We start from the raw sequence: 55,802 nt of genomic DNA, 5'->3' as shown, positions 1-55,802 counted from the left end.
GGCAGCGAGGGCTCGCGCGCAGGTCCTCGTGCATGGTCACCCAGGTTTCGAGCTGGAACGCGAAGGTCTTGGGCAACACGCGCATCAGCGCATCGCGCCGCCCGAGTGCAACCTGACAGAAGCCGATGCCCGCGCCCGCGCGAATCAGCGCGAGTTGCGCGAGGTCGCTGTCCGCACGCAACGCGAAGGCTTCGCGCGTGAAGCCGGGCAGCGTCTTGCTCGCGCCGCGCAGGAACGGGCTGGGCTTGTCGTAACCGATGACCGCGTGCTCCCACAGCGCCTTCGCGTTGCGCGGCGTGCCGTGCTTGTCCAGATAGTCGCGGCGCGCATGCAAGCCCACCTCGATGCGCCCGACGCGCCGCGCGACCAGTTGCGCCTGAGTCGGCCGCATCATGCGCACGGCGATATCCGCTTCGCGCAGCAACAGATCCTGCACGCGGTTGCTCAGCGCGAGCTCGACCACGAGTTGCGGATGCGCCTCGCGCAGCGCCGCGATGATCGGCGGCAGCACTTCCACGCCGACCACTTCGCTCGCCGACACGCGCACCACGCCCTTCACGCCCGCGCCTTTCGCATGACCGCTCGCTGCGCGTTCGAGCGCGGCGGCGGTGCTCTGCATCGCCTCGGCATGCGCGCGCAGCGCGAGCGCGACGTCGGTCGCCTGCAGGCCGAGTTGCGAGCGCGTGAAAAGACTCACGCTGAGCGCATGTTCCAGCGCCTCGATATGCCGCCCCGCCGTGGGCTGCGTGATGCCGAGCGAGCGCGCGGCGCCTGACAGCGAGCCTTCCTGCAACACCGCGAGAAACGTTCGATACAACTCCCAGCCGATGTTTTCCGCCATACAAATTTGTATATCCGATCAACGCTGTTCGGCAATTTTATTGCATCGATGAAACGCGCAGAATCGGCTTGTCGATATAGGCATGGAGACGCGGCATGACTCAGCAGGAAGCGGTTCTGGTACTCGGCGCGACGGGCGGCATCGGTGGCGAAGTCGCACGGCAATTGCGCCATGCGGGCTGGCGCGTGCGCGGCTTGCGTCGCGCGGCGGTCCGAGAAAGTGAGGAAGGCATCGAATGGATTCAGGGCGACGCGATGAATCGCGAAGACGTGGCGCGCGCGGCGCGTGGCTGCGCGGTGGTCGTGCATGCGGTGAATCCGCCGGGATACCGGCGCTGGGCCGAACTCGTTCTGCCGATGCTCGACAACACCATCGCTGCGGCGGCGCGCGAGCGCGCGACCATCGTCCTGCCGGGCACGATCTACAACTTCGGCCCTGATGCATTCCCGCTCCTGAGCGAGGATTCGCCCCAACATCCGGTGACGCGCAAGGGCGCGATTCGCGTCGAGATGGAAGCGCGTCTGAAGCGCGCAAGCGATGAAGGCGCGCGCGTGCTGATCGTGCGCGCAGGCGACTTCTTCGGCCCGCGCGCGGGCAACAACTGGTTCTCGCAGGGACTCGTGAAACCGGGCCAGCCGGTCGGCAGGATCAGCTATCCGGGCGCGCGCGGCGTCGGCCATCAATGGTCGTATCTGCCGGATGTGGCGCGCACGATGGTCGAACTGCTCGCGCGGCGCCACAATCTCGAACCATTCGCGCGCTTTCACATGCGCGGCCATTGGGACGACGACGGCACGCAATTCGCCGCCGCGATGCAGCGCGTGATCGAGCGCCATACGGGACGCAGGCCGCGCATTGGCGCCTTTCCGTGGTGGCTGCTCGATCTCGCCTCGCCGCTCAATGCGACGTTTCGCGAAATGCGCGAGATGCGCTATCTATGGCGCACGCCGATCCGCATGCACAACGCGCGCCTCGTCGCGACGCTCGGCCATGAACCGCACACGCCGCTCGAAGACGCCATCGAAGCGACGCTCATCGGCTTGCGGTGCATCGACGCTCAAGCCTCGACATCGAGCTTCACTTCATAGAGCGACTTGCCGTTCAGATCGTGCAGCGAGACCGTCATTGCGCGGCTCGTTGGATCGATCTTCGCGCGGCCGTAGTACTGTTGCAGCGCGGCGGGCGAGCGGTTTTGCGGATTGTCCTTCGGCACGCTCACGTAACGCAGGTCCGGGCCGAAGGTCGTGTCGAGATCGTTGGGACCGAACGTGCCCGCATTGATCGGCCCGCCGACGAACTCCCAGAATGGCTTGAACTCCGTGAACTGCGCGCGCGACGGATCGTAATACGTCGCCTGCGCGTAATGCACATCCGCCGTGATCCACACCACGTTCTGAATGTTCTCCCGCTTGATGAAGCCGAGGATCTCCTTCAGCTCCAGTTCGCGGCCGAGCGGCGCGCCGTTGTCCGCATTGGCCCACGCTTCGAAGGTGCCCTTAGGCACATCGGGGTTCAGGTCGGGCACGACGAGCGAGATCGGCATGTCGCTCGCAATCACCTTCCACGTCGCGCGCGAAGCCTTCAGCGACGCCTTCAGCCACTCGGTCTGCTGCGAGCCGAGGAAGCCCGAGTCGGCATCGAGACGGGTCTGTTTGTTCGGCGAATTCGCGCCGCGATACGACCGCTCGTCGAGCATGAAGACATCGAGCAGGGGGCCGAACCGGAAGCCGCGGTAGACCTGCTCCGGGTCGAGCTGGTTGATGCGATACGGGTTGTATTCGAACATCGCCTGCTTTGCGCGCGCCTCCAGCAGGTTGATCGCGCGCGTCTGATAGCGCTTCTCCGCTTCGCCGATGATCTGCCCCGGATACCAGTTGTTGCGCACTTCGTGATCGTCCCATTGCACGAGGAACGGCACCTCCGCGGCAAAGCGGCGCTTGTTCTTGTCGAGCTGGTTGTACGCGAAGGCCGCGCGATAGTCGTCGAGCGTCTGCGCGACATGCGACTTGCCTTCGGTGACGAGGTTGGTCCACATCGTGCCATCGGGCAGTTTCACCTCCGACTCGATCACGCTGTCCGCGTAGATCTGGTCGCCCTGATGAATGAAGAAGTCGGGCGACTCGCGGCGCATCGCCTCATAGATGCGATAACCGCCGAAGCGCTCGTTGATGCCCCAGCCCTGCCCCGCTTCGTCGCCGGAGAACACGAAGCAGACCGGCTTGTTCGCATCGAGCGATGCCGTGCGCAGGCGGCCCGTCAAGGGTTCGCTATAGGCCTTGCCATCGACGAGATCCTGAAAGCGCACGCGATAGAACATGTCCGCGCCCGACGGAAGATCCGTGAGATCGACGCGCGCCGTGAAGCCGCTGCTTTCGAGCGCCGCGGGCCCGATGCGCCGCTGAAAGGTCCTGAAGCTCTCGTTCGAGGAGTATTCGACGATCATGCGCGCCGGACGATCCGTGCGGCTCCAGACGATGCCGCTCGTCGCGGTCGTGTCGCCGCTCATCACGCCGCCGGGCAGTTGCGGACGCAACTTCCCGGACGTGACGACGGCGGGCGCGACGCCTTGCGCGAGCGCATCGGCGAGACCCGCGCCGGTGAGCGCGAGTCCCGTGCCGGAAACGAGTCCCTTCAGCAGGGTGCGTCGGGACGGTTTGACGATGCGATCCGGCATGGCGAGCTTCCTCTCGAACTGTACGATGGGGCGGGTTTGCGCTGCGTGGAATCGACGATGGTAAAACGTAACGGTGTCGCTTTTGTTGCAACGGGCGCACGAATGTTCGGCGCGATCAGCACGCGGCGATTGCTGTGACGGCTCACCGCGTCGGACACGCGCTCTTCCCAGAAGCGCCAGCGAGTCTCTTTCGTGCGGCCGATGATGATGAGATCCGCGCCGAACTCGCGCGCCGCCTGCGCGATCACGCGCGCGAGCGTCGTGCCGCCGGGCAGGTCCATCGTCACGCATGCGCCGTTCACGCTCGATGCGCGCAGCGCCTGAAGCGTGCGCTTCTCGACTTCGCGCGCATGAGCTTCGACGTGCGCGAGCGCCGCGCCGAAATCGTGCTGCGCCGAAGATACCGCCCAGAAGGGCGTGCGGTCCACCACGTGAAGCGCGGTGATGCGCGCATTGCATTCGCGGGCGCGCGCAATGCCGAGCGTGAGCGCGGCATGGCTGAACGCCGGCCCCACCGCGACAAGAATATGCTTTTGCATGATGTCGTCTCCTTTGACGCGCTTTCAGTGCATGCGCCAGGCGCGCTTCACCGTATCGATGACGGCGGCCTCGGTGCAGGTCATCACGCCGTCCGCGACGACCGCCGACTCGCAGAGCATGAGCACGTCGCGTCTCATGCGTTCGTCGCTGACTTCTTGCGCGAGTTGTGACACGACGTGCGCATCGACGCGGCATATGTCGTCCCATGCGAGGTACGAACAACGCGTAAGGTCCTCGCACACTTCCCGCACGACTTCATGCAATTCGCCCGCATGAAGCCCGAGCCGCGCATAGAAGCCGCGCCGCTCGAGTTCTTCCACTTCCGCACTGCCGATATGTCCGTCCGCGATCAGCGACATCACGACGATGCGCGCCGCCGCGCGCGGACTGTCCGATGGATAGTGACGCATGGTGTACTCCTCGATGAAAGTACTGCAACGAAAGGCAGTGCGAAGGTTCGATGAAGCCGCGCCGCCCTGGATGCTTCGCATCGTAGGCGCGGACAATGAGCGTCGAATGAGGGTGCCGATACCCGTACGGTATGGCGCCAGTCCGCATCGGTATTGGACGCGGCGCGCGTGGCTCTTCTACTCTTCGACGGAGACCAACAATGGAGACACCATGAGCACGCCTCTCGATATCGCGTCGCTGATCGACCGCGAACGCGTCCGGCCCTTTCAATGGGCCATCTTTCTGCTCTGCTTCGCGACCACGCTATTCGATGGCTTCGATACGCAAGCCATCGCCTATACCGGACCGGCCATCGTCGCGGCATTCAGTCTCGCGCCGGGCGATCTCGCGCCGATTCTGATCGCGGGCACGCTCGGCATGACCATCGGCGCGATGACGCTCGGGCTCGTCGGCGATCGCGTGGGGCGGCGTCCCGCGCTGCTCGGCGGCGTCGCGCTGTTCAGCATCGCTTCGCTCGCCACGGCGTTTGCCAGCGGCACCGGGCAGATTCTCTTGTTGCGCTTCATCGCGGGGCTGGGCATGGGCGGCTGCACGCCGGTGTTGCTCGCGCTTGCCGCGGAATACGGACCGGCGCGGCATCGCGGCGCGATCATGACCGGCGTGCTGCTCGGATTGCCCGCGGGCGCGATGCTGGGCGGCCTGCTCGCCGCGCGCATGATGCCGGTGATCGGCTGGGAAGGCGTGTTCGTCGTGGGCGGCGCGGCGCCGCTCGCGTTGCTCGTGCTGCTCTGGTTCGCGCTGCCCGAATCGCTGCACTATCTCGTCACGCGCTCGCGCGACGATCATCGCGACGTGCGTGCGGTGCTTGAGCGCATCGTCACATGGCCGCTCGCCGACGATGCGCGCTTCGCGGTACGCGAGTCCGCCGCGCGCGCGAGCGTCGCCGCGCTGTTTCGCGAGGGCAACGCGCGCAACACCATCGCGATCTGGGCCGTGTACTGCTTCAACTGGATCGCGTGGTTCATGTTTCTTTCGTGGCTGCCGACCGTGCTGAAAGCAGCCGGTCTGCCGGCCGCGCAGGCGCCGCTCGGCACGGTCGTCGTGAACGCGGTGTTCATCGTCTGCGCGATTCCGCTGTCCATCGTATTGCCGAAGATCAGCACGCGGCGTCTCCTGATCGCCCTGCTCGCCCTCGGCATCGCGATCTCGATCGGCCTCGCGTATGCGGGTACGTCGTGGGGACTCGTGTTCGCGCTCGCGGGCGCGGCGGGGCTGGGCATCGGCGGACAACAGATCGCGCTCAACTATCTCGTGGTCGGCGCGTATCCGACGACCCTGCGCGCCACCGCCACCGGCTGGGCCATCGGCATGGGCCGCGTCGGCGCGATCGCAGGCTCCGCGGTCGGCGGCACGTTTCTGAACATGGGCGGGCCGAGCGGCTTCTATCTGACGCTCGCCGTGCCGCTCGCGGCGGCGCTGCTCGCCGTCATCACCATTCGCACGAACGAGAAAGAAGCCGATACTTCGCTCGCGACCGCCGCACACTGAACACTGTCCGCGCCGGCCCGACACATACATTAAAAAATCGTTGGCCGGCGCACGACAGTTCGATTTTCTTCCCGTCTTCCCTCGCACCTCGCGGGCCTTGCCACATAAGGCTCGCGCGCCTTCCCTCCCGCGCCTGGCATGGCCGATGCATTGAGGCTTGCCGTCGCGTCGCTACTGCCTGCCACTGTTCGACGCGTCCGGGCCGGTGCCTCGTGCGCCGGCCCGTTTCTTCCGGCGGTACACGAGAGGCGCCAAGGAGCCAACCATGAACAACTTCGACGACGCCTTCGAGGCGCTCATCGGCAGCGAAGGCGGCTATTCGTTTAATCCGGCGGACCCGGGCGGCGAAACGATGTGGGGCGTGACGGCGCGCGTCGCACGCGGTTACGGTTATGCGGGCGCGATGAAGGACTTGCCGCTCGATCTGGCCAGGCGCATCGCCAAGCAGAAGTATTGGGACCCGCTGCATCTCGACGAATTCGATCCGCGCGTCGCCTTCCAGATCTTCGATGCGAACTACAACGGCGGCCTCGTCGTGCTGTGGATGCAGAAGGCGTCGGGCGCGCAGGCAGACGGCAAGTTCGGCCCCGATACCGTCGACGCCGTGAAGGCCGCCGATCCGATGCGCTTCGTGCTGCGCTTCGTCGCCTATCGATTGCGCTATCTGAAGGGCCTGCACGCATGGCCGACGTTCAGCCGCGGCTGGACCGAACGCATGGCGACTAATCTTCTTCTGGGAGCGGCATGATGGACTGGACGAAAGTGGCGGCAAGCATCGGCGCGAAAGCGCCTCTTCTGGCGGGTCTGATCGGCGGGCCCGTGGGCCTCGGCGTGACGACGGCGGCCGCGATCATCTCGCATGCGCTCGGCACGCCGGGCGATCCGGATGTCGTCGAAACCGCGCTCAACGATCCCGCTGCGCTCGAGAAAATTGCGCAGGCCGAGAGCGCGAACTCGTTGCAGCTGCAGCAGCTCGTGGTCGCGGCGGCGCAGGCGCGGCTGTCGTTCGAGGCCGACATGGCGCGCATCGCGGCGGGCGATCGGGCCGATGCGCGTGCGATGGGCATCGCCAACAAGGACTGGGTGCCCAAGGTGCTCGCAATGTCCGTGACCGGCGGCTTCTTCGGCATCCTGCTGCTGATGGCGTTGCGTGCGTTGCCCGAGGCGAATCGCGATCTGGTGAACGTCGTGGTCGGCGCGCTCGGGACCGCGTGGATCAGCATCATCGGCTATTACTTCGGGACGTCGGCGGGTTCCATGCGCAAGACCGAACTGCTCGCGCAGCCGAGCGTGCCGATCACGTCCGAGACTGCCGTGACCTTACGCGATCCCGCGCAGGCAACGGCCAGCGGCGCTCAGCACGGCGCGAGCGACGATCATGCGCCACGCGCGTTCGTGCCGGGCGGACAAGGCCCGATCTTCACGGGCGCGTCCTGAGCTGCATCGCTTCACAGTCCGGTGCGCGGGTCGTACGGGCGCGCCGGATGATGCGCGATGTTTTCGAATTGCGGCCGCATCGCATCGCTGAAGGTGCGCTTCTGCCGGTCGTTCAGGCCGCTATAGAACTTGAGCCAGGCTTGCGCGGACTGATCAGATAACGGCGCGTCCTGCTGCGCGGTCTTGTCGTGCATCGCGTGCAGCGCGGAGAGATCGAGAATCGGCTGCTGGAGCATGGTCTGCATGCGCGACTGCATCTGGTCCGCGTTCAGGCGCTCGCTGGAATGACCCTGTTGCATCGTCTGAAGCGCGGTCTGCCATTGCACTTCCTGATCGGGCGTGAGGCTGAGCTGATCGTGCAGCGCGCGCATGTTGACCGGCTGGACGTGGATGGCCGTGTCGTTTTCCATTGGCAGCGCCTGCGCGTAGACCGGCGCAGAGCCGACCCCGAGCGAGAGCGCCGTGACGATGGATACGGCGGAGAGCTTGAGAAGCAGAAGGCGGGCTTTGTTCGTGTGTTTGAGCTGGGTCATTTCGTTTCCCCTGTTCCCTTTTTCGATGTCCGTTGCGATTGCTTCGCGTTTGTCGCTGCAACCATGGAAACGAAGTCTAGAGATGGGGAATTAGGCGAAAGTGAGGGCGCTTGTCCCATGCGTCAGAAGTAGTCGTCTTCCAACTGATGGCGGATAGCCAGAATGCTTACTGTGGTGTCGTCATCGACTTCGAACAGAAGCACATAGCCCGATGAGCCAAACGAGACGAGCAGTTCACGCAGAAACGGATTCGGCTCGTCCGCTTTGCGGCAGGTGAAGGGAAATCGCTTCAAGATCTCAATGCCCTCGCGAATGGCTTCGACTGCTCGTTCCGCAACGTTCAAATCACGTTCAAGCTGAAACCGATACAGCCGAATCAAATCCGCGCGTGCGGAGCGCGTGTATCTGACCGTGTAACTCAATGGCGCTCCCGTTCAGCCTTCGCAGCATTCAACATTGCCTGAAGTTCAGCATGCACGTCATCGGCATCGAAATACTCGCCGGTCCGTCGCGCTTCTTCTCGTGCCGCGAGCCCGCGCGCAATGAATTCTCGTTGGAGTTGCCGGCGAGCGACTCCCGCACGCAGTGCGGATTCCATAAACGACGATAGCGTCTCGTTCTCGCCAAGCACGTCTTCCACCGCCTGGCGCAGTTCCGGTTCGACTCTCAGCGCAGGAATGGTTGCTGATTTCATGATGGCCTCGCTGTATCGCAATTGCGATACATATTAGCACGAACTCGGCTCCCGAAAAGCCTCACCTTTGACCCTCACGCGTTACTCGAAACCCCTTGAAACAAGGGCCCAAAACACGACGCCAAAGCCTTTCCCCGAAAACCCTCACCTTTGCCAGACCGACGCCCGCTAAATCACATTCAACATTGACAAAGCCGTCTCCTGCAGCGGCTGCAACACGCGCGCAAGCGCCGCCTCGCCCGTCTCCTTTCCTATCGGCATGTTCGCGGACAGCGCCGCGACCACTTCTCCATGCCGATTCTTCATCGGCACCGCGACGCCGCGCACACCCGTCTGCAACTGCTGCTCCATCGCGACGAAGCCATCCGCGCGCGCCTGCCGGATCTTGTCGTAGAGCTTCTCGCGATTGGTGATCGTGAGCGGCGTGAAGGGCTTGAATTCGGTCGCGTCGAGCCATGTGCGCACCGAGGCTTCGTCCTTGTACGCGAGCATTGCGATGCCGCCCGACATCAGCGCGGCCGGCACGCGAGCGCCCAGCACGAAGCCCGTGGTCATTACGCGCGTCGAGCCGTTGCGCGCGATGATGACGAGCTCCCAGTCGTCGAGCACGCTCACGTACACCGACTCGTTGATCAACGCGCTCAACTGCTGCAGATACGGCTGCACGATGCGCGGCAGCCGCGCCGATTCGAAGTACGACCAGCCCATGCGCAACACGCGCGGCGTGAGGTTGAAGAGCTTGCCGTCGGTCTGCACGTAACCGAGATGCGCGAGCGTCAGCAGATAGCGGCGCGCGGCCGTGCGCGTCAGCCCGGTGCGCGTCGCGGCTTGCGTGGGCGTCATGCGCGCGTGCTGATCGTCGAAGGCTTCGAGGATTGCCAGGCCCTTCTCCAGACCAGCGATCCAGTCGCGCTTGTCGAGTGCCGGTTTAGTCATGGTGACATGCTTGTTTAGTTATGGATCGCGGGATGTTTCGGCGGTACGCCAAAGCCAATTGCTAGTGCTAACCCCCAAAGTGATCGATTATCGGACACTCGCGTACGATAATCGCGCAAAATTTATCACAAAACATTGATCGAAAAGGGTTGCGCTTTTATTCTCCAATCACTTTCAGAGCAGCGCGTGTTTGGACGATCCGAATGCTTCGTTGCTTGACCGGATTTCAAGCTCAACTCCATAAACCCATTGTTCGGAGACATCTCTATGGCTAGCCCTAAGGACGACGCGCACGGCGGCCGCCAGGCGAAAAAAGCGACCGCGAGCGGCTGGATCGGCTCGGCGCTGGAGTACTACGACTTCTTCATTTACGCCCAGGCAGCAGCGCTCATTTTCCCGCAGTTGTTCTTCCCGTCGGGCAATCCGAAAGTGGCGATCATCGCGTCGCTCGCGACCTACGGCGTGGGCTATGTCGCCCGTCCGATCGGCGCATTCGTGCTCGGCCATCTGGGCGACACGCACGGCCGCAAGAACGTGCTGCTGATCTGCATGTTCCTGATGGGCTTCTCGACGATGGCGGTCGGTCTGCTGCCGACGTATCACAGCGTCGGGATGCTCGCGCCGGCGTTGCTCGTCGTGCTGCGTCTGATCCAGGGCTTCGCGGTGGCCGGTGAAATTTCCGGCGCGAGCTCGATGATTCTCGAACATGCGCCGTTCGGCCGTCGCGGTTATTACGCTAGTTTCACGCTGCAAGGCGTGCAGGCCGGCCAGATTCTCGCCGCCGCCGTGTTCCTGCCGCTCGCCACGTTCATGCCGGAAGACATGTTCAATTCGTGGGGCTGGCGCATTCCGTTCCTGCTGTCGGCGTTCGTGCTGGTCGCGGGCTACATCATCCGTAAGGAAGTGCACGAGACGCCGGCGTTCACGGCCGAAGGCGCACAAGGCGCGCTGCCGGCGTCGCCGATCAAGGAAGCATTCGCCAACAGCACGCCCGACATGGTGCGCGTCGTCTGCATGGCGCTGATGAACGTGATTCCGGTGGTCGCGACGATCTTCGGTGCGGCGTACGCGGTGCAGTCTTCGTATGGCATCGGCTTCCACAAGAGCGTGTATCTGTGGATTCCGGTGGTCGGCAATATCGTCGCGGTGCTGGTGATTCCGTTCGTCGGCAATCTCTCGGACAAGATCGGCCGTCGTCCGATGATGATCGGCGGTTCGCTGCTCTCGGGTCTCCTGTCGTTCGCCTATCTCTACGCGATCAGCATTCACAACGTGCCGCTCGCCTTCCTGATGTCGCTGTTGATGTGGGGCATCGTGTACCAAGGCTATAACGCGATCTTCCCGAGCTTCTATCCGGAACTGTTCCCGACCCGCTCGCGTGTTTCGGCAATGGCGATTGCGCAGAACATCGGCACGACGATCACCGCGCTGCTGCCCGCGCTGTTCGCGGCGGTTGCGCCCCCGGGATCGGACAACATCCCGCTGACGGTCGGCGCGATTGCATTCGGCGTGACGATCATCGCTTCGATCGCCGCCTACACGGCGCGTGAAACGTATCGCATCCGCCTGAACGATCTGGGCAAGAAGGACGCCGTGCCGATGAGCGAGCAAGAGTACGAGCGCCTGCGCGCCGACTCGATCTCGGTGGCCAAAGTGGACAAGGCCGCGCGCCACGCGTAACAGTTGACCGTGTTGGAGTGATTTGACGGGCCCTTCGGGGCCCGTTTTTTTTGGTCGATATCGAACTTGCTTGCACGCTGGGTGTGCTGGCAGACACCGCGAGGTTACGATCCGCCTACAATCGCGACAAACCAGCGACGAGACCTCACATGCCCGACGATACGATGCCCGCTACTCTTCCTCCGCGCGACGCGGATGTTCTCGTGCAGATCGAGCGCTCGCTGCTCGATCGCATGCTTGCGGATTCCACGTTGTATCGGAACGGGCCGGAGTTTCGCGCATTGCTCGACTTCGTTGTGAAGCTGCGCAACTTCGCGCCCTTCAACGCGATGCTGTTGCAGATTCAGCGGCCAGGGTTGCGCCATGCGGCTTCCGCGCGCGACTGGCGCGAGCGGTTCGGCCGTTACCCGAAGGAGGACGCGCGACCTTTGCTGATCCTGTGGCCCTTCGGCCCGGTCGCGCTGGTCTACGATGCCGAAGACACGGAAGGTCATCCGTTGCCGGGTTACGGCGCGCCGATCTTCGAGGCGGTCGGACCGATCACGCCGGAGATCATGCTTCCGTTCGAAACCATCCTCGCGCGCAAGAACATCACGGTTCACTGGTATGACGGCAGCCCCGACGATGCGGGCTACATCGAAAGCGAACCGCGCGTGAGCGTTGACGACGCGACGCGTCGCTATCGGCTGGGCATCAATGTACGTCACCATCCCGCCGTGCAGTTCGCGACCCTCGCGCACGAACTCGGGCACCTGTTCCTCGGGCACCTGAAGGCCGACCCGCTTCTGAGGATTCAGGAGCGGCCGCGCCTGCACGAGCATCAGTGCGAGATCGAGGCGGAATCGGTCGCGTATCTGGTGTGTCATCGCAATGGCGTGATGCCGCGATCCGAACGCTATCTCGCGCATTTCGTGGAAGGGAAGCAAGACGTTCGGAGCCTCGATCTCTACGCGATCATGCGCGCGGCAGGTCAGATCGAGACGCTGCTCGGCCTCACGATTCCCACGCGCTTCGATCGCAACTAAGCGGGCATCCGCACACCCGACAACCGCTCGCACGTTGCGATGAATTCATCCTGCATCGCTTCGTCGCGGGCCGCCGGATCGCATGCGCGCTCGCGCATGTGAAAGAAGTAGCGGCCGGTCACGCGCGCGGCGGCTTCGTCGCTCACGGCGAGCCACGCCTGCGTGCGATGCGCCTGATCGAGATCGTCCGGCGCCGATGGTCCGCCCATCTTCGTCGGCACCCAGCCCGGCTCCAGCGCATTCGACAGCACATCCGACCAGCGACGCGCAACCGCCAGCGCAAGCAGCACATCCATGAACTTGCTTTCCGCGTACGCCTGCGCGCCGTTCCAGGGCCGCCGCGTCCACTCGACGTCGTCGAGGTTCGCGCGCGAGCCGTGGTGCATGCCCGAGCTGAGATAGACGAGACGCGCCGGCCTTTCGATCAGCGCCGTCAGCACATACGGCGCGAGCACGTTGATCGCGAACACCTGCGGCAGACCATCGACTGTTTCGACGCGCCGCGGCTCGCGATAGCCGATACCCGCGTTATGAATCACCGCATCGAAGCGCCCGAGCGCGTTCACTTGCCGCGCGACGTCGCGCATCGCATCGATGCCCGAAAGATCGCCGATGACGACCGCTTCCGCCTCCGGCATGCCTTCACGTGCATCGTCCGCGCGTGTCTGATTGCGTGCGTGCAGCACGACGCGATGCCCTTCGTCGATCAGCAGACGCGCCGCCATGGCGCCGAGCCCGTCCGTCGATCCCGTGATGAAAACCCGCGCCATGTCCATCCTCCTTTTCGCATCGACCGATTGAACGATGCCCATTCTGCGCGTCTTTCACGCATATCGCGATAACATGAAAACCATTTCATCGATGACACGGAGGCATCAATGGCCGGCTTCAACGAACGCATGCTCAACGGCATCAGCGTGTTCGCGGCGATCGTCGATGCCGGCACCTTCGCCGCGGCGGGCGACCGGCTCGGCATGTCGCAGCCGGGCGTGAGCCGCGCCATCGCACGACTCGAAGCGCGTCTGAACATTCGTCTGTTCGACCGCACGACGCGCAGCGTCGCCCTCACCGACGACGGCCGGCGCTTCTTCGAGCTGGTCATGCCGCATCTCGCGGGCCTGGAGGAAGCGGCGGCCACCGCATCGGGCGGAGCGACCGCCGTGCGCGGACGCCTGCGCGTGAATGTCGATCCCATCTTCTCGCGCCTGCTGCTCGGACCGAAACTCGATGCGTTCCTGAAGGCGCATCCCGATCTGCAGCTCGATCTCATCACCAGCGACCGCCTGGGCGACATGATCGCGGACGGCTTCGATCTCGCCGTTCGCTTCGGCGAGCCGCGCGACTCGAGCCTCGTCGCGCGCAGGCTGCTCGACACGCCGGTGCGCACGGTCGCCGCGCCTTCGTATATCAAACGATGCGGCAAGCCCGCGACGCCGCAGGCGCTCGGCGATGGCGCGCACACCTGCATCGAGTTTCGAGATCCCGAAACGGGGCGGCCGTTCGCGTGGGAGTTTCATCGCAAGAAGAAGCGCATTGTCGTGGAGACGCGCGGGCGTCTCACGCTCAACGATCCCGGCACGATGTTGAGCACGGTGCTCTCGGGCCACGGCATCGCGCAGATTCTCGCGCTCGGTCACGAGCATCTGCTGGCCGAGGGAAAGCTGGTCGATCTCTTTCCCGACTGGCCCGACGAGCGCTTCCCGCTCTATGCGTTCTATCCGTCGCGGCATCATCCGCCGGCGAAGACCCGTGCGTTTCTCGATCTCGTGGTTGCGCTGACGCTCGCGCGCTGACGAAGCACTTCGGCTTCAGCGCAAGGCCTTTTCGAACCAGTGATCGGCGTACGGCTCGGTGCTGAACGCGTCGACCTCGACATACCCTGCTTGCCGATACAGGCCGATCGCCTCGTCCAGCGCCTTGTTCGTCTCGAGTCGCACCGCGCCCGCTCCGTTTTGCCGAGCGTGCCTTTCGGCTTCTTCCAGCAGGCGGCGCCCGACGCCCAGCCCGCGAGCGGAAGCGCTCACCCACATTCTTTTCAGCTCAGCGGGAGACTCGCCGTGAAACTTGAGCGCGACGCATCCTATCGCCGCGCCGCGCAAGCGCGCGACGATGAGCGCGCCTTCAGGCGCGGTCAGCTCGCGCGTGTCGGCGGACAGGCTGAGCGACGGATCGAAGCCCGCATCGAAGCGCGCGTTCAGTTCCGCGAAATATTGGTCGATGCACCAGCGCGCGTCTTCGCTCGCCGGGTCTTCGACCGCGAAGCGCACCAGGGACGGCTGCAGCAGGCGCTCGACCTCCGCCATCGCCTCGATCAGCCTGCGGCGGCGCGCCTCGTTCAGAGGCTCCAGCATGCCGCGCGCGACGACATCCGAAAGCCGTTCGAGTTCGTCGCGTTCCCTGTGGCCCGATTCGGTCAGACGGGCACAACGCACGCGGCGATCTTCGGGATGAGCGTTTAGCATCACCAAACCCTGCCTTTCCAGTGACGCGAGCGTGCGGCTCAGGTAGCCCGAGTCGAGACCGAGACGCTCGCGCAGCACGCGAAGATCGACGCCGTGCGCACCGATTTCCCAGAGCAGACGCGACTCGCCCATGGGCCGCCCTCGTCCGAGAAAGCGGTCGTTGAGCGCGCCTATGCCTTCGGCGACGGTGCGATTGAAGCTGCGAATCTGCCTGATGTCGGTCGAGTCCATGTCTCTGACCTTAGTCAGAGAATCAACCAGAGTCAATCCGATTATGCTCAATGCGCCTGCTTCGCCTCTTCCGCGCGGCTCTTTTCGCGCCGCCAGGTCGCCGGCGGCGTGCCCACCTGACGCTTGAACGCGCGAATGAACGCCGCTTCGGACGCATAACCCACGTCCTGCGCGATCGCGGCAATGGTCGAATTGGAATTGCGCAGCAGCCCCGCCGCCACCTGCATGCGCCAGTTGACGAGATACTGCATGGGCGGCAAGCCGATCATGTCGACGAAGCGCTCGTGCAGCGCCGAACGCGACAGACCGACGCGCTCGCCCAGTTCCTCCACCGTCCATTCGTGCGCGGGAGCATCGTGCATGACGGCGAGCGCGCGGCCGACGAAACGATCGCGCAAACCCGCAAGCCAGCCGCGGCTTTCATCGGGCAGGACATCGACATAACGGCGAACCGCATCGACGAACATCATTTCGCTCATGCGTTCGAGCATGGCTTCGCCGCCGGGCCGCTTGTGGCGCGACTCCGCCACCGCCTGATGCATGAAATGACTGATCCAGCCATGCTCCGCCGTTTCCCTGAGATGCAGAAGCCTCGGCAACGTGGCGATCAGCGGATTGAACGGACGCAGATCGCAGCCGAGAAAGCCGCATACGAGCGCGGTTTCGTAGCCGTCGGCCGGAGATGGATCGTCGCGCGCGTCGAAGGTCAGCGAAAACGGTAGCTGCTCGATTTTCTTCGCCAGCGGATCCGCGTCCGGCGCCGCGCGAATGCCGGGGGCGCTCGAGATGACATGCGCGTCGCCATGCGGAAACACGATGATGTCTCCGCTCGCGAGCCGCACCGGCGCTTCGCCGATGATCGCGCCCCAGCAGTTGCCGTGCGTCACGACGTGATACTCCATCACGTGTTCGCAATCCGGCATGACGATGCTCGCGATCTCGCGCGCGGGCGGCGCCTCGGCCGCCCAGTCGCGGTTTCCGCTCACATGAAAGAACAGCGCGCCGCGCAGGCGCACGGTGCGCAGCACATCGGACAGGATGTCGTGGCTCATGTCGGCCCCGCGGAGTCATTGGACTACGCCGCGCATCGTGGACGAACAGCACATTCGCGTCGACTTGCGGACAGGTGCTTACAGGATGGTAACGGGATACTGCTCATGCCCGCCATCAGGGCGACGTTCGACACACCATCTGGAGAAGGAACCATGCATGCGTTGAATACATCCGCGGTTCACGACGAGCCGGCTCCCGCACAAGCCAGCGAACCCGACTACGCTGCGATCAAGGCCAGGCAGCAGGCCACCTGGGCGAGCGGAGACTTCGCCGTGATCGGCACGACCCTGCAAATCGTGGGCGAGATGCTCGCCGAAGCCGCCGACGTGCGCGCCGGCGAACGCGTGCTCGACGTCGCCGCGGGCAACGGCAACGCCACGCTCGCCGCCGCGCACCGCTTCGCGCGCGTGACATCGACGGACTACGTGCCCGCGCTGCTGGAAAAGGGCCGGGCGCGCGCGCAAGCCGAGGGCCTCGCCATCGACTTCCAGGTGGCCGATGCGGAGGACCTGCCCTTCGACGACGGCGCGTTCGACGTCGTGCTCAGCACTTACGGCGCGATGTTCACGCCGGATCACAAGCGCCCCGCGCGCGAAATGCTGCGCGTGACGAGAAACGGCGGGCGCATCGGGCTCGCGAACTGGACGCCCGAGGGTTTCATCGGCCAGTTGTTCAAGGTGATCGGCGCTTATGTGCCGCCGCCCGCGGGATTGCAGTCGCCCGCGCTGTGGGGCACCGAGCCGCATCTGGTCGCGTTGTTCGGCGCCCAGGCCGCCGATATTCGTTGCGTGCGCAAGTACTTCAATTTCCGCTACGAATCGAGCGCGCACTGGATTCAGATGTTCCGCGATTTCTACGGGCCGACGCTTCGCGCATTCGCCGCGCTCGATGCCGCGAAACAGGCCGATCTCGATCGCGATATCACGGCGCTGCTCGATCGCTGCAATGTGGGCGGAACCTCATCGCTCGTGGTGCCGAGCGAGTATCTCGAAGTGGTGGTCGTCAAGCGTTGAGCCACTGATGCCGCGCTCGACGAAGATTCACGCGCCCCGGCGGCGCGTGAATCGCTTGTGCGCATCAGAGCGCGACGGACCTTTCGCCGCGCGCGCTCGCGATGATCGCAGCGAGCGTCGCGGCATTGTCGAGGCTCACTTGCGCGTAGTACTCGATGGCCGCGGTGTCGTGCGTCGCGATCATGCGCGCGAAGCTCTCCGCCGCGAAGAAGAAGCCGCTGCCCGGTTCCGATTCGATCGTCTCGAACGGCACCGAATTCGGAATGCCGCGCCGCACGCGCAACTGGCTCGGCAGATAGCCGTACGGATGTCCGCCGCTCTGCTCGCTCGTGTGATTCAGGTATTCGGTTTCGATCGTGCCCTGGGTACCGATGATGGTCGCGTGACGATGGTTGGCCGCGTCCATCGAACAGGACACCTGCGCGCGGCGGCCATCGGCGTAGACGAGCGTCGCCATCAGGCTGATGTCCACGCGGCTGTCGGCCCACGTCGCGATGGCGTCGACACGTTGCGGCGCCGCGCCCATCACGAGGCGAATGAGGCTCAGCGGATAACTGCCCGCATCGAGCAGCGCGCCGCCGCCGAGCTCGGGCTTCATGCGGATGTTCGCGCCGGGATTGCCCACCGTGAAGCCGAAGTTCGCCTGAATGGCGCGCACGTCGCCGATCGCGCCTTCGCCGATCAGCGACATCATCGCCGCGGTCTGCGGCTGGAAGTACCACGGGAACGATTCGAGCAGCATTACGCCGTTGCGATCGGCGGCTTCGAACATGCGCGCCGCTTCGTTGCGATCGAGCGCGAGCGGCTTCTCGCACAGGATGTGCTTGCCGTGTTCGGCCGCCTTGATCGCCCACTCCGCATGCAGGCTGTTCGGAAGCGGAATGTAGACCGCATCGATGTCCGGGCTCGCGAGCAGCGCGTCATAGCTGCCGAACCAGCGTTCGATGCCATTGGATTCGGCAAATGCTTTCGCGCTGTCGTCGCTGCGGCTCGCGACGGCCACGACACGCACGTTCGTGCTTGACCTGACATCACGCGCGAACTGCCTGGCGATATTCGCGCCGCCGAGAATGCCGAGGCGCAGGACGGAAGAGGTTTGAGTAGACGACAAGGCGGGCTCCTTGATATTTGTACGAATTAGTACACCCGCCAACGGTACCACAAACGCGCGCTCTTCAGCGAGCGCAGGTATCGGGACGCACCTTCGTGCCGCGCTGCTCGGCGGGCACCTTGCAATTGTCGACGCACGGCTCATCCCCCAAGGGGACTTCCTTCGGGGCGTCGCTGGCTTTGTCGCCCAGACGTTCTTTCAGCGTTTTGGGCTCGGATGCCGCGACGAAAGCGACTTCGGCATGACTGATCCGCATGGAGGAAACAGAATGGCAAGCATCGCAAGATGCAGGGCGCCGCGCGCTCCGCATCTTGCGCTTTCATTCAGACCTGCATTCCGCCGACGAAATCCTTCGTGTGCGACTGCGGCGTGATCGTGCGCAAGCCGCGCACGGACACGCTGAGCCCGCTCGCATTGACGCGATTCTTCACTTCGAGCATCGCATGATGACGCTGCGCGACGCGCTGCGCGATCGCGAGCCCGAGTCCGCTGCCGTGTCCCGCCGTGCCGATGCACCGATAGAAGCGGTCGCACACGCGCTCGATCTCGCTTTCGGGAATGCCGGCGCCGGAATCGAGCACCGTCAGCGCGATGCCGTTGTCCTCGCGCCGCAACGACACATCGACGCGTCCGCCGCGCGGCGTATGGCGTATCGCGTTGTCGAGCAGATTGTTGATCAGCACGGCAAGCGCGTGGGCGTCGCCCATGATCGTGAACGCGTCCCGGTCGCCCAGCGCGTGCTCCAGTTCGAGGCCGAGATCGATCGACTTCGCCTCCGCCAGCAGCGAAAAATCGCCCACGCGCTGCTCGCAGAGCATGCGCAGACTCATCGGCGCGATCGCGGCTTCCTGCGCGGCGTCCTCGCGCGCCATGCTCAGGAGCTGCTGCGAGAGATGGATGAGCCGGTTCAGCCGGCCGTCGATCTTGGCGAGCGTGGCGCCGTCCACCTTGAGCGAGCCGTCGCCTATCGCGCCCTGAATCTGCAGCTTGAGCGCGGTGAGCGGCGTTCGCAGTTCGTGCGCCGCGTCCGCCACGAAGGTGCGTTGTGCCTGCGACGCCTCGTCGAGGCGCGCGAGTAGCCCGTTCAGCGCATCGACGAGCGGGCGCAACTCGAGAGGCATCGGCGTGGCGAACTCGACCGGCTCGAGCGATTCGGGCGAGCGCGCGGCAAGCGCCTCCGACAGCCAGCGCACCGGCGAAAGCCCGCGCGCGACGACCAGCAGCACGATCACGACGATCACCGGAATCAGCGGCACGAGCGGCCAGACGGTACGCAGCGCGAGCGAGAGAGCGAGATCGTCGCGAATGTAGGCGGGCTGCGCGACCTGCACGAAACGATCCTGCTGCGCGACGCCGAACGCGCGCCAGCTCAGGCCTTCGCGTTCGGCGGAGCGAAAGCCGTCGCCGAAGCGCGGCAGCGCGGGCTCGTGCGGCGAGTGATAGATGAGACGCCCCGACAGATCCCAGATGTCGATGACGAGCCGGTCGTCCGCGATGCCGTGCAGCTCGGGATTGCGCCCTTGCGCGACATCTTCGGCGCTGATCGAATGCGGCAGCGAAAGCGCGACGGTGCGCAGCTCGTAATCGAACAGCTCGCCCGCCTCCACCCGCGCGGTGTTGAAGATGCCGATGCCCGCGGCCACGCACGCGAGCGCGAGCCCGCAGATGAGCCAGCCCAGCAGCCACCGGCGAATCGACGTCATCCGATCCTCTTCAGTCGATAGCCGACGCCGCGCACGGTCACGATTTCCTCCGCGCCGATCTTGCGCCGCAGACTGTGCACATGGACTTCGATGGCGTTGCTGCCCACTTCCTCGCCCCAGCCGTACAGCTTCTCTTCGAGCTCGGAGCGGCGGAACACCCGGGCCGGCTCCTCGATCAGCGCCTGCAGCAGCGCGAATTCGCGCGGCACGAGATTGAGCGCGACGCCGCCCTTGGTGGCTTCGTGCGCGGCGGGGTCGAGCGCGAGCTCGCCGTGCGTGTACACCGGATGCTTGTGCCCCGTGCGCCGTCGCAGCAGCGCGCGCACGCGGGCGGCGAGCTCGTCGAGATCGAAGGGCTTCATCAGGTAATCGTCCGCGCCGGTGTCAAGGCCGCGAATCCGATCGTCGACGGTATCGCGCGCGGTAAGGATGATCACCGGCGCATCGCCGCCGTTCTTGCGATACGTGGCGAGCACTTCGAGGCCGTCGCGTTTGGGCAGGTTCAGGTCCAGCAGCACGAGGTCGTACACGCCATTGCCGAGCGACAGTTCGGCCGCGCGGCCGTCCTGCGCCCAATCCACCGTGTAATTCGCGCGGCGCAACGCGGCGAGCACGGTTTCCGCAATCATCTCGTCGTCCTCCACCAATAACAGGCGCATCCAGGTTCTCCATCCTCGCACAGGCCGCAGATTGTCCGTCCGGCATGCTTAAGCGTCACTTAAGCAACGCACGGGCACGCACATTCCGGCTGTCACGCGAGACCGCGCATCGGCGCGCTTAAGCATCGCATAAGGTAAGGACACGCACCATACCGTCACCGTGCCGTTCCGCGGCCACCTTGCTCCGGAGTGCCGATGCGAGCATCCACCCTCGTTTCCCTGCGCGCGCACGCGGTGTTGATCGCGTTGTGCGTCGCGGCGTCGGATGCGGCGTGGCTCGCCGTCTGCGGCTGCACCGGGCACGTCAACGCGATCCAGAGCAACCTGGTGCGCGCCGCGACCCTCGCGAGCGCCGTGGCCATCGTGCTGGTCGTGCGGCGCGCAGCGAAGCTGGCGTTCGCAGAAGCGCACTCCGCCCGGCGCATTCGGGCGAAGACCCACGGCATCGTGATCTCCAGTCCGGACGCGCGCGACTGGCTCGTACAACTTCACGCCGAACTTCATCCTGCGGAAATTCGGTCAGGCGCAGCTCCCTCATGCGCGCAGGCGGCGGCGTCCTGCAGAGTGCCACGCGGTCGGGTGTGACCTCGGAACATGCCCGATCCCCTTAACCCGGCTTCAATGCCGGGTTTTTTTTGGTCGGCCGCCCGGCTCCCCGGCCTAGCTCGCCGATGCCTTTCAAGCGTATTTCGATGCGCGTCCGTTCGCTTCGCTAAGCATCCCATAAGGTGCCGCACGTCACCCTTGCCATTCCCGGAACGCTCACGAATGCCTTCGATGTGCAAGCCAGCCGCAAGGAACGACATGCCGTCGCCCGGGCGCGACGCGCCCTTGACGACGCGCGCCGAGCCCGTCTCGCAGGCGGCCCGGCGATGACCGTGCATTCGATTCCGCTCCTTCTCCGGGTTCTGATCGCGCCATGCCGGGCGGTCACGCGCCACGTCACGCTCGCGGCGTTCGTGCATCCGTGCATGCGGACGTATCCGTCGTACCAATTGCTGTTCGGCGTGGCGAGCGCCTGCGATCCCGCCGCCGCGGTCGTCGAACGCCTCATCCGCGCGTATGCGCTGCGCGACACGCCGATGGGGTTGCGATGGCCCGCCGCATCGGTAGGTTCGCGCGTCGTGTGGCGCGGCGTGCGCATGACGGTTGACCGTGCGGGCAAGCACTATGACGCCAGTGCATCCGGCAGCCGATGACCACTCCGCGGGACTTCGCATTCGTGAAACACACGCTTTTCATCGTTCCGGGCGCGCGCGAGACGCGATGCACGGCCTGATCGTCACCGCCGATGACTTCGGCCTCCACGAGCGCGTGAACGCTGCGGTCGAGCGCGCGCATCGCGAAGGCGTGCTCACGTGCGCGAGTCTGATGGTCGGCGCGCCCGTCGCGTATGACGCCGTGAAGATCGCGCGTGCCAATCCGCGCTTGCGCATCGGCCTGCATCTCGTGCTGACCGATGGTCTCGCGTCGCTGCCGCAATGGTCGATTCCCGATCTCGTCGATACGCGCGGCAGCTTCGTCGGCACGATGCTCGCCAACGGCGTGCGCTTCTTCTTTCTGCCCGACGTGCGGCGGCAGCTCGCCAGCGAAATCCACGCGCAGTTCAAGGCGTTCGCCGCGACCGGCCTCACGCTCGATCACGTCAACACGCACAAGCATTTTCATCTGCATCCGACCGTACTCTCGCTGATTCTCGAGATCGGCCCGCAATTCGGCATGCGCGCGATGCGCCTGCCGCGCGAGCGCAACGGGTCGCCCTGGCTCGCGCCGTGGCTCGCATGGGTGCGCACGCGGCTCGATCGCGCGGGCATCGCGCATAACGACTGGATCGCCGGGCTCGCCGGGACCGGCCGCATGGACGAGGCCGCGCTGCTCGGCGCGCTGGCCAAAGCGCCGCGCGGCGTGCTGGAAATCTACAGCCACCCGGCGACGCTCGGCCTCGTGCCGATCACGCCAGCCATGCGCGACTACCATCACGCAGACGAGCTCGCCGCGCTGTGCTCGCCGCGCGTCGCGCAAGCGATCGCCGCGACGGACGTAACGCGCGGCGGTTTCGCCGATGTGTTCGGCCATTGCCTGAATCCGGCGGCCGCCTCATGACGCATCGGCCCGCATGTCTTGCGCGGCTGCGTGGGCAAAGGTGAGGATTTTCGGGGCCTGGACTTTTCCCTTGAACAAGTTGCGAGCCGCAACTATATTGAGCCGATATGGTTGCGCTCCGCAACCGATGGAGACGTCATGGATTTCATCGACACACCGGTTCAATCGCGCGACAAGACCATACTCGAATTGCGCGACTTCTCGCGCAAGCTCGTGCGCGAACTCGGCTTCATGCGCAACACGCTCGCGGACAGCGGCCTCGCGCCTTCGGCGGTGCACGCGATCATCGAGATCGGCGCGGCGCCCGGCATCCAGGCGCGCGACATCGCCGGCATTCTGCGGCTCGACAAGTCGAACACGAGCCGGCAGATCGCGCGGCTCGAAGCGGCGGGCCTCGTCACGCGGCAGACATCGAGCGAGGACGCGCGCTCGTCCGAGCTGTACCTCACCGCGGCGGGGCAGAAGCTGCGCAGAAGGATCGACAAGTTCGCGACCGATCAGGTCTCCGACGCGCTGCGCCGCATGGTGCCCGAAGATCAGCAAACGCTTGTGCGCTCGCTCGCGCTTTATGCCGATGCGCTCGCGCACGGTCATGATCGCAAGCCGAAGAAGCCGGGCGACGCGCACCCGGAAAGCGTGTGTGTCGTGGAAGGATATCGGCCGGGCTGCATCGGTGATGTGGCGAGTCTGCACGCGCGCTATTACGCGCAGCATGCGGGCTTCGGCGTGTTCTTCGAACGCAAGGTCGCGACCGGGCTGGCCGCGTTCGCGGAGTCGCTTCCCGCGCCCGGCAAGGCGCTGTGGCTCGTGATGAAAGGCGAGCGCACGCTGGGTTCGCTGGCGATCGATGGCGACCTGCAAACGCGCGTCGCGCATCTGCGCTGGTTCATCGTCGACGATGCGTTGCGCGGCAGCGGTATCGGACGACAGTTGATGACGCGCGCGATGACCTTCGTCGACGCCCACTACGACGAGACCTGTCTGTGGACCTTCAAGGGTCTCGACGCCGCGCGGCATCTGTATGAATCGTTCGGCTTCGGGCTGGCGGACGAAGCCGAAGGCACGCAATGGGGCGCGACGGTGACCGAACAGCGCTTCACGCGCCGCCCGGCCCGCTGATTCATCGATGCAAGAAGCGCGAAGTCGGCCCGAGATGTTGCGCGAAGCGTCGCGCGCATTCGATGCCGAATTGCGTCGGACGCGCGCCGCGATCGTGCGCGACATCGAAACCCATGCGCCACGCCGCGATGCGCTTGCCGTAACAGGTGAGCGTTTCCAGGGACTGCATCACGAAGACGATTTCCGGCAATGCTTCGGCGTACAGCGCTTCGGCTTGCTGCTCGCGGCCTTCGGCGTAGGCCTCGTGAATCGCGACCTGATGGTCGAAGGCGTCGGGCGCGACGATCAGCCCGTCGCAACCGGCGCGCAGATTGTCGATGAGCTCCTGCCCGCCGCGTCCGTTGAACACCGCGAGCGACTGTTCGAGCGCGCGCAGGCGTTCGATGGTCGCGCGTATCGTGACGGCCGGGCCTTCGCCTTTCAGCAGGCGGAAGTTGGGCTGCTCGGCCGCGAGCGCCGCGATCGATTCCGCCGATAAACCCACGCCCAGATATTCCGGCGCGTTCTGAATGCCCGCGCTCGCGCCGGTGCGTTCGAGCACGGTCGCGAAGAAGTCGAAGTAGAAGGCCTCGGGCTCGCCGCGTATCGAGGGCGGCTGAAGAATGAGCCACGATGCGCCGCGTTCGAGCGCATGGCTCGCCAGCGCGACTTGTGCGTCCGCCGAATCGCCCGTGATCGTGACGGCGAGCGGCACGCGGCCCGCGATATGCGCGGCGCAATCGTCGATCATCGTGCGCTTCTCGTCGTCGGAGAGTCGATTCACTTCGGTCGCAAGTCCGAGCGTGACGATGGCGGGCGCGCCCGCCGCAATGGTCGCGTCGATCTGCCTGCGCGTGGCGTCGCCGTCGAGGCGGTTCAGCGCGTCGAAGTAAGCGTAGAGGACCGGCCACATGCCGGGCGGCGGCGTTGGTTGATCCGACATCGCGCGCCTCCGTTCAGTGCGAGTCGCGCGGCACCGGCGCGCCGCTCGAACCGACGAGGAAGTCCAGGTCCGCGCCCTGATCCGCCTGCAAGACGTGCTCCACATACAAGCGGTAATAGCCGCGCTTGGGCAACTCGGGCGCCTGCCAGGCGGCGCGGCGTCTTGCGAGTTCCTCGTCCGATACTTCGAGATGCAGGCGGCGCGCCGCCACATCGAGTTCGATCATGTCGCCCGTCCGCACCAGCGCGAGCGGTCCGCCCGCCGCCGCTTCGGGCGATACATGCAGCACGACGGCGCCGTAGGCCGTGCCGCTCATGCGGCCATCGGAGATGCGGACCATGTCGGTGATGCCCTTTTGCAGCACCTTCTTCGGCAGCGGCATGTTGCCTACTTCGGCAAAGCCGGGATAGCCCTTCGGACCCGCGCCCTTGAGCACCATGATGCAGTGCTCGTCGATATCGAGCGAATCGTCGTCGACTTTCGCGTGCAGTTCTTCGACGTTCTCGAACACGACCGCCCGCCCGCGATGCTTAAGCAGCGCTTCGGTCGCCGCCGAAGGCTTGATGACCGCGCCGTTCGGCGCGAGATTGCCCTTCAGGACCGCAATGCCCGCGTGCGGCTTGAATGGCTGCTCGAATCGGGTGATGACCTTCTCGTCGTAGTTCGGCGCATCGCTCACGTTGTCCCACAGCGTGCGGCCGTTCACGGTGAGCGCATCGCGATGCAGCAAACCCTGCTCGCCCAGTTGCCGCAGCACGGCAGGCAAGCCGCCTGCGTAATAGAAGTCCTCCATCAGATACTCGCCCGATGGCTGAAGGTTCACGAGACACGGCACTTTACTGCCCAGCTCCCAGTCCTCCAGCCTCAGCTCCACGCCGATGCGCTTGGCCAAGGCGATCAGATGCACCACCGCATTCGTCGAACCGCCGATGGCCGCGTTCGTGCGGATCGCGTTCTCGAAGGCCTCGCGCGTGAGGATCTTGTCCATCGTGAGGTCTTCTTTCACCATGTCGACGATGCGCCGCCCGGCCATGTGCGCGAGCACCTGCCGGCGCGAATCGACGGCGGGAATCGCCGCATTGTGCGGCAGGCCCATGCCGAGCGACTCGACCATCGAGGCCATCGTGGAAGCGGTGCCCATGGTCATGCAATGGCCGCGCGAACGGTTCATGCACGACTCGGCCTCGACGAATTCCTCACGCGTCATCGTGCCGGCGCGCACTTCCTCCGACATCTGCCAGACGCCCGTGCCCGAGCCGATGGTGCGGCCGCGAAAGCGCCCGTTGAGCATCGGCCCGCCCGATACCGCGAGCGCGGGCAGATTGCATGACGCCGCGCCCATCAAGAGCGCAGGCGTGGTCTTGTCGCAGCCGACGAGCAGTATCACGCCATCGATAGGATTGCCGCGTATCGACTCTTCCACGTCCATCGACGCCAGATTGCGGAACAGCATGGCCGTGGGCCGCAGATTCGATTCGCCGAGCGACATCACCGGGAATTCGAGCGGGAAGCCGCCCGCCTCGCGCACGCCGCGCTTCACGTATTCGGCGAGCTCGCGGAAATGCGCGTTGCAGGGCGTGAGTTCGGACCACGTATTGCAGATGCCGATCACCGGCCGGCCGTCGAACTCGTCGTGAGGAATGCCCTGATTCTTCATCCACGAGCGATGAATGAAGGCGTCTTTGTCGTTGCCGCCGAACCAGCTCTGCGAACGTAGCTTGCGCATGGAAGTCCCCTCTTTATCGCGCTTTCTTCATAGTGTGGGATCCAGTGAAAAAGGCCGCTCGCGGGCGGCCTTTTCGAATTTCGAAACCCGGACACGTCGAGTTATACACCTCGCTCACGTACCCGGCGCGCGCGCTGCGCAAGATTTGACGATCAGTCGAGCGTCTCCCGCGAGCGTTCCCGCATGCAGGCCACCGCGATCACGGACAGCGTGCCGCAGCCGATCACGTACCACGCGGGCGCCATCACGTTCTTGGTCACGTCGATGAGCAGGGTCACGAAGAACTGCGCGAAGCCGCCGAAGATCGCCACGCCCAGGCTGTAGACGATGGCGGCGCCCGTCGCGCGCACCTGGCGCGGGAACAGCTCGCCGAGCATCGCGCCGGTCGGGCCGACGTTGAGCGAATGCACGATGGAAAGCGCCGTGACAACGGCGAGCAGCGTGCCCGTGGTCGGCGACTTGTTCAGCAGCACGAAGGCCGGATAGATCGCGAGCATCAAAAGAATGCGCGTGGTCTGCGCGAGCTTGTTGCGGCCGATGCGATCCGAAAGATAGCCGCCGACCGGCGCGACGATGAAGAGAATCGCGCCCGACACGCAGCCCGAGAGCATTGCGGTCCAGTTCGGCAGGCCCAGCGTTTTCACACCGTAGATCGACAGATAGAACACGATGATGAAGTGCGCGGACGTGCCGCCGATCGTCAGGCCGAGACCGTTGAGCACCGCGCGGCCATGTTCGCGCAACACCGTGACGAGCGGAATCTTCGGCGCCTTCGACGCCGTATGAGCCGTGGCGACCGATTCGCGCGGCGCTTCTTCCATCGTGCGGCGCAGCCACCAGCCGACCGGCACGATCGCCGTGCCGATGATGAACGGCACGCGCCAGCCCCAGCCTTCGAGTTGCGCCGTCGTGAGCGATGCCGTGAGCGCGACGCCCGTCAGCGCGCCCGCCAGCGCCGAAAGTCCCTGGCTCGCGAACTGCCACGACGCGTAGAAACCGCGACGGTTCGCGGGCGCCTGTTCGAGCAGCAGCGTGGTCGACGCGCCCACTTCGCCGCCCGCCGAAAAGCCCTGAATCAGCCGCGCGATCACGAGGATGACCGGCGCCGCGATCCCGGCCTGCGCATAGGTCGGCGCGACCGCGATCATCGCGGTGCCGAGCGCCATCAGGCCGAGCGTGAGCAGCATCGCCTTTTTGCGGCCGGCGCGGTCGGCGTACATGCCGATCAAAAGGCCGCCGATCGGCCGCGTGAAGAAGCCGACGCCGAAGCTCGCCACCGCGAGCAGCAACTGGCCGAGCGGATCGTTCACCGGAAAGAACAGCTTGCCGATGACGAGCGCGAAGAACGCATAGACCGTGAAGTCGTAAAACTCAAGTGCGTTGCCGACGGCCGCCGCCGCGACCAGACGCGCGCGCGCCGCTTTCGTCGTGTGCGGCGCGCTCGTCGTCGACGTGCTCGCGCTGGCTAACGTGGGTGTATTCATCATGTGCTCCGGGGCGTCGGGCGAGGCAAAGGGCTGGTGAGGTTCAGTCGGCTTCAGTCGGCGAGCCAGGCTTCGGCCAGGCGCACCCAGTAGCTCGCGCCGATCGCGAGGATATCGTCGTTGAAATCGTAGCCGGGGTTGTGCACCATGCAGCCGCCCTTCGAGCCGACGCCGTTGCCGATCCACGCATACGTACCCGGACACGCTTCGAGCATGAAGGCGAAGTCCTCGCTGCCCATCAACGGCTTCGCGGCCGGGTCGATGCGCTGCGCGCCGAGCATCTTGACGGCGACATCGGTGGCGAACGCGGTCGGCTCGGCGTGGTTCACGAGCACCGGATAGCCGAGCTCGTAGTCGATCTCGGCGGTGCAGCCGTAGGCTTGCGCCGTCGCCTTCGCGAGCGCAGTGATGCGCTCCTGAAGCTGCGTGCGCACATCCGCGTCGAGCGCGCGCACCGAGAGCTTCAGCAGCGCGGTTTCGGGAATCACGTTGCACGCCTCGCCCGCCTGCACGCTGCCGACGGTGATGACCGCCGACTTCTGCGCATCGACTTCGCGCGCGACGATGCTGTTGAGCCCGAGCATGATCGATGCGACCGCTGGCATCGGATCACGTGCGACGTGCGGCATCGCGCCGTGGCCGCCGACGCCGCGCACGGTGATATTCACGCGGTCCGACGAAGCCATGCCCGGACCCGGCGTGAAGTACATGTCGCCGGCGGGCAGGCCCGGCATGTTGTGCAGGCCGAACACGGCGTCGCACGGGAATTTTTCGAACAAGCCGTCTTCGATCATCGCGCGCGCGCCCGCTTCACCTTCCTCGGCGGGCTGGAAGATCACGATCAGCGTGCCCGAGAATTGCTGGCTTTCGGCCAGATAGCGCGCCGCGCACAGCAGCATCGCGGTGTGGCCGTCGTGGCCGCATGCGTGCATCGTGCGGGCATGCTTGCTGGTGTACGGCAGGCCGGTGGCTTCCTCGATCGGCAACGCGTCCATGTCCGCGCGCAGACCAATGCGCTTGCCGCCCTCGCCCTGCGTCAACACGCCGACGACGCCCGTCTTGCCGAGCCCGCGATGCACTTCGTAGCCCCATTGCGCGAGCAATCCCGCGACGAGTTCGCTGGTTTGCGTTTCTTCATACGCAAGCTCGGGATGCGCGTGAATGCGACGGCGGACATCGATGAATTCGGATGCGATGGCGGAAATGCCGGGGATGACGGGCTCGACAGACAACATGTGACACTCCTTGCTCGATGCGGTTGCGACGTGATTTCAACGTGTCCCAAGGATATAAAGCCGAAAAGCAAACCAAAAGACGGTAAATTTAATGCGTGATTACCACTGGTTGTCGGTGCTAACCCTAGGATGTCGCCCATGAGCATGAAGTATCACCAGTTGCGCGCGTTTCTGACCACCGCCGAGCAAGGCAGCATTCGCGCGGCGGCGCGCAGCCTGCATCTTTCTCAGGCTGCGCTGACCAAGGCGATCAAGGAACTGGAGCAGGATCTCGGCGTGCCGCTCGTGTTGCGTACCGCGCGCGGCGTGCAATTGACGGCGTTCGGCCAGCAGTTGCGGGTGCGCGCGCATCTGATCGTGAGCGAGATGCGCCGCGCCGAGGACGACATCGCGCAGATGAAGGGCGCGGGCGCGGGTAGCGTCAGCGCGGCGATCACGCCGACGGCGGCGCTTTCGGTCTTGCCACAGGCGTATCGCGCGTTCCGGCGACAGATGCCGAACGCGCGCGTGAGTTTCATAGAAGGCTTTCCGGGCGTCGCGATGCCGCGTCTGCGCGACGGCTCGCTCGACTTCGTCGTCGCGGTCGTCGTGCCCGAACATCTGGCGCCGGAGTTCGACCATCTCGAGTTATATGAGAGCCATTCCGCGATCGTCGGGCGTGCGGATCATCCGTTGCGGCACTGCACGACGCTCGCGGAGTTGTCGGAAGCCGAGTGGCTGTTGAATCCGTCGCCGGAAAGTTCAACGCAGGCCTTGCTCGACTACTACGCCGAGCGCGGACTCGCGGTGCCGGGGCGCGTGATCGAATGTCCGAGCTTCATCATCGCGCATGGTTTGTTGCGCGGAACGGATGCGCTCGCGTCGATGCCCGCCGCGTTGCTGGACCATCCGGGCGTGAGCGAAGGGCTCGCGGTGTTCCCGGTCGCGGACCCGCTGCCGGTAGTGTCGGTGCGCGTCGTGACGCGGCGGGACAGTCCGCTGACGCCCGCCGCGACGGTATTGCTGGAGTGCCTGCAGGATGCGGCGCGATCGCTCAGGATCGCTTAGAACCTGACTCTGAGCATGAAGCCGAGCGTGAACGGAAGATCGCTCGAAGGAATCGGCGGAACCAGGATGATGTTCGCGCCCACGCGCTTGTATTCGAGCATGATGAGCGGCGCGGCCACCGGTCCCACCGTATGGTTGTGTCCGATGCCATAGCTGCCGTAGTCGTAACCGGAGATGAGACCGGCCATCACGGCGAGCCGGATGTAATTCCAGTGCAGGAAGTCCGGGCCCCAGACGCCACCGCCATAGAACGACGGCTTCGAAAGCGAATTGCGGAAGTAGCCGCCCGTCACCGCCCATTGCGGCGCGACCCAGCATTCCGCGCCGATGCCGGGATTGAACTGCTCGAAATCCTTGTCCGGATGAACGTGATACGAGGCGACCATCGCATCGACCCAGAGTCCGTCGCCGCACCAGCCCGCATGCGCGGCGCTCGTCCAGGCCGAAACGGTCAATGCGGCAACCGTCAAAAAGCTAGCGCGGGAGGTTCTTAAACGGCACTGCCATGCACGCATAGTTCTCCGCCATCGCGCGTACGCATGGCGCCTTTTTTAAGATGGAGGTCGAGGCGAACTCTACCTGAACGCGCCATTTTCGTGTGTGCAGGCGAAAGCTCCATGACGGAGCGCGCGCGATTTCGCCATCTCGGCGAAACTTGTCGCCGGATTCTTCGTTTTCTATGTCGTTATCGAGTTTGCATTCGGGGCAACGCGCAATGAAACTGTGCAGGCGTTTCGTCTTGTTTTTCGTCATGTCGGCGTTGACGGCGTGCACGCCGCTGCAAGTAGTCACGCATCGGGTGTCATCGAGTGAGGCGAGCGTGCCGCAGGGGCGCTATCAGCTCGACCCACACCACTGGAACGTCAGCTTCGATGTGGATCATTTCCACTATTCGCGCTTCGTCATCCGATTCGACAAGGCAACGGCACAACTCGACTGGAATGCAAACGGAATGTCGGGGAGTTCGGTGAGCGCGAGCATCGATGCGGCGAGCGTCAACACCAATGTGCCGCTGCTCGATCGCATGCTGAAAGGGCCGGACATGTTCGACGTCGCGCGTTATCCGGAGATCGCCTTCACGAGCAGGAGCTTTCAGCGGACTGGCGACGACAAGGGCACGATGACGGGCGACCTGACAATCCGCGGCACGACGAAACCCGTCACGCTGAACGTCACGTTCAACGGACACGCGGTCAATCCGCTCACGAAGCAGGAAACCCTGGGGTTTTCAGCCGATGGACATTTCAGCCGCGCGCAGTTCGGATTGACGACGTGGTATCCCGCCGTAGGCGACGATGTGCACGTCGCCATTCAGGCGGAATTTTCGAAGCCGCGGCCCGATGTTTCGCCTTCACCTTCGCCTTGAAGCTGCAGTACGTTCAGGCCGCGGTCCAGTCCAGCACTACCTTGCCGCTGTTGCCGGAGAGCATCGTGTCGAAGGCGCGCTGATAGTCGTCGACAGGGAAGGTGTGCGTGAGAATCGGTGAGAGATCGAGGCCGCTTTGCAACATCGCGACCATCTTGTACCAGGTTTCGAACATCTCGCGCCCGTAGATCCCTTTGATCTCCAGTCCCTTGAAAATCACCTGGTTCCAGTCGATCGCGGTTTGCGCGGGAGGGATGCCGAGCAAGGCAACCTTGCCGCCGTGGTTCATCGATTCGAGCATCGCGGTGAAAGCGCTCGGCACGCCGGACATTTCCAGACCGACGTCGAAGCCTTCGGTCATGCCGAGTTCGCTCATGACGTCACGCAGATCTTCGTTGGCGACGTTGACCGCGCGCGTCGCGCCCATCTTGCGGGCAAGCTCGAGCCGATAGTCGTTCACATCCGTGATGACGACGTTGCGCGCGCCGACGTGCCGCGCGATCGCGGCCGCCATCACGCCGATAGGACCCGCGCCCGTAATCAAAACGTCCTCGCCGACGAGATTGAACGAGAGGGCAGTGTGGGTCGCGTTGCCGAACGGATCGAAGATAGCGGCGAGATCGTCGGAGATATCGGGCGGGATCTTGAAGGCGTTGAACGCCGGGATCACGAGAAACTCGGCGAACGCCCCTTCACGGTTCACGCCAACGCCGACCGTGTTGCGACACAGATGACGACGCCCCGCGCGACAGTTCCGGCAGAACCCGCAGGTGATATGACCTTCGCCCGACACCCGATCGCCGATGGCGAAGCCTCGCACTTCCTGCCCCATCTCCACGATCTCGCCGACGTATTCATGGCCGACGTGCATCGGCACCGGAATGGTCTTCTGTGCCCATTCGTCCCACTTCCAGATGTGGATGTCGGTGCCGCAGATCGCTGTCTTACGGATGCGGATGAGCACATCGTTATGGCCGACTTCGGGCCGCTTCACGCGTGTCAAGGTGAGGCCGGGTGCGCGTTCGAGTTTGGCGAGGGCTTTCATTGCGGTTGATCCTGACGTTTGGTGCTGACGTTTTTGTGCTGACTCGTGGTCTTGGGGGTGCTTCGCTTGCTGGTTGCGGGCTCGTGGTCCGCTCTCAGGTTTATGCGCATAAAGGTGTCGGAGCCGGGGTTCGGCTGCTCAACGGATCACACCGAGCGATCGGCCTACGTGCGCGAACGCGTCGACCGCGCGATCGATCTGCTCCGGCGTGTGCGCCGCGCTCATCTGCGTGCGAATGCGCGCGCGTCCCTTGGGCACGACGGGATAGGAGAAACCGATGACATAGACGCCTTCTTCGAGCAGCGCATCGGCCATCTTCGACGCGAGTTGCGCGTCGCCGAGCATGACCGGAATGATCGGATGCTCGCCGGGGACGAGATCGAATCCGAGCGAGGTCATTGCCTTTCGGAAGTGCGCGCCGTTGTCTCGGACGCGCTTGCGCAGTGTCGCGCCTTCGTCGCTCGCGAGCAGTTCGAGCACTTTCAACGATGCCGCCGCGATGCTCGGCGCCAATGTATTCGAGAAGAGATAGGGGCGGCTGCGCTGACGCAGCAATTCGATGACTTCCTTACGAGCGGCCACATACCCGCCCGACGCGCCGCCGAGCGCTTTGCCAAGCGTCCCGGTAATGATGTCCACGCGATCCAGCACGCCGCAGTGCTCCGGCGTGCCGCGGCCGTTTTCGCCGATAAAGCCGACCGCATGCGAGTCGTCGACCATCACAAGTGCGCCGTAGCGGTCCGCGAGATCGCAGATGCCTTTCAGGTCGGCAATGATGCCGTCCATCGAAAAAACGCCGTCCGTCGCGATCAGCTTGAAGCGCGCGCCTGCGGCGTCCGCTTCCTGAAGCCGCGCTTCAAGATCGGCGAGGTCGTTGTTCTTGTAGCGCAGCCGCCGCGCCTTCGAGAGGCGCACACCGTCGATGATGCTGGCGTGATTCAGTTCGTCGCTGATGATCGCGTCTTCTTCGGTCAGCAAGGTTTCGAACAAACCTCCATTCGCGTCGAAGCAGCTCGAATAGAGAATTGAGTCCTCGGTTCCGAGAAATTTCGCGACGGCCTGCTCGAGTTGCTTGTGTACGGTTTGCGTGCCACAGATGAAACGCACCGACGCCATGCCGAACCCGTCGGCATCGAGCCCGGCTTTGGCGGCATCGATGAGGCGCGCATCGTCCGCGAGCCCGAGGTAATTGTTCGCGCAGAAGTTGAGCACGTCGCGGCCGTTCGCGAGCCGAATGTCCGATGACTGCGGACTGGCAATGACACGTTCGGTCTTGTAGAAGCCCGCAGCGCGAATCTCGTCGATAGTCGAACGCAAATGAGTGAGGTATCGGTCTTTCATCGCAATCCTTGTTCTTGGCCGGCGGCCGGAATCCCCGCGGCGCTTGCTCGCGCACACGGTCCTTAGCCCTGTTATAGTGCATCCAGCAGATCGGACACGTTCGATATTTCGAACACATTTCCGATATACCGAACACTTTAAGGGATTGATCGATTCATGGCAAGCTCGGGACCGGACGCCAAGGCGGGCGAATTCGCGGGGCCAGGCGCTGCGCCGCCGCGCGTCGGCGAACTCATACAGCGGTTGCGCAACGAACGGAAACTCACGCTCGACGATTTATCGCGCGCGGCAGGTGTGTCGAAATCGATGCTCTCGGAAATCGAACGAGATAAAGCCAATCCGACCATCGCGGTGGCGTGGAGACTGACCAACGCGCTCGGGATCAGTCTCGATCAATTGTTTGCGCAGCAAAAACCGGCCGAAGCGATCCGCGTCGCCGGTCTGCACGAGATCCCCACGCTGTCGGGCGACAACGGCGGTTATCAGCTACGCGTATGGGGGCCAATCGAACTCGCGGGCAAGTTCGAGTGGTACGAACTCACTCTGCAATCGGGCGCAGCGCTAACGTCGAACGCGCACGAGCCGGGTACGCAGGAACATCTCACGGTGCTGAATGGTTCGATCGAAGTGGAAGCATCGGGCGCGACGCGCAAGCTCAAAGTCGGAGAAACTGCCCGCTATGCCGCCGACGAACAGCACGCCATCCGCAATGTAGGGCGCGCGGACGCAAAGGCGTTGCTCGTGGTCATTCACGGCTAAACACATTGCATTGGCTGACCTGGGGGCGTTTATGCGCATAAAGTCTGGCAGCAGCGCCCTGATGGTGCAATGAAAAACGGGACGCGCATAAGCGCGTCCCGTTCCAAAGCGGCGCCTCCATCACGACGCCGAGATCCCGCAGAAGTCGCCTTCGCTTACGGGTTCTTCTTGACGCTGTCCTTCAGATCTTCGCGCGCATCTCCCACGCCCTTCTGAACCTTGCCTGCAGCCTGCTGCATGTCGCCCTTGGCTTCCTGGGCCTTGTCGCCGGTCATCTTTCCGACGCCCTCGTTGATCTTTCCCTTGACCTGCTTGCCAACGCCTTCGACTTGATCCTTGTTCATCTCGGTTCTCCCGTGGTTTGCAGCGCGATGAGCCGCGCAGCGTGCTCGAATTCGCGCAGAAATCGGTGTTTTGCGCGCTGCTTGGAACCTCTCCCAAGCACGCTTCCACGATGCGCTTCGTTGGCCAGCACGCATAGCGGCGCATGTCTGAAACGCACGTAGGCGGAATCGCACATACACCCGAAACGACTAGCGAGACGCTATTTTCATTGCAACAAGTACTGTATGTTTGTACAGTACTATAAGACCAGCTGGAAGGGGTGAGACATGGAGTCGAACGGCGAAAATCTAAGCAGAAGGCAGTTTGGCCGCGCAGTGCGCGACCTCGAACGCATCACACGACAGATCGCGGGGCGTTATATCGACAAGGGCGTGCCGCTTACGTGGCGCTTGCTGCATGCAATCGAAGCTGAGGCCGTCGCGGACCTTGGTTTCGCTGGACGGCATGAAGCGGCGCTGCGCGAATTGTTCGCGCGACCCGATAACTTTCATTTCCCTGAAACCGACGACGTAGTCGACGTCGCTTCCTCCGACGCCTTGCCCGCCGTCTTCGCCTTCGCCGTGGACGCCTATGAGCGCGCCGCGCGACACGGCCGACCGCAGCTCACCATCGCCGCGCACTGACATTGCCGCACCCGGCACGCGGCCAGACCCGCGTGCCTCATCTGGTCGCGCATCGCTTCGTCCCCGTCTGTTCATCTCGCATCAGTGCTCGACAGTGGGGCTCAACCTCAGGACCCAAAGTCCGCTGCCATGTCCACATCCGAGCGCGCTTCCAGCTTGCCAGCGCGACACGCAACGCGAAATGTCTCGTAATCCCTTTCCACCTGATCCGCGTAGGCCCGGCCGTAGCGCACCAGTACCTCGGCCATGCGATCGCTATTTCCGAGATAACCCGAGATCTCCGGCGCACAGCCGCCCGACTTGGCATGCGCGCGAGCCAGCGCCCAACCGCAAAGTGAAGCGTATTCGCGAAACGCGTCGCCACTCAGACTTTCGAGTTCGGCGGAAATCTTCATGTCGCGGAGTTGACGGATGTAGAGCGCGCGCCCAAGCGGGCCCGTTGCCCAGCCGAGAAACGGATCGGTGGCCGCCTGCATCAGGCGTTGCCCGTGAACGACGCGCTGACCATCGTGTTCGATACGGTCCGCGCCCCTGACCCGCTTCGCATAGCGCGCGACCACCGACGTCGATGCCTCCTTCATCTGCAGGAACAGCGGCTTGTCGTGAGGGTCAGTGAGCAGCAGAACAAGACAGCGCGTGCCGACACTGCCCACGCCGACCACCTTGAACGCAACGTCCTGCAGTTCGAACTGCGACAGGAGCGCCGCGCGCTCGGGCGTGAGTGTCGCGACGTAGTTGTGCATCAGCGCCGCAAAAATTTCCTCGCGGCTGCCTTTCATCGTCATCCAGCCGTCGTCTCGGTCGATCAGCGTGCTCGTGCCGCGAATGTGGAACACGGCCGGCGGCGCATCGCGAATACGCCACGTCTGGCCGTTCCGATCCGCGACTTTCGGCAGCATCGTCTCGTGCGTCCGGCGCGACGCGCGTTCGATGCCGCGCTTGATGCGCCGCCGCGCGTCTTCGCTCTGCACCGTCTCAGACATACGCTCGAAGGTGATCCGCTCATACCAGAGATCGAGCACGCTCATCTCGGCGTATTCGCGCATGCGCGACTGGTAGCTGCGCGCGGCGAGAAACGCGAACTCATCGGCGGCAAGATCGCCGTGACCGAGATTGCGCCCGGCAATCGTGAAACTCGCGACGAGCCGCTTCACGTCCCACTCCCAGGGACCGGGCGCGGTTTCATCGAAATCGTTGAGATCGAAAATGAGCGCGCGCTCCGGCGTCGCAAAGCCGCCGAAGTTCGAAAGATGACAGTCGCCGCAGATCTGGATCGAGATGCCGCTGTCTGGCGCACCGGCCAGATCGTGCGCCTGAAGGATCGCGCTGCCGCGATAGAACGTGAACGGCGATACCAGCATGCGTCCATAGCGCAACGGAATCAGTGCTTTGACGCGGCCTTTGCTGCTCGCCCGCAGCAGTTCGACGGGATCGCGATCGACATCGCCCATCGTCTCGTGCGAGCCACGTGGCGTGCGTTCGCGCGCGGCGCGTCCGCTCGCGCGGCGTTCCTGCCAGGATTGCTGAGCCATCGTTCACTCCTTTGTTCTCGCACTCCGGCGCGGAAGGATGCCATGTACAGGACAGTAGACGAGGAATCGCACATCGGGCAAGACAGTCATCGACACTTGGGCTTACACCCGTGCTTGACGTATGCGTCTCGAAGCACGACCCTGTGCGCAGTGCAATACAGCGCGACGCGCGCCTTCCGACACCATGCCGAACACCTCCGATCTCTTCGACCAACAACGCGCGGACTGGGAAGCTGACCCGCGCGCGGCCTTCGATGCGTGGCTTGCACAGCAGGCGTTCCGGGCATCGTCGGCGGATGTCTATCGGGCGCAGTGGGGCAACTTTCTCGATTGGCTCACCGCGAAACGCGCGACGCTGCAAACGGTACAGCGTCCCGTCATCGAGCAGTTCGTCGCACAACTGGATATCCGCCGCACGCAGCGCATGCGCTATCTGCGGCTCATCGAACGCGTGCTGGATCATGTGCGCGAAGTGGAATCCGCGCCGACAAATCCGGCGCGCTTCATCGCCCAGGACGGCGATGCCGCGTGGCGCCGAGCGCGCGACAACGAGCCGACTGGCTTTCTCACGCACGACGAACGCGCGTTGCTGATCGCGCGGCTGTTCGCGCCGATCGGCGCGCTGCCCGCCGGACAGCGTTGGCGCGAGTGGCGCGATCGGGCGCTCGTCGCCGTGTTTCTCGGCGGCGGCGTGAAGACGGGCGAAGCGGCGCAGTTGACTGCCGATTGCTATGCGGCAGGCGCGCCTTACGTGACCGTGGATGCGTCCAATCCGTTGGTGATCCGGCAGGCGCGACTGGCGCCGTTTGCCGTCGAATTGCTTGATCGCTGGATCGTCGAGCGCAAGACAGCGGGCCTCGCGGGCGAGTTGCTGTTTCCCGCCGCACCCTCCGGACGCTCCATGCACAAGGCGACCATGCTGCGCGCGATCGACGCCGTCGTGGCCGCGTCAGGCATTGCCGCGTCGCGTGTCGCGCGGGCCAGTCCGCAAACGCTGCGCAACACCTATGCGGCGGAGCTGTTCGAAGACGGGACCGACCCGGACAGGGTCGGACAGTGGCTCGGCTTTCAGCAGACCGTGTCGGTTCACCGGCTGCATCGTGCGTGGCAGGAATGGATGGGTGAGCAAATACGGGAGCGTGACATGGCGCAAGCGCGCGCGGGCGGCACTCGGGATCCGGACTCGCGCATTCCGTTCGGCGATCCCGAAAACTCTCACCTTTGACGTCGGGCGGGCTTGGACGGGGGGCTCAGGAGGTCCGCTCGCGCGCTGAACTCAGAAATCCTTCGATGGCCGCAAGCTTCGACGACGTCGCACCCGACGTTCGCTCACAGCTAGGACAAGAGAGTTCGTACTCGTCTTCGTGACGCTGCAATTCCGGTTCGCCTTCCTCGCACGCCGGACACGCGACGGGCGTGGCGACGTGAGCGTCCACTTGCGTTCCCAGGCTCGCGATTTCCGCGGCGCTCAGGCGTCCTTGCGCTGCAAGCGATGCAATCAACGCCCCGGCCTCGGCGCTGACGCCGGACTGGACCCGATGCGCATCGCGCTCGCGCACGAGGGCATCGATCTCGTCGGACTGCGTGCGGACCTGCGATTCGAGCCGGTCCGCGCGATTTCTGGCTGTGCTAAGTTGTTGAATAAAATCGAATTCTTTCTGGCTCGCTTCACGAACGCCGGACTGGTAAGTGGCGGCCATGCCGCGCAAAGAATCGAGTTCGACGAGCATCGGCCGCACTCGCCGCTCGGCTTCCTTGACGGCATCCTTGATCTGTTGCGCGTAGTCTTCGGTGTTGTGACGCAGTTCGGTCTGCAACTCGTCGATGCGTTCGCGCAGGCCCGCGGCAGCCGATTGCTCCTGTTGCAGGCGCTGGGAAAGCGCTTCGTTCTCTTTTTCCCACCGCGCGATGACTTCGCGGAGACCCGCCTGGGCGTCCGATCCCTGGCTACGCAGTGTCCTCAGTTCGGCTTCCAGCGATGCAATATGGCTAGCGCCGGCGTCCGCTCGTGCCTCGGCGCGCTGAAGCGCCTCTTCAACTGCTCCGCGGCGAATTTCGGCATCGCGAACCTGCGCTTCGACAGCTTTCACGGAGGCGTCGATTTGGGCCTTATCGTCTGCAAGAGCGGCGCGAGCGTGTTGTTGGGCGTCATCGTATAAAGCTGCGAGCAATTCACCTGCGCGCTGCTGCAACGCTTCTGGTACCGGACCCGCGTCGACGCGAACGCGCAGCGCCGAACGCAAACCGGTCCAGAATGCTTCGATGTCCTTGGGAATATCGCTCGCGCTGCCTGTCTGCGTCAGTTCACGAACCGTCGTAACAGAAGGACGAACGCCCAAATCGAAGAAAAGTCGTTTGCAGGCATGCTGCGAAAGATCATGCCGACGAGCGCCGGCGTTTCGCATGGCATCGAGCTCGTGGCGCAGCGATTCGCGGATATCCTGGTTCATATCGAGCGTAAGATGAGCAGTTCAAATGTATCGATCATAACGTTTTACGTACGCGGCGTTACCTCATGCACCAAAATTGGTTGCCAATTGCCTTGATGACGTCGCTGGCGGCTCCTTTGCTCATCGCAAATTACACCGCGCAGGTGTTGTCGTGAAACATCCTGAAGTAATCGCGGCAAACGTATGATTTAGCACGTATTTTAGTCATCTTTACGATTTGCGTCGCTGTTTCACGGCTCGGCGTCCTTGCACTTGGTTTGCTTGTCGTACTTTTTGGAACCACAACGCTTCTTGAGAGTAATAGAAGTAAACACCGTTGAACCTTGTTAAAACAGTTAACGCCGCTGGAAACGCTTGCTGGATAAGGCTTTGCGGGCGCTTGGGTGAGACTCTGCGGGACCTTTGGTGAAGTTCTACGGGATAGATCGGTGATGAGCTTCGGGGTGTCCGGTGAGCAAAGGCAGGAAAGATCGTGAGCGGATTCGGGAACGCGTCGAAACTCCTCGGTGAGCGATTTCGGGAGACGGACTCCGCGCATCCATTTACTAGCCTGGAAGCGATTAGCGAGGGCGCATAAGGAAAGGTGAGACTTCTCGGGACGAGCCGAGAAGGGTATTCTGGGCGCTATAGAAGGTCATTTTTACCGATAAGTGAGGGTTTTCAGGAAGCAACGGTCGCGAAGGGTGAGCCTTTGCGGGTGAGCGGCCGCCTCCAGGCCTGAAAATCGCGCGTTCACGACCTAATGGTGAGGCTTTTCGGGACCGAAGAGTTGCTTCGGGATTCTCGGTCGCTCATTTTCCGGCTTGTGCTGACCGATTTTCGCACTTGAGATGCATTGAGGTGAGCCTTTACAGGAGAAAAAGCTCGCGGAAGATGCGAGGCGCGCAGGACCGACAGCTCGCATCGAGGGTGAGACGATACGGGAGCGAGTGTTATGTCCCGCGCGATGGTGAAGTCGAATTATTTTCGATCTTGGCACAAATTCTGTTTAAAAACAGTGGTTTGGATCGATATCAACGTGGACTGATAGCGCAAAGGTGAGAGCTTTCGGGAGGAGTTTTGCGGTCGCGGTAGAGGTCGATTGGTGGTAAGAAGTGAGTGTTTTCGGGAGTCGCATGCTCGGATTTGCACGAAGAAAGCGACTTAAATGCCTGGAATGCCGATGTTTTTACTACCGCTGACCGGAATGGTGAGACTTTGCGGGAACTAGTGGTTTGAGCGCAATCGGAGGTGTGAAAAAGTCGAGGGAAGAGCAAAGGTGAGTCTTTACGGGACGCAATGGCTGTCATGCTCCGACATAGTCGGGCTGTCCAGAAACCCAAAACGGTGCATTTCCCGCGTGAAGGTGAGAGTTTTCAGGATCGACCGCGCGCAAGGATCCAGACGTGAGCCTGCCAACGCCGCGAATTCGCACCTCTGTGGATTATTGGAGGCGCGGTTAGGTATAGATCCGGCCGTCTCCGACGCGCCACATCGCAGCGACGCGCTCCAAAAAAATTTGAGGTGAGCGTTTTCAGGACCCCCGCGCGCAGCTCAAAAACGGGCCGCAATCAAGCGCAATCCGTTTACCCGCGTGGACAGTGCATGCGTGAGGTCTGCGCAATCGGTGAGTGGTGAGCGTTTACGGGAGCGCACCGCAGTGAGCCTGAGCAACTCGTCCGTCTTCACCCCAAAACGGTGAAGATGCCCCTATAGACGCAGTTCACCCCAATCGGTATCCTTGCTCGCACTAACGAATCTGACCATGGAATGGCCACCAAGCGCGCAAAGAAGACCGACGTAGTCAGCCCGAGTTCGGCGGAGTTGCGCAAGGCAGTCGAGGCCATTGCGATTCAGCCCAAAAGCGGCAAGATTACGCTGCTCACCAGAAAGCTGTTCAACGTGTTGCTCGCGGTGGCGCAGCAGGCTGACGATTCCGGGGATACCTATCGCGCGCTGCTGTCGGACATCGTCGCGAACTCCGCATTCGATTCGAACGATACAGCACTGGTCAAAGAGCATCTGCGTCGGATGGTTTCGGTGCAGGTCGAGTGGAGCACCGGTACGTCGAGCCAGAAGCCCGGCCGGAAGTGGGGTATTTCGACACTCATCGCCGATGCCGAAATTCTCGAAGATCCGACCACGCGCCGTGTCTGGGTCGAATTTTCGTTTGCGCCCAAGATCAAGAAGAAGCTGCTCGACCCCGTGCAGTACGCGCGTCTAAGCCTGCAGTTCCAAAGTCAGTTACGCAGCAGTGCGGGACTTGCGCTCTACGAGATCTGCGTCCGCTACCTGACCAATCCCAGTCATTTGACGATGCGCGAGACTTGGGAGTGGTGGCGCCCGATTCTTTCCGGCACACCCGACACCGAAGCGGGCGACGAAGCGAAGCGCGAGTACAAGTACTTCAAGCGCGACTATCTGCGGCCGGCGATTGCCGAAGTGAACGCCGTCACCAACATTTTTGTGGAGTTGGTGGAGCATCGCGAGGGACGGCGGGTCGCGGAAATTCAGTTTCGCGTGACGGAGCGCAAGCAGCCAATGCTCGCGCTGGACGAACATCCGAATGTGTTCGACAGCACGCTTGTCGATCGGATGGTCAAGATCGGCATTCCGCTCAAGGATGCCCAGACGCTCTATGCGGACAGCGAGGAGAATCGCATCCGCGCCGCATTGCAGATGACGGAGCAGCGCATGCGCAGCACGTCCTTGCCGCCGGTGCGTAGCGCAGCGGCTTTGTTCAAGGACGCGCTCAAGAAGGGCTATGCACCGCCAGTCGAGACATTGGCGCCCGCAACGGCCGGCACTGCGCCGCGCGTCGCGGCGTCAGCCTCGGCGGCCGATGATCTGAAGGCTCGCTTGCTGAGTGAATTCTCCGCGTACCGCCGCAAGGAAGCGCGCGTGCTCTACGACGAGCAAGGTGAGGAAGAACGGGATCTGGCGCGCCAGTCTTTCGAGGAAGACGTCCTTCCGGGACTGGGCACTCACATGCGCGACGACTGGCGCAAGCGCGGGCTCGACTCGAAACTGGCTGAAACGTCCTTCTTCGACTGGCTTGCCCGCAAGACGTGGGGCGAGCCCACGGATGGCGATCTGCTCGCGTTCACGCTCAGCCAGTCCCGCGCCGGGTGAACGCCTGCGGCACCGCCGCAGCTTTCTCCCCCGACCGAGGCCACAGAGGGCGGCCTCCTCAAAAGCGGCGGCCATCCACTCGCTTATTTGATGCTCGAGTCGGACTGCAGCATCGTTTCGATCTGATGCAGCAGCTCGTCGCGCTTTTCCCGCGACAGGCCGCGCAGTCGCAATTCGAGACGGTCCTCCCCGTAAGACTTCAGGTCTCCGACCGCGACGCCATCCAGCTTGATCTCCAGCCGCTGCGCATAGCGCTGGCGTCCCGGCGCCTTCGGAGCTTCCTGCGCCGTGGCGCGTCCTTTGACGATGTCGGCCACCTGGCGGGTGCTCAGATCGTCGGACGTGATCTTGTTGATCAGTCGCAAGGTGGCGTCGCTGCCGCGAGCCGCGTGGTAGCGCGTGATCTGATAAGCCATGTTGGAGCCGAAACGGTCCGGCCTTGCCACCATCTCGTGCATGACGTTTTCGGGAAGCTTGGCGATCGAAAGCGCCACAGCGATCGTGGATTCGTCGAGACCGAGATGATCGGCGAGCTCCCGCTGGCTTTGGAAATGCCGCTCATCGAGGAAACGCCTCCAGACCACGGCATTGTCGAACACGGTCTGCGAGTCGCGCTGGACATTCAGGTCGTAGCCGAGCTTGTAGCTTTGAATTCCCACGGGCAGATCGACGACCACGGCTTTGACCGTTTCCTTGTTCGCCTCTTTGAGTGCCCGAACGCGACGACCGCCATCGCTCACAAAGAACGTTCCGGGATTCTCGTAATCGGGAATGACATGGATTGCCTGTTGCTGACCCTGCTTCGCGAGATTGACGGCCAGTTCAGCGATCGACGTCTTTAGATAGAAATGGCGCGGATTGAACGGGCTCGGCTTGATCGCTTTCAACGGCAACTCGATGACCTGTCCGTTCGAATAGCGATTAGCGCGCCTCCACGCCCGATACTCGTCGGATTCCGACCCCGCGACAGCGTCGGACGGTTCGTCGGCTACGAAAGCGCTCGAGCGTCCGTTCGCCGCGGCCTGCCCAACGTGCTGGATGTCGACGATACCGTCGATCGCGTTCAGTCGGTCGAGCGCCGTTCGTTTCTCGCTGCTCGTCGAATCAGGGCGGGCCTTGAAGCCCTTTGCAAACTGGGACGGTTTCATTCAGGGTCCTTTATGCGCATAAAGTCAGGGGAGCATGCCGAGGATTTCATCGGCGACGGCGCGAATCTCCGTCGCGGCGAGCCGCGAGCCACGGTCAGTCATCTGAAGCACGGTTTGCCCGAGTGCCATGGCCTGCTTGTAGCACTCGCGCGTGGGAATCTGCGTTTTCAGCAAAGGAAAGCCGAGCTCTTCTAGCGCGACCTTGAGCTCGCGCGTGAGCATGCGCTTCTCTTCTGTCTTGTTGAGCAGGAAGACGGCGCGGAGGTCTTCGTTCATCACCTGCGCTTGTTGGACGAGCTTGACGAGGCCGACGCTCGACCAATAATCGGCGGGCGATGATGACGTAGGGATTACCGCGACGCTTGCCGCCAGCAGCACGACTCCGGAGACTTTCTCGGTAATCGACGGCGGGCAATCTACGACGATGATGTCGTAGTCGTTGACGAACTTCTTGATTTCGCGGTGAATCTGTCCGCCCGCCTCTGAAAGATTGACGACGGGAAAAGGGATTCCGCTCGCGCCATCTGATGCAGCGCTCGACCAATGAACCAGTGTGTTCTGCCCATCCGCGTCGACTACCAGCACACGCTTCTTCTTCTCGTGAAAGGCCGCGCCAAGGTGCATCGCAATCGTGCTTTTGCCGACGCCGCCCTTCTGCTGCGTGATCGCTATGATTTCCGCCGCCACGTTTTACTCCGTGATTTTGAAGTTCGTTGAATTTTACATTGACGTAGTTATTTTTCCAGCGCAATTCAACATTAATTGGCTTCGTTGGCCATTCGGCTTAGGTTTATGCGCATAAAGTTCGTTGGCGCGCGCTTGATTGAGCACGTGGTTTGAGGCGAGCTGAAGTCTGAGGCTGGCAGCTCTCGCACTTTATGCGCATAAAGGCCGCTAGTGTTTGCACGCGGAGTTCCGACAGCGCGTCGACCGGCCTGAATGCCGGGAATTTTCGTTGTCTGATTCGACGCAACGAGCACAAGCGCGCCGAACGGCTCGATCAATCGCGCGCAAAAGCGCGCGGCCTTGATTTCGAAACACACGGTTCTAACCGATCTGAGCCTGACTTTATGCGCATAAAGCCCGGGCGGTCTTCTATCAAGCAATCCGCCGCTTCGAAAGCAACCTCGTCACCCCCGCTTTATGCGCATAAAGTCGAACCCTCATCTCTCACGACGTGAGCTGAGCTTCCCGGCGCCCACCGTCATCACCAGCAAAACAAAATCGCCTATCCTAAGCGCTCCTCCACTGCCGCTATGCCTGGAGTCGTCATGACCGTTCGCAACCTCGACATCCTGTTCGCGCCGAAGTCGATTGCAATCGTGGGCGCTTCGTCGCGCGCGGGAAGCATCGGCGCGATGGTATGGACGCGCGCCTTATGCGGGGAATTCTCGGGACCGATTTGGCCGGTCAATCCGAAATATCAGTCTCTCGGCGGAGAGTCGGTCTTCGCGGATGTGGATGCCTTGCCCGAAGCGCCGCAAGTGGCAGTGCTCTGCACGGCTGCCCATACTTGGCCGGGGTTGGTCGAACGTCTCGGCCAGCGCGGAACTAAAGCCGTGGTAATCGTGGGCGAAGCGGCGCAACGCAGCGCTTCAGGGCCCGCGGCCCAGCAGAAGACTCAGACATCACACACCAATGCCGACGAATGGACACTGCGCACGCTTGCCGCCGCACGGCCTCACCTGGTGCGCATCGTCGGGCCAGCCAGTCTGGGTGTCGTGACGCCCTCCATTGGCGCGTTCCTCGGTGCTCCCGCGTGCAGTGTGAAGTCCGGTGGCGTGGCCTGGGTATCCGGATCGAACGCGCTTACCAACGGTGTGCTTGGTTGGGCGCGTGCGCGTGGACTCGGCTTCTCAAGAATCGTCGCCCTCGGCGATGAGGCCGACGTCGACTCCGGCGATATTCTCGATTTCCTAGCGAGCGATCCTTCGACGCGCGCGATTTTGTTGGCCGTCGAAACGGTTCGTGCTGCTCGCAAGTTCATGTCGGCCGCGCGAGCCGCCGCGCGAAACAAGCCAGTTCTCGTGCTACGCACCGGCCGGGATGATCCCTTCGATCGCCTGTACGGCGCCGCCTTTCGCCGCGCGGGACTGGTTCGCGTCGATTCCCTCGACGACCTGCTCGACGAAATCGAAACGCTTGGCATCGGTCGCGTTGCCGCGAGCGATGTCGCCACCGTCATCACGAGTGATCGCGGAGTCGCGGCGCTCGCGCAGGATGCGTTTGCATCCGCAGGTGACGAACTCGCCCCATGGCCCGCCGCCGCGCGCGACGCCGTGGCCGCCGCACTACCCCGCGCCCACGCGGGCAATCCGCTTTTGCTCGGCGACGATGCGACAGCCGCCGATTTCGGCACTGCGCTCGAAGCGCTCGCGTCGTATCGCGAAACCGGCACCGTCTTCGTGGTGCACGCTCCCACGCATAGCGCGCCCGTCGCCGAAGTCGCGCGCACGCTGATCGCCGAGCGGCGCCACGCGTATCGCGGATTGCTCGCGTGCTTTTTCGGCTGCGTCGATTCCGCGACGCGCGACGAATTGCACGCTAACGGCATTCCAGTGCATACGACGCCGCATCGGCTGGCACGCGGCTTCGCGCGTCTCGTCGATTTCCGACAAGGCCGTGAGTTGCTGATGCAAACCCCCGACGGTCTGCCCGCCGAACTTCCTGAGGACATCGATGCCGCGCATGGCGAGATCCGCATCGCGCTCGACAACGGCATCGGCGAATTGAACGGCGAACGCGCGGTGCGGGTGCTCTCCCGCTTCGGCATTGCTGTGAAACCCGGACCGACGGATGCGCCGACGAGCGACGCCGTCGAAATCCAGACGCGTCTGCTCAATCATCGCGTGTTCGGCCCGGTGTTCGAGTTCAGGGCCGAGGGCGCGCTCGGCCTCGCCGACGCGCTTCACGAGTTCGCGCTCCCGCCGCTCAATCCGATACTTGCGCGCGACCTCGTCATGCGTTCGCCGCGCTCGCGCGAACTGCCGGCCGAGATGCTGCTGAATACGCTGACGGCGCTGTCGCAGCTCGTTTGCTATATCGAGGAAATAGTCGCGCTGCGGCTCGTGCTGCGCGTGACGCGCGATTCAGTCGCCGTGCACGAGCCGCAACTCACACTAGGCGCGCATCGCAAGCCGCTTGCGATCGTGCCGTATCCGCGCTGCCTGGAAGAGACGCTCGACTGGCGCGGCATGCGCGTGACCGTGCGGCCGATCCGTCCGGAGGACGAGGACGCACATGCGCATTTCGTCGCCGCGAATACGGCCGAGGATTTGCGTCTGCGATTCTTCGGCGCGGTGCGCAGCTTCGATCATTCGCAACTCGCGCGCATGACGCAGATCGATTACGACCGCGAGATGGCGCTGATCGTCACACGGGCGAACGGCGAGGGCGTGGACGAGACGCTCGGCGTCGCGCGAGCGATCGCCGATCCCGACAACGAGACAGCCGAGTTCGCTGTCGCGGCGCGCTCGGACATGAAAGGGAAGGGCTTGGGATCGTTGTTGCTGTCGCGCATCATCGAATACGCGAGAAAGCGCGGGACGCGCTGGATCGTCGGCGAAGCGCTGCGCGAGAATTCCGGCATGATCGCGCTGGCGCGCAACAGCGGCTTCGAGTTGACGAAGACCGAAGACCCGGGGGTCGTCGGCTTCAGAATGCGGCTGTGCGATGCGCCGTCACAGCCGCGCGCGACGAGTTGACTGGTCGCGCCGATCAGGCCGCGAGTTTCGCGAGCGCGTCGTCGATCTGGGCACGCGTGAGTGACAACTCATCGAGCAATGTTTCGGCATACGAACTTCCGGTTTCCTTCTCGAGCCGGGCGATCGTCAATGCGCAGCGCGACGTGTCTCTCGGCGTCGCGATGAACGGTTTCACCGATTGGCCCGCCGCGAACGCCTCGAAGAGCGGCACGCGAATTTCCTCGGGCAGCGCGCGCGAGGTCCACTGATACGGCTTGCCGTTGTGCGTCAGTTGCGGCGGCAGCGTGCGCTCCTTCTTGGCGGCGGGGATCAGGCCGAAGGTGCGCGCCGCGTCGCCGATCTGCTCGGCCGAGAAAAGCTCGTCGGGCGTGATGTCGAATTGCGCGATATACGCTTCGATCGTCTGCATCGCCGCCGCGCGGTCGTCGCGCTTCTTTTGCGCGTGCGCGACGATCTCCCGCAGCTCGTCCGCTTCATCGGACGTGATCGTGAAGTTCGCCTGTTTTTGCTGGAGTTCGGAAAAGCGCAGGAATTCGGAATCGGAAAGAAGTTTCGCCATCAGGAATACGTCAGTGTGAGCACGGCGGCGCGTCGTCGCGGCGCGCCACCATTTTGAGAGGGCCGCCATTCTAACGCGCGATGCCCATGCCGTTCAGTCGTGCATCATCGAAAGTGATGCCGCGGTCTCCCTTAGCAGCGCGGTGACATCGTCGATCGACGGGGCAATGTACTCGTCGATGCGCCGCATGTACGGACAGGTGAGGGCGGCGATCGCCTGTCCCGATGGCCCGAGTAGCGGAAATGTCACGTCCGTCACGCCGAAGGTCTGCTGACTGTCCTTCTGTGAATAACCGACATCACGAATCTGCCGATAATCCGTGTCGACCATCGCGCGATCCAGCGCGACTTCGCCCTTGACCTTCGTGTGCTCGGCGAGCATGTGCCCACGCTGTTCGTCCGTCTGGAAGGCGAGCAGCACGCGCCCGGAGCCGGTATCGATCAACCCGACGCGCGAGCCGAGTCGCACCGAGATGCCCCACGCTCCCGGCCCATCCACCTGCGCGATGACAAGCAGATTGCCGCGATCGTAGACCGCGAGATGCACAGATTGCTCGGCTGCATCGGCGAATCGCTGCATCACCGGCAGCGCCTCGGCAATCAGCCGGTTCATCGGCGGATGACGATGCGCGAGCGCGTAAAGCTTAAGGCTCAGCGAATAACGGTCGCCTTCGGGCGAGCGCATGACGTATTGCCGCGCGACGAGCCGCTCCAGCATCCGGTACATCTCGCTTGCGTTTCGCCCGAGCATTTTCGTGATCTCCGCGCGCGTGAGCCCCGATTTCTGCTCAGACAGCAATTCGAGAATATCGAGTCCTTTGTCGAGCGCGGGCGCGCGGTAGCGGTCAGCGTCGCCGTCAGCATCGATAGCATCGGGGGCCATTCTCGGTCTAGGTCGATTCATGTTGGGGCCACGCGAGTGTAAGTCTTCCGACAGGCGCGCGCGATCGACGGCCTGTCGCGGCAATCCACGGCAGGTCGCGTCACGCGCGGTTCTTGACTTCGTTTTGTGCGTATATGAATAATACGTTCGCTGATGGATGAATCGAAAGACCAGACGCTGGAAAAGCTGAAAACTTTCACGCTGATCTCGATGAGGTTCGAGCGGGTCGAATCCGCGCGTTTGCCCGTCAGCACGGGACGCGCTAGTGTTGCGGCTCGAATGGCGGATTCCAAAACAAACTGACGGGTTTGCACATGACCGCACAAATGCAGCAGGAGACAGCTTTACCGCGACGCAGGATCGGCCGCACGTCGCTGGAAGTTACGGCGCTGTCGCTAGGCACGGCGCCGCTCGGCGGCCTGTATCACGAACTGACGGAAGACGAGGCGCGCGCGACGGTCGATGCCGCGTGGCAATCCGGCATTCGCTTTTTCGACACTGCGCCGCACTACGGCCACACGAAGGCGGAACATCGGCTCGGCGATGCATTGCGGCGATATCCGCGCGGCGACTTCGTGCTGTCGACGAAAGTCGGCCGTCGCTTCGTACCGCGCACGACACGCTACGACGGGAGCGAAGGCTGGGCCGCGCCGCTGCCTTTCCAGGCGATCTACGACTACAGCTACGACGGGATCCTGCGCTCGTTCGAAGACAGCCAGATGCGGCTCGGCATGACCGATATCGACATCGTGCTGATACACGACATCGGCCGCGTCACGCACGGTGAAATGAACGCGCATTACTGGAAACAACTTAGCGATGAAGGCGGCTTCCGCGCGCTCGACGAACTGAAGCGGTCACGCGGCGTGAAGGCGGTCGGGCTCGGCGTGAACGAAGGCGCGGCGGTGATGGAAATGATGGCGGCGTTCGATATCGATTGCGCGCTGCTGGCCGGCCGTTACACGCTGCTGGAGCAGAACACACTCAACGATCTGTTGCCCGAATGCGAGAAGCGCGGCGTGAGCATTCTGCTGGGCGGCGCGTTCAACTCGGGCATTCTCGCGCGCGGCCTCGATGCCAAAGCACATGGCGACCTCAAGTTCAATTACAGCGACGCGCCGAAGGAAATCGTCGAGCGCGTGGGCAAGCTGGAGCGCGTGTGTCGCGAACATGGCGTCGCGCTCTCGACCGCGGCCATCCAGTTTCCTTATGCGCATAAAGTCGTGGCAACGGTGCTAATGGGGGCGCGCACGCCGGCGGAGGTGCGCGAGAACGCGTCATCGTTCGCGACTCCAATTCCAGCCGCGCTGTGGGATGCCTTGCGCGCCGAAAATCTGCTTCACGCGAACGCGCCGGTGCCGCGATGACAACGACGATGACCATCGACGCACATCAACACTATTGGGACCCGGCGCGCGGCGATTACGGCTGGCTCACGCCGGAGATGAAACCGTTGTATCGCTTATTCGGCTCCGACGACCTCGCGCCATTGCGACAGGCAACAGGCGTGCAAAGAACCGTCGTCGTTCAGGCCGCGCCGACGGTCGAGGAAACGCGCTATTTGCTCGACCTCGCGCGCGGCGATGATTCGATCGCGGGTGTCGTCGGCTGGGTGCCGCTCGATTCGATCGACGCGGTGAAGATCATCGACGAATTGGCGCGCGAGCCGAAGTTCAAGGCCGTGCGTCCGATGCTGCAAGACCTTCCCGACGATTCGTGGATCGAACACGCGCCGCTGGACGCCGCGATCCGGCGCCTGATCGAACTCGATCTCGCCTTCGACGCGCTGATCTTCGCGCGGCACGTGCCTGCGCTGATCGAGTTTGTCGAGCGCTATCCGAAGCTCAGGATCGTGATCGACCATGGCGCGAAGCCGCCGATCCGCGAGGGCATCGATGCGGGCTGGCAACCCTGGGCCGACGGCATCGTGCAACTCGCCGCGTTACCGCAAAAACCTTTTTGCAAGCTTTCCGGACTGGCAACCGAAGCATCGCCGAACTGGACCGAGGAAACTTTAAGACCCTACGTCGCGCATCTTCTCGACCAATTCGGACCCGCGCGGCTGATGTGGGGCAGCGACTGGCCGGTACTGAACATGAATGGCAGCTACGCTGCCTGGCACGACACCGCCACAAATCTGACCTCGCATCTCGAAAAAGCGCAGCAAGACGCAATTTTCGGCGGGAACGCCCGTGCGTTCTACCGTCTCTGAAACACCCGAAATACCCGGCATGTCTCAAAAACACCTTCGACTGGAGCTGTAGATGGTACAAAGACTGGCAGGCAAGACGGCGCTGATCACGGCGGCGGGGCAAGGCATCGGGCTCGCGACCGCCGAGCTGTTTGCGAAAGAAGGCGCGCGCGTGATCGCGACCGACATTCGCACGGAATCGCTCGAAGGCAAGTCCTTCGAAGTGAAGCGGCTCGACGTGCGCGATGCGCAAGCGATCACCGCGCTCGCCGACGAGATCGGAGCGATCGACGTGCTTTTCAACTGTGCGGGCTACGTGCACGCCGGATCGATTCTGGAGGCGACCGAAGAGGACTGGGACTTCGCCTTCGACCTGAACGCGAAGGCGATGTATCGGACGATTCGCGCGTTTTTGCCGAAGATGCTCGAAAAAGGCGGCGGTTCGATCATCAACATGTCATCGGCGGCGTCGAGCGTGAAGGGCGTGCCGAATCGCTTCGTGTATGGTGCGTCGAAGGCGGCGGTGATCGGACTGACCAAGTCCGTCGCCGCCGATTTCGTCACGCGCGGCGTGCGCTGCAATGCGATCTGTCCGGGCACCGTGGAATCGCCGTCGCTGAAGGACCGCATCGCGGAACAGGCGAAGGCGCAGGGCGCTTCGGTCGACGCCGTGCAGGCGGCCTTCGTCGCGCGTCAGCCAATGGGACGCGTGGGCCGCGCCGGAGAGATCGCGGCGCTCGCGCTGTATCTCGGCTCGGACGAATCGTCGTTCACGACGGGTCAGATTCATGTCATCGACGGCGGCTGGTCGAACTAAGCCGCGCCTATCAACCGTTTTTGCAACGCGAAAGAGGATCAAAACAGATGAAGCTGCTTCGTTACGGCCCCAAGGGTCAGGAAAAACCGGGTCTGCTGGACGCAGAGGGCCAGATTCGCGACCTGTCGAAGGTCGTCGATGACATCGCCGGCGCGACGCTGACCGATGCGGGCCTGGCGAAACTGCGCGGCGTAGATGTCGCGACGCTGCCGGTGGTCGATGGCAATCCGCGCATCGGGCCGTGCGTGGGGCGCGTCGGCAAGATGGTGTGCATCGGTCTGAACTATGCGGATCACGCGGCGGAATCGAACCTGCCGGTGCCGACCGAGCCGGTCATCTTCAACAAGTGGACGAGCGCGATCTGCGGTCCGAACGATAATGTCGAAATCCCGCGCAATTCGGTCAAGACCGACTGGGAAGTCGAACTCGGCGTGGTGATCGGCAAGGAAGCGAAATATGTCGATGAAGCCAATGCGCTCGATTACGTCGCCGGCTACTGCGTGATCAACGACGTCTCCGAGCGCGAGTGGCAGCTCGAGCACGGCACGCAATGGGACAAGGGCAAGGGCTTCGACACTTTCGGCCCGATCGGCCCGTGGATGGTCACGAAGGACGAAGTCGCCGATCCGCAGAAGCTCGATCTGTGGCTCGAAGTCGATGGCAAGCGCTATCAGAACGGCAACACGAAGACGATGGTCTTCACGGTCGCGCAATTGGTCGCGTATCTGTCGAAGGTGATGAGCCTGCAGCCGGGCGATGTCATTTCCACGGGCACCCCGCCGGGCGTCGGCATGGGCGTGAAGCCGAACGCGGTGTATCTGAAGGCCGGCCAGACCATGAAGCTCGGCATTCAGGGGCTCGGCGAGCAGACGCAGAAGACCGTCGCGGCACAGTGACGCGACACCCGTAGAAAGCAAAAAACCTCGCTGAAAAGCGAGGTTTTTTGTTTCGGACGACGGATTTGAGAGGTTCAGCCGTGGAACACCGGCTCGGCGGCCGTGGTTTCGCTGATGCGCGTGATCGTGCCCTGCGCGACCGCGACAAGCCGCTCGGCGCCGCCATCCGTGACGAACACGTCGCACTGGCAGGTGGCCTGCGTCATGCCCGCGTGGACGACTCGCGCCCGCGCCATCAGGGTGCCGCTCACGGCCGGACGCAGATAATTGATCTTGTACTCGCCGGTCACGACTTTCGGCCCGAGACGCAGCGCGCCCGCGAAGGTCAGCGCGTTATCGACGAGATAACTCACCACCCCGCCGTGCACGAAACCGTGTTGTTGCCTGAGCTCATCCCTGATCGGCAGGCACAGCGTGAGACTCGCTGAATCGACCTGCATGAGTTTGGTTCCGAGCAAGGCGCTGAACGGTTGCGCATTCAGCGCACCGCGCGCGATATCGACGATTTCGGCCATTCGGACACTCCTTGGGTGGGTTCGGTGCCGTCCTGCAAAGACAATAGGAAGCGTTCGCGCGCACTGCAAGGAAGTCATGCAAAAAATGTGCAACGGTGCGTTTCGGGCGGCATGCGCGCCGCTTCGCGCGTCTTCGTAACGCTCCGACGCCGCGGCGCATTCCCTGCATTCGCGTAGACAAACCATTGCGGCAAACGATTCAAGCTTTCGAAGGCCGTTGCCGTAAACCCGCACTGTTCCCCGCTCAGGCGGGCTTATTTTCGGAAATTGTGGGTGTCGCGGATGTTCGGAAAGATCAAGGTTTCGTCGGGTTTGCTCGCAGTTCTGGTGGTGTTCTGTCTCTTTCAGCTCGTGACCGAAGGGCTCGGCTTCTGGTCTTTGTCACGCACGCATGACGATGTCGGCAGTCTCTCCGACATCGCGCTCAAGCAGGTCAACGCGGTCAACGAGACCACGCAGCATCTGATGGACGCGCGTATCAACCTCTCGCGCGCGGGTACGCGCATGGTGCGCGGCGGCACGGAGCCGACCGAGATCGTCCAGCACGCGCGGGAGCAGATCGCGGCGGCGGACAAGTCCTTCGCGGCGTTCCTGAACGCGCGCAAAACCGGCGAGGAAAACGCCGCGCGAATGACCGCGCTGCAGGCCAAGTACGCCGAATACGCGAAGGCGCTGAGCGAGCTCGTTCAATATCTCGACGCCGGCAATATTCAGGCGTTCCTCGATCAGCCGACGCAAGGCTTTCAGGACCGCTATCTCGCCGAGCAGAAGAACTTCGTCGATTTCGGCGACGCAGCCGGCCGCGCCTATCTCTCGTCGATCGACACGCGCTACGCCTGGTTCCGCGCCGTCGGTCTCGCGATTCTCGTGACGCTGGTCGGGGGCATCGTGCTCGTGCATGCCGCGCTGCGCCGTGGCGTGATCCAGCCGCTCGAGGAAGCGGGGCGTCACTTCGAGCGCATCGCGAACGGGCGTCTCGACGAGCGCATCGAAAATCGCGGCACGAACGAAATCGGCCGTCTGTTCGCGGGACTCGCGACGATGCAGGCGAGCGTCGCGAGCACGGTCAAGACGGTGCGCGAGACCTCGGATTCGATCAACTTCGGCGCCGATGAAATCGCCAGCGGCAACGCGGATCTCTCCGCGCGCACGGAGAATCAGGCGGCCTCTCTCGAGGAAACCGCGTCGAGCATGGAAGAGCTGACCGCGACGGTGCGCCAGAACGCCGAGCACGCGCGCGAGGCGAACACGCTCGCGGGCGAGGCGCTCGACGCGACCTCGCGCGGCTCGAGCGTGGTGGATGACGTCGTCGAGAAGATGCGCGGCATCGCGTCGAGCTCGGACAAGATCGCGGAGATCATCTCGGTCATCGACGGCATCGCGTTCCAGACCAATATTCTTGCGCTGAACGCGGCCGTCGAGGCGGCGCGCGCGGGCGAGCAGGGGCGCGGCTTCGCGGTCGTGGCGGGCGAAGTGCGCGGGCTCGCGCAGCGCTCGGCGCAATCGGCGAAGGAGATCAAGGAGCTGATCGGCGAATCGGTCGCGCAGGTGAGCGACGGTTCGGTGCTGGTCGAGCGCGCGGGCGCGGCGATGCGCGAAGTGTCGACGTCGATTTCGCGCGTCACGCAAATGATGGCGGAGATCAGCGCGTCGTCGCTGGAGCAGAGCGTGGGGATCGAGCAGGTGAATCAGGCCGTCACGCAGATGGACGAGATGACGCAGCAGAACGCGGCGCTCGTCGAGCAGGCTGCGGCGGCTGCGTCGTCGCTGCACGAGCAGACGCGGCAACTCAAAGCGGCGGTTTCGGTGTTTCAGCTCGCGTGATTCTGCTTAGAGCGGGAGCGCCGCGTACGACGTCGCGGAGGTGATACGTCATCTCGGCGCCTGCTCCGAACGCGGCGCATTGCCTTTTTTCGGCGTCAGGCAGTAGCAGCTCTCAGGGCGATCGTGAAATTGTTGAATTTTATGTCTTCCTAGCTTGAGTGGTTGATGTACATCTTATTTCATGAAAAGCTTGGCTTTCCTAATAAAAACGAGGGCCAAAAATTCATGAACATTTCTAGAGTTTTGTACTCAAGTATGGCGGCAATAGTGGTCGCGACCGGGGCGTCCAAAGTCTGGGCCGATCAGGCCATGCAATTGCAATGCTCGGGAGGAAATAAGGGAACCTGCGTAACGACCATCGACGGTAGCTTGCTCACCTGGCAAGGAACGAATATCGCGGTCAACCAAACGACTAAAACGACTGCCGACTATTCCTGCAATACCTACAGAGATCCGAGCGGCATGGCGAGCGCCGGGAAGGTGACCGTGTACAGCAACTTCAGCACG

General features: G+C 63.5%; 52 protein-coding genes and 3 pseudogenes (1 of these 55 only partly in view). 24 read left to right on the top strand and 31 right to left on the bottom strand.

The window, feature by feature from the left end; all coding sequences use genetic code 11:
• On the bottom strand, positions 1–841 hold the 5' portion of the coding sequence (locus tag AWB79_RS18060; RefSeq protein ID WP_061168797.1) for a LysR family transcriptional regulator. It extends 53 nt beyond the left edge of the window; the window shows 841 of its 894 coding nt (coding positions 1–841); it begins with the start codon at positions 839–841; the stop codon falls past the left edge of the window.
• A gap of 95 nt (positions 842–936) precedes the next feature.
• Here AWB79_RS18060 and AWB79_RS18055 point away from each other — a divergent pair, with 95 nt between their 5' ends.
• Complete coding sequence (locus tag AWB79_RS18055; RefSeq protein ID WP_061168796.1) at positions 937–1,929, top strand: NAD-dependent epimerase/dehydratase family protein; 993 nt, start codon at positions 937–939, stop codon at positions 1,927–1,929.
• Here AWB79_RS18055 and AWB79_RS18050 read toward each other — a convergent pair.
• Genes AWB79_RS18050 through AWB79_RS18040 form a run of 3 tightly spaced genes read right to left on the bottom strand, consistent with a single transcriptional unit; the run spans position 1,899 to position 4,465 of the window.
• Positions 1,899–3,515 (bottom strand): alkaline phosphatase D family protein, encoded by a 1,617-nt coding sequence (locus AWB79_RS18050; protein ID WP_061168795.1) that lies wholly within the window; start codon positions 3,513–3,515, stop codon positions 1,899–1,901. The two genes, AWB79_RS18055 and AWB79_RS18050, sit on opposite strands and share 31 nt — an antisense overlap.
• On the bottom strand, positions 3,473–4,054 hold the full coding sequence (locus AWB79_RS18045) for a universal stress protein (protein WP_061168794.1): 582 nt from the start codon (positions 4,052–4,054) through the stop codon (positions 3,473–3,475). The genes AWB79_RS18050 and AWB79_RS18045 overlap by 43 nt, the downstream gene beginning before the upstream one ends.
• Before the next feature lie 24 nt (positions 4,055–4,078).
• Positions 4,079–4,465 carry a hypothetical protein gene (locus AWB79_RS18040; protein WP_061168887.1) on the bottom strand — a complete coding sequence of 129 codons (387 nt, stop codon included), beginning with the start codon at positions 4,463–4,465 and terminating at the stop codon, positions 4,079–4,081.
• A 211-nt stretch (positions 4,466–4,676) separates the two neighbouring features.
• Between AWB79_RS18040 and AWB79_RS18035 the strand changes: the two genes are divergently transcribed.
• The 3 genes from AWB79_RS18035 to AWB79_RS18025 all read left to right on the top strand — a co-directional run bounded on the left by AWB79_RS18035 (position 4,677) and on the right by AWB79_RS18025 (position 7,451).
• On the top strand, positions 4,677–6,014 hold the full coding sequence (locus AWB79_RS18035) for an MFS transporter (RefSeq protein ID WP_061168793.1): 1,338 nt from the start codon (positions 4,677–4,679) through the stop codon (positions 6,012–6,014).
• Positions 6,015–6,279: 265 nt separating this feature from the next.
• Positions 6,280–6,762 carry a glycoside hydrolase family 108 protein gene (locus AWB79_RS18030; protein WP_061168792.1) on the top strand — a complete coding sequence of 161 codons (483 nt, stop codon included), beginning with the start codon at positions 6,280–6,282 and terminating at the stop codon, positions 6,760–6,762.
• Positions 6,762–7,451: a hypothetical protein gene (locus tag AWB79_RS18025; RefSeq protein WP_061168791.1), complete on the top strand. Its 690-nt coding sequence runs from the start codon at positions 6,762–6,764 to the stop codon at positions 7,449–7,451. The genes AWB79_RS18030 and AWB79_RS18025 overlap by 1 nt, the downstream gene beginning before the upstream one ends.
• Before the next feature lie 11 nt (positions 7,452–7,462).
• Here AWB79_RS18025 and AWB79_RS18020 read toward each other — a convergent pair whose 3' ends face one another.
• From AWB79_RS18020 to AWB79_RS18005, 4 genes are all read right to left on the bottom strand, one after another.
• Positions 7,463–7,984 (bottom strand): Spy/CpxP family protein refolding chaperone, encoded by a 522-nt coding sequence (locus tag AWB79_RS18020; protein WP_061168790.1) that lies wholly within the window; start codon positions 7,982–7,984, stop codon positions 7,463–7,465.
• Positions 7,985–8,106: 122 nt separating this feature from the next.
• A complete protein-coding gene (locus AWB79_RS18015; protein WP_061168789.1) occupies positions 8,107–8,406 on the bottom strand; it encodes a type II toxin-antitoxin system RelE/ParE family toxin in 300 nt (99 codons plus the stop codon).
• Positions 8,403–8,678 (bottom strand): YlcI/YnfO family protein, encoded by a 276-nt coding sequence (locus tag AWB79_RS18010; RefSeq protein WP_061168886.1) that lies wholly within the window; start codon positions 8,676–8,678, stop codon positions 8,403–8,405. The genes AWB79_RS18015 and AWB79_RS18010 overlap by 4 nt, the downstream gene beginning before the upstream one ends.
• Before the next feature lie 168 nt (positions 8,679–8,846).
• Positions 8,847–9,614, bottom strand: coding sequence for an IclR family transcriptional regulator domain-containing protein (locus AWB79_RS18005; RefSeq protein ID WP_061168788.1), 768 nt, complete (start codon positions 9,612–9,614; stop codon positions 8,847–8,849).
• A 267-nt stretch (positions 9,615–9,881) separates the two neighbouring features.
• On the opposite strand from AWB79_RS18005, the gene AWB79_RS18000 reads away from it, so the two are divergent.
• Together AWB79_RS18000 and AWB79_RS17995 are read left to right on the top strand one after the other, a co-directional pair.
• Positions 9,882–11,294 (top strand): MFS transporter, encoded by a 1,413-nt coding sequence (locus AWB79_RS18000; RefSeq protein ID WP_061168787.1) that lies wholly within the window; start codon positions 9,882–9,884, stop codon positions 11,292–11,294.
• Between the two features lie 149 nt (positions 11,295–11,443).
• Complete coding sequence (locus tag AWB79_RS17995; RefSeq protein WP_061168786.1) at positions 11,444–12,319, top strand: ImmA/IrrE family metallo-endopeptidase; 876 nt, start codon at positions 11,444–11,446, stop codon at positions 12,317–12,319.
• On the opposite strand, the gene AWB79_RS17990 is transcribed toward AWB79_RS17995, so the two are convergent.
• Positions 12,316–13,089, bottom strand: a complete 774-nt coding sequence (locus AWB79_RS17990) for an SDR family NAD(P)-dependent oxidoreductase (protein WP_061168885.1) — start codon at positions 13,087–13,089, stop codon at positions 12,316–12,318. The two genes, AWB79_RS17995 and AWB79_RS17990, sit on opposite strands and share 4 nt — an antisense overlap.
• A 108-nt stretch (positions 13,090–13,197) precedes the next feature.
• On the opposite strand from AWB79_RS17990, the gene AWB79_RS17985 reads away from it, so the two are divergent.
• Positions 13,198–14,112, top strand: a complete 915-nt coding sequence (locus AWB79_RS17985) for a LysR family transcriptional regulator (protein WP_061168785.1) — start codon at positions 13,198–13,200, stop codon at positions 14,110–14,112.
• Positions 14,113–14,127: 15 nt separating this feature from the next.
• Here AWB79_RS17985 and AWB79_RS17980 read toward each other — a convergent pair whose 3' ends face one another.
• Together AWB79_RS17980 and AWB79_RS17975 are read right to left on the bottom strand one after the other, a co-directional pair.
• Complete coding sequence (locus AWB79_RS17980; protein ID WP_061168784.1) at positions 14,128–15,012, bottom strand: bifunctional helix-turn-helix transcriptional regulator/GNAT family N-acetyltransferase; 885 nt, start codon at positions 15,010–15,012, stop codon at positions 14,128–14,130.
• A gap of 47 nt (positions 15,013–15,059) precedes the next feature.
• Positions 15,060–16,064: an AraC family transcriptional regulator gene (locus tag AWB79_RS17975; RefSeq protein WP_061168783.1), complete on the bottom strand. Its 1,005-nt coding sequence runs from the start codon at positions 16,062–16,064 to the stop codon at positions 15,060–15,062.
• A gap of 153 nt (positions 16,065–16,217) precedes the next feature.
• Between AWB79_RS17975 and AWB79_RS17970 the strand changes: the two genes are divergently transcribed.
• A complete protein-coding gene (locus AWB79_RS17970) occupies positions 16,218–17,078 on the top strand; it encodes a class I SAM-dependent methyltransferase (protein WP_061168782.1) in 861 nt (286 codons plus the stop codon).
• 64 nt (positions 17,079–17,142) lie between these two features.
• Here AWB79_RS17970 and AWB79_RS17965 read toward each other — a convergent pair whose 3' ends face one another.
• The 3 genes from AWB79_RS17965 to AWB79_RS17950 form a co-directional block, all read right to left on the bottom strand.
• Positions 17,143–18,189: a Gfo/Idh/MocA family protein gene (locus AWB79_RS17965; RefSeq protein WP_061168781.1), complete on the bottom strand. Its 1,047-nt coding sequence runs from the start codon at positions 18,187–18,189 to the stop codon at positions 17,143–17,145.
• Positions 18,190–18,512: 323 nt separating this feature from the next.
• Positions 18,513–19,892 (bottom strand): ATP-binding protein, encoded by a 1,380-nt coding sequence (locus tag AWB79_RS17955; RefSeq protein WP_061168779.1) that lies wholly within the window; start codon positions 19,890–19,892, stop codon positions 18,513–18,515.
• Entirely contained in the window at positions 19,889–20,551 is a 663-nt protein-coding gene (locus tag AWB79_RS17950; RefSeq protein WP_061168778.1) for a response regulator, read from the bottom strand. The genes AWB79_RS17955 and AWB79_RS17950 overlap by 4 nt, the downstream gene beginning before the upstream one ends.
• Before the next feature lie 195 nt (positions 20,552–20,746).
• Between AWB79_RS17950 and AWB79_RS17945 the strand changes: the two genes are divergently transcribed.
• The 4 genes and pseudogenes from AWB79_RS17945 to AWB79_RS17930 all read left to right on the top strand — a co-directional run bounded on the left by AWB79_RS17945 (position 20,747) and on the right by AWB79_RS17930 (position 23,773).
• Complete coding sequence (locus tag AWB79_RS17945) at positions 20,747–21,136, top strand: hypothetical protein (protein WP_157695802.1); 390 nt, start codon at positions 20,747–20,749, stop codon at positions 21,134–21,136.
• A 287-nt stretch (positions 21,137–21,423) separates the two neighbouring features.
• Positions 21,424–21,615, top strand: a pseudogene (locus tag AWB79_RS40950) (glycosyltransferase); the annotation flags it as partial.
• 202 nt (positions 21,616–21,817) lie between these two features.
• A complete protein-coding gene (gene hpnK / locus AWB79_RS17935) occupies positions 21,818–22,654 on the top strand; it encodes a hopanoid biosynthesis-associated protein HpnK (RefSeq protein ID WP_061168775.1) in 837 nt (278 codons plus the stop codon).
• Positions 22,655–22,792: 138 nt separating this feature from the next.
• Positions 22,793–23,773, top strand: a complete 981-nt coding sequence (locus AWB79_RS17930; RefSeq protein ID WP_061168774.1) for a bifunctional helix-turn-helix transcriptional regulator/GNAT family N-acetyltransferase — start codon at positions 22,793–22,795, stop codon at positions 23,771–23,773.
• A 1-nt stretch (position 23,774) separates the two neighbouring features.
• On the opposite strand, the gene AWB79_RS17925 is transcribed toward AWB79_RS17930, so the two are convergent.
• From AWB79_RS17925 to AWB79_RS17910, 4 genes are all read right to left on the bottom strand, one after another.
• Positions 23,775–24,695, bottom strand: a complete 921-nt coding sequence (locus AWB79_RS17925; protein WP_198399049.1) for a dihydrodipicolinate synthase family protein — start codon at positions 24,693–24,695, stop codon at positions 23,775–23,777.
• Between the two features lie 13 nt (positions 24,696–24,708).
• Complete coding sequence (locus tag AWB79_RS17920; protein WP_061168772.1) at positions 24,709–26,421, bottom strand: IlvD/Edd family dehydratase; 1,713 nt, start codon at positions 26,419–26,421, stop codon at positions 24,709–24,711.
• Positions 26,422–26,573: 152 nt separating this feature from the next.
• Positions 26,574–27,905: an MFS transporter gene (locus tag AWB79_RS17915; protein WP_061168884.1), complete on the bottom strand. Its 1,332-nt coding sequence runs from the start codon at positions 27,903–27,905 to the stop codon at positions 26,574–26,576.
• 53 nt (positions 27,906–27,958) lie between these two features.
• Positions 27,959–29,140, bottom strand: coding sequence for a M20 aminoacylase family protein (locus AWB79_RS17910; RefSeq protein ID WP_061168771.1), 1,182 nt, complete (start codon positions 29,138–29,140; stop codon positions 27,959–27,961).
• A 144-nt stretch (positions 29,141–29,284) separates the two neighbouring features.
• Here AWB79_RS17910 and AWB79_RS17905 point away from each other — a divergent pair, with 144 nt between their 5' ends.
• A complete protein-coding gene (locus AWB79_RS17905; RefSeq protein ID WP_061168883.1) occupies positions 29,285–30,187 on the top strand; it encodes a LysR substrate-binding domain-containing protein in 903 nt (300 codons plus the stop codon).
• On the opposite strand, the gene AWB79_RS17900 is transcribed toward AWB79_RS17905, so the two are convergent.
• Positions 30,184–30,702, bottom strand: coding sequence for a hypothetical protein (locus AWB79_RS17900; RefSeq protein WP_061168770.1), 519 nt, complete (start codon positions 30,700–30,702; stop codon positions 30,184–30,186). The two genes, AWB79_RS17905 and AWB79_RS17900, sit on opposite strands and share 4 nt — an antisense overlap.
• Complete coding sequence (locus AWB79_RS40105; protein ID WP_198399051.1) at positions 30,662–30,940, bottom strand: hypothetical protein; 279 nt, start codon at positions 30,938–30,940, stop codon at positions 30,662–30,664. The genes AWB79_RS17900 and AWB79_RS40105 overlap by 41 nt, the downstream gene beginning before the upstream one ends.
• Between AWB79_RS40105 and AWB79_RS17895 the strand changes: the two genes are divergently transcribed.
• Positions 30,903–31,553 carry a YceI family protein gene (locus tag AWB79_RS17895; RefSeq protein ID WP_061168769.1) on the top strand — a complete coding sequence of 217 codons (651 nt, stop codon included), beginning with the start codon at positions 30,903–30,905 and terminating at the stop codon, positions 31,551–31,553. The two genes, AWB79_RS40105 and AWB79_RS17895, sit on opposite strands and share 38 nt — an antisense overlap.
• A 13-nt stretch (positions 31,554–31,566) precedes the next feature.
• Here the strand turns inward: AWB79_RS17895 and tdh are convergent, their stop codons facing one another.
• On the bottom strand, positions 31,567–32,598 hold the full coding sequence (tdh, locus tag AWB79_RS17890; RefSeq protein ID WP_061168768.1) for an L-threonine 3-dehydrogenase: 1,032 nt from the start codon (positions 32,596–32,598) through the stop codon (positions 31,567–31,569).
• Between the two features lie 138 nt (positions 32,599–32,736).
• Positions 32,737–33,939, bottom strand: a complete 1,203-nt coding sequence (locus tag AWB79_RS17885) for a glycine C-acetyltransferase (protein WP_061168767.1) — start codon at positions 33,937–33,939, stop codon at positions 32,737–32,739.
• Between the two features lie 156 nt (positions 33,940–34,095).
• Here AWB79_RS17885 and AWB79_RS17880 point away from each other — a divergent pair, with 156 nt between their 5' ends.
• Positions 34,096–34,698: a helix-turn-helix domain-containing protein gene (locus AWB79_RS17880; RefSeq protein ID WP_061168766.1), complete on the top strand. Its 603-nt coding sequence runs from the start codon at positions 34,096–34,098 to the stop codon at positions 34,696–34,698.
• 155 nt (positions 34,699–34,853) lie between these two features.
• Here AWB79_RS17880 and AWB79_RS17875 read toward each other — a convergent pair whose 3' ends face one another.
• A complete protein-coding gene (locus AWB79_RS17875) occupies positions 34,854–35,042 on the bottom strand; it encodes a CsbD family protein (protein ID WP_061168765.1) in 189 nt (62 codons plus the stop codon).
• 267 nt (positions 35,043–35,309) lie between these two features.
• Between AWB79_RS17875 and AWB79_RS17870 the strand changes: the two genes are divergently transcribed.
• Positions 35,310–35,666: a DUF2471 family protein gene (locus AWB79_RS17870; RefSeq protein WP_061168764.1), complete on the top strand. Its 357-nt coding sequence runs from the start codon at positions 35,310–35,312 to the stop codon at positions 35,664–35,666.
• Positions 35,667–35,773: 107 nt separating this feature from the next.
• Here AWB79_RS17870 and AWB79_RS17865 read toward each other — a convergent pair whose 3' ends face one another.
• Positions 35,774–37,198, bottom strand: a complete 1,425-nt coding sequence (locus AWB79_RS17865) for a DUF2252 domain-containing protein (RefSeq protein ID WP_061168763.1) — start codon at positions 37,196–37,198, stop codon at positions 35,774–35,776.
• Between the two features lie 184 nt (positions 37,199–37,382).
• Between AWB79_RS17865 and AWB79_RS17860 the strand changes: the two genes are divergently transcribed.
• Positions 37,383–38,423 (top strand): tyrosine-type recombinase/integrase, encoded by a 1,041-nt coding sequence (locus AWB79_RS17860; protein WP_061168882.1) that lies wholly within the window; start codon positions 37,383–37,385, stop codon positions 38,421–38,423.
• Positions 38,424–38,448: 25 nt separating this feature from the next.
• Here the strand turns inward: AWB79_RS17860 and AWB79_RS17855 are convergent, their stop codons facing one another.
• Complete coding sequence (locus AWB79_RS17855) at positions 38,449–39,648, bottom strand: DNA-binding protein (RefSeq protein WP_061168762.1); 1,200 nt, start codon at positions 39,646–39,648, stop codon at positions 38,449–38,451.
• Positions 39,649–41,397: 1,749 nt separating this feature from the next.
• Here AWB79_RS17855 and AWB79_RS17850 point away from each other — a divergent pair.
• Positions 41,398–42,759 (top strand): replication initiation protein, encoded by a 1,362-nt coding sequence (locus tag AWB79_RS17850; RefSeq protein WP_061168761.1) that lies wholly within the window; start codon positions 41,398–41,400, stop codon positions 42,757–42,759.
• An 83-nt stretch (positions 42,760–42,842) separates the two neighbouring features.
• On the opposite strand, the pseudogene AWB79_RS17845 reads toward AWB79_RS17850, so the two are convergent.
• From AWB79_RS17845 to parA, 3 genes and pseudogenes are all read right to left on the bottom strand, one after another.
• Positions 42,843–43,724 (bottom strand): annotated as a pseudogene (locus tag AWB79_RS17845) (ParB/RepB/Spo0J family partition protein); the annotation flags it as partial.
• Between the two features lie 77 nt (positions 43,725–43,801).
• Positions 43,802–43,907: pseudogene (locus AWB79_RS41055) on the bottom strand (ParB/RepB/Spo0J family partition protein); the annotation flags it as partial.
• Between the two features lie 24 nt (positions 43,908–43,931).
• Positions 43,932–44,594, bottom strand: a complete 663-nt coding sequence (gene parA, locus AWB79_RS17840; RefSeq protein ID WP_061168759.1) for a ParA family partition ATPase — start codon at positions 44,592–44,594, stop codon at positions 43,932–43,934.
• Positions 44,595–45,178: 584 nt separating this feature from the next.
• Between parA and AWB79_RS17835 the strand changes: the two genes are divergently transcribed.
• Positions 45,179–47,611, top strand: coding sequence for a bifunctional acetate--CoA ligase family protein/GNAT family N-acetyltransferase (locus AWB79_RS17835; RefSeq protein WP_061168881.1), 2,433 nt, complete (start codon positions 45,179–45,181; stop codon positions 47,609–47,611).
• A 13-nt stretch (positions 47,612–47,624) separates the two neighbouring features.
• On the opposite strand, the gene AWB79_RS17830 is transcribed toward AWB79_RS17835, so the two are convergent.
• Both AWB79_RS17830 and AWB79_RS17825 read right to left on the bottom strand, forming a co-directional pair.
• Positions 47,625–48,170 (bottom strand): hypothetical protein, encoded by a 546-nt coding sequence (locus AWB79_RS17830; protein ID WP_061168758.1) that lies wholly within the window; start codon positions 48,168–48,170, stop codon positions 47,625–47,627.
• A 93-nt stretch (positions 48,171–48,263) separates the two neighbouring features.
• Positions 48,264–49,052, bottom strand: coding sequence for an IclR family transcriptional regulator (locus AWB79_RS17825; protein WP_096031559.1), 789 nt, complete (start codon positions 49,050–49,052; stop codon positions 48,264–48,266).
• Positions 49,053–49,366: 314 nt separating this feature from the next.
• Between AWB79_RS17825 and AWB79_RS17820 the strand changes: the two genes are divergently transcribed.
• Genes AWB79_RS17820 through AWB79_RS17805 form a run of 4 tightly spaced genes read left to right on the top strand, consistent with a single transcriptional unit; the run spans position 49,367 to position 52,956 of the window.
• Positions 49,367–50,419, top strand: coding sequence for an aldo/keto reductase (locus AWB79_RS17820; protein WP_061168757.1), 1,053 nt, complete (start codon positions 49,367–49,369; stop codon positions 50,417–50,419).
• A gap of 8 nt (positions 50,420–50,427) precedes the next feature.
• A complete protein-coding gene (locus AWB79_RS17815; protein ID WP_061168879.1) occupies positions 50,428–51,264 on the top strand; it encodes an amidohydrolase family protein in 837 nt (278 codons plus the stop codon).
• A gap of 52 nt (positions 51,265–51,316) precedes the next feature.
• Positions 51,317–52,060: an SDR family oxidoreductase gene (locus AWB79_RS17810; RefSeq protein WP_061168756.1), complete on the top strand. Its 744-nt coding sequence runs from the start codon at positions 51,317–51,319 to the stop codon at positions 52,058–52,060.
• A gap of 47 nt (positions 52,061–52,107) precedes the next feature.
• Positions 52,108–52,956: an ureidoglycolate lyase gene (locus AWB79_RS17805; RefSeq protein WP_061168755.1), complete on the top strand. Its 849-nt coding sequence runs from the start codon at positions 52,108–52,110 to the stop codon at positions 52,954–52,956.
• A gap of 74 nt (positions 52,957–53,030) precedes the next feature.
• Here AWB79_RS17805 and AWB79_RS17800 read toward each other — a convergent pair whose 3' ends face one another.
• Positions 53,031–53,471, bottom strand: a complete 441-nt coding sequence (locus AWB79_RS17800) for a PaaI family thioesterase (protein ID WP_061168754.1) — start codon at positions 53,469–53,471, stop codon at positions 53,031–53,033.
• 282 nt (positions 53,472–53,753) lie between these two features.
• Between AWB79_RS17800 and AWB79_RS17795 the strand changes: the two genes are divergently transcribed.
• Positions 53,754–55,295 (top strand): methyl-accepting chemotaxis protein, encoded by a 1,542-nt coding sequence (locus AWB79_RS17795; RefSeq protein WP_061168753.1) that lies wholly within the window; start codon positions 53,754–53,756, stop codon positions 55,293–55,295.
• The last annotated feature ends 507 nt before the right edge of the window (positions 55,296–55,802 follow it).

It is taken from the genome of Caballeronia hypogeia (assembly GCF_001544875.2).
GTDB lineage: Bacteria > Pseudomonadota > Gammaproteobacteria > Burkholderiales > Burkholderiaceae > Caballeronia > Caballeronia hypogeia.
The sequence above is the reverse complement of the archived record's forward strand: the minus strand, read 5'-3'. Positions and strand labels throughout refer to the sequence as shown.

Coding starts and splice junctions, on each gene's coding strand:
- AWB79_RS18055 (WP_061168796.1), top strand. CDS start 937: ATGACTCAGCAGGAAGCGGTTCTGGTACTCGGCGCGACGGGCGGCATC.
- AWB79_RS18050 (WP_061168795.1), bottom strand. CDS start 3,515: ATGCCGGATCGCATCGTCAAACCGTCCCGACGCACCCTGCTGAAGGGA.
- AWB79_RS18045 (WP_061168794.1), bottom strand. CDS start 4,054: ATGCAAAAGCATATTCTTGTCGCGGTGGGGCCGGCGTTCAGCCATGCC.
- AWB79_RS18040 (WP_061168887.1), bottom strand. CDS start 4,465: ATGCGTCACTATCCATCGGACAGTCCGCGCGCGGCGGCGCGCATCGTC.
- AWB79_RS18035 (WP_061168793.1), top strand. CDS start 4,677: ATGAGCACGCCTCTCGATATCGCGTCGCTGATCGACCGCGAACGCGTC.
- AWB79_RS18030 (WP_061168792.1), top strand. CDS start 6,280: ATGAACAACTTCGACGACGCCTTCGAGGCGCTCATCGGCAGCGAAGGC.
- AWB79_RS18025 (WP_061168791.1), top strand. CDS start 6,762: ATGGACTGGACGAAAGTGGCGGCAAGCATCGGCGCGAAAGCGCCTCTT.
- AWB79_RS18020 (WP_061168790.1), bottom strand. CDS start 7,984: ATGACCCAGCTCAAACACACGAACAAAGCCCGCCTTCTGCTTCTCAAG.
- AWB79_RS18010 (WP_061168886.1), bottom strand. CDS start 8,678: ATGAAATCAGCAACCATTCCTGCGCTGAGAGTCGAACCGGAACTGCGC.
- AWB79_RS18005 (WP_061168788.1), bottom strand. CDS start 9,614: ATGACTAAACCGGCACTCGACAAGCGCGACTGGATCGCTGGTCTGGAG.
- AWB79_RS18000 (WP_061168787.1), top strand. CDS start 9,882: ATGGCTAGCCCTAAGGACGACGCGCACGGCGGCCGCCAGGCGAAAAAA.
- AWB79_RS17995 (WP_061168786.1), top strand. CDS start 11,444: ATGCCCGACGATACGATGCCCGCTACTCTTCCTCCGCGCGACGCGGAT.
- AWB79_RS17990 (WP_061168885.1), bottom strand. CDS start 13,089: ATGGCGCGGGTTTTCATCACGGGATCGACGGACGGGCTCGGCGCCATG.
- AWB79_RS17985 (WP_061168785.1), top strand. CDS start 13,198: ATGGCCGGCTTCAACGAACGCATGCTCAACGGCATCAGCGTGTTCGCG.
- AWB79_RS17980 (WP_061168784.1), bottom strand. CDS start 15,012: ATGGACTCGACCGACATCAGGCAGATTCGCAGCTTCAATCGCACCGTC.
- AWB79_RS17975 (WP_061168783.1), bottom strand. CDS start 16,064: ATGAGCCACGACATCCTGTCCGATGTGCTGCGCACCGTGCGCCTGCGC.
- AWB79_RS17970 (WP_061168782.1), top strand. CDS start 16,218: ATGCATGCGTTGAATACATCCGCGGTTCACGACGAGCCGGCTCCCGCA.
- AWB79_RS17955 (WP_061168779.1), bottom strand. CDS start 19,892: ATGACGTCGATTCGCCGGTGGCTGCTGGGCTGGCTCATCTGCGGGCTC.
- AWB79_RS17950 (WP_061168778.1), bottom strand. CDS start 20,551: ATGCGCCTGTTATTGGTGGAGGACGACGAGATGATTGCGGAAACCGTG.
- AWB79_RS17945 (WP_157695802.1), top strand. CDS start 20,747: ATGCGAGCATCCACCCTCGTTTCCCTGCGCGCGCACGCGGTGTTGATC.
- hpnK (WP_061168775.1), top strand. CDS start 21,818: ATGCACGGCCTGATCGTCACCGCCGATGACTTCGGCCTCCACGAGCGC.
- AWB79_RS17930 (WP_061168774.1), top strand. CDS start 22,793: ATGGATTTCATCGACACACCGGTTCAATCGCGCGACAAGACCATACTC.
- AWB79_RS17925 (WP_198399049.1), bottom strand. CDS start 24,695: ATGTCGGATCAACCAACGCCGCCGCCCGGCATGTGGCCGGTCCTCTAC.
- AWB79_RS17920 (WP_061168772.1), bottom strand. CDS start 26,421: ATGCGCAAGCTACGTTCGCAGAGCTGGTTCGGCGGCAACGACAAAGAC.
- AWB79_RS17915 (WP_061168884.1), bottom strand. CDS start 27,905: ATGAATACACCCACGTTAGCCAGCGCGAGCACGTCGACGACGAGCGCG.
- AWB79_RS17910 (WP_061168771.1), bottom strand. CDS start 29,140: ATGTTGTCTGTCGAGCCCGTCATCCCCGGCATTTCCGCCATCGCATCC.
- AWB79_RS17905 (WP_061168883.1), top strand. CDS start 29,285: ATGAAGTATCACCAGTTGCGCGCGTTTCTGACCACCGCCGAGCAAGGC.
- AWB79_RS17900 (WP_061168770.1), bottom strand. CDS start 30,702: ATGCGTGCATGGCAGTGCCGTTTAAGAACCTCCCGCGCTAGCTTTTTG.
- AWB79_RS17895 (WP_061168769.1), top strand. CDS start 30,903: ATGAAACTGTGCAGGCGTTTCGTCTTGTTTTTCGTCATGTCGGCGTTG.
- AWB79_RS40105 (WP_198399051.1), bottom strand. CDS start 30,940: ATGACGAAAAACAAGACGAAACGCCTGCACAGTTTCATTGCGCGTTGC.
- tdh (WP_061168768.1), bottom strand. CDS start 32,598: ATGAAAGCCCTCGCCAAACTCGAACGCGCACCCGGCCTCACCTTGACA.
- AWB79_RS17885 (WP_061168767.1), bottom strand. CDS start 33,939: ATGAAAGACCGATACCTCACTCATTTGCGTTCGACTATCGACGAGATT.
- AWB79_RS17880 (WP_061168766.1), top strand. CDS start 34,096: ATGGCAAGCTCGGGACCGGACGCCAAGGCGGGCGAATTCGCGGGGCCA.
- AWB79_RS17875 (WP_061168765.1), bottom strand. CDS start 35,042: ATGAACAAGGATCAAGTCGAAGGCGTTGGCAAGCAGGTCAAGGGAAAG.
- AWB79_RS17870 (WP_061168764.1), top strand. CDS start 35,310: ATGGAGTCGAACGGCGAAAATCTAAGCAGAAGGCAGTTTGGCCGCGCA.
- AWB79_RS17865 (WP_061168763.1), bottom strand. CDS start 37,198: ATGGCTCAGCAATCCTGGCAGGAACGCCGCGCGAGCGGACGCGCCGCG.
- AWB79_RS17860 (WP_061168882.1), top strand. CDS start 37,383: ATGCCGAACACCTCCGATCTCTTCGACCAACAACGCGCGGACTGGGAA.
- AWB79_RS17855 (WP_061168762.1), bottom strand. CDS start 39,648: ATGAACCAGGATATCCGCGAATCGCTGCGCCACGAGCTCGATGCCATG.
- AWB79_RS17850 (WP_061168761.1), top strand. CDS start 41,398: ATGGCCACCAAGCGCGCAAAGAAGACCGACGTAGTCAGCCCGAGTTCG.
- AWB79_RS17835 (WP_061168881.1), top strand. CDS start 45,179: ATGACCGTTCGCAACCTCGACATCCTGTTCGCGCCGAAGTCGATTGCA.
- AWB79_RS17830 (WP_061168758.1), bottom strand. CDS start 48,170: ATGGCGAAACTTCTTTCCGATTCCGAATTCCTGCGCTTTTCCGAACTC.
- AWB79_RS17825 (WP_096031559.1), bottom strand. CDS start 49,052: ATGGCCCCCGATGCTATCGATGCTGACGGCGACGCTGACCGCTACCGC.
- AWB79_RS17820 (WP_061168757.1), top strand. CDS start 49,367: ATGACCGCACAAATGCAGCAGGAGACAGCTTTACCGCGACGCAGGATC.
- AWB79_RS17815 (WP_061168879.1), top strand. CDS start 50,428: ATGACCATCGACGCACATCAACACTATTGGGACCCGGCGCGCGGCGAT.
- AWB79_RS17810 (WP_061168756.1), top strand. CDS start 51,317: ATGGTACAAAGACTGGCAGGCAAGACGGCGCTGATCACGGCGGCGGGG.
- AWB79_RS17805 (WP_061168755.1), top strand. CDS start 52,108: ATGAAGCTGCTTCGTTACGGCCCCAAGGGTCAGGAAAAACCGGGTCTG.
- AWB79_RS17800 (WP_061168754.1), bottom strand. CDS start 53,471: ATGGCCGAAATCGTCGATATCGCGCGCGGTGCGCTGAATGCGCAACCG.
- AWB79_RS17795 (WP_061168753.1), top strand. CDS start 53,754: ATGTTCGGAAAGATCAAGGTTTCGTCGGGTTTGCTCGCAGTTCTGGTG.